The 46,223-nt window shown below is 40.5% G+C and carries 43 protein-coding genes; 22 read left to right on the top strand and 21 right to left on the bottom strand.

Going from position 1 to position 46,223, the window contains the following annotated elements; translation table 11 throughout:
* Both G500_RS26570 and dnaN read right to left on the bottom strand, forming a co-directional pair.
* Positions 1–125: AAA family ATPase (locus G500_RS26570; RefSeq protein ID WP_154657020.1), on the bottom strand; the 125-nt coding region annotated here is incomplete at its 3' end.
* Positions 126–258: 133 nt separating this feature from the next.
* Positions 259–1,386, bottom strand: a complete 1,128-nt coding sequence (gene dnaN, locus G500_RS0105025) for a DNA polymerase III subunit beta (protein WP_027001791.1) — start codon at positions 1,384–1,386, stop codon at positions 259–261.
* A gap of 170 nt (positions 1,387–1,556) precedes the next feature.
* Here dnaN and G500_RS0105015 point away from each other — a divergent pair, with 170 nt between their 5' ends.
* The 4 genes from G500_RS0105015 (at position 1,557) to G500_RS0105000 (ending at position 3,901) form a co-directional block, all read left to right on the top strand.
* Complete coding sequence (locus G500_RS0105015; RefSeq protein WP_051203291.1) at positions 1,557–2,006, top strand: ATP-dependent zinc protease family protein; 450 nt, start codon at positions 1,557–1,559, stop codon at positions 2,004–2,006.
* Between the two features lie 34 nt (positions 2,007–2,040).
* Complete coding sequence (locus tag G500_RS0105010) at positions 2,041–2,691, top strand: polysaccharide deacetylase family protein (protein WP_027001789.1); 651 nt, start codon at positions 2,041–2,043, stop codon at positions 2,689–2,691.
* A gap of 187 nt (positions 2,692–2,878) precedes the next feature.
* Positions 2,879–3,346, top strand: coding sequence for a hypothetical protein (locus G500_RS22375; RefSeq protein WP_051203290.1), 468 nt, complete (start codon positions 2,879–2,881; stop codon positions 3,344–3,346).
* A 117-nt stretch (positions 3,347–3,463) separates the two neighbouring features.
* Positions 3,464–3,901 (top strand): hypothetical protein, encoded by a 438-nt coding sequence (locus tag G500_RS0105000; RefSeq protein WP_027001788.1) that lies wholly within the window; start codon positions 3,464–3,466, stop codon positions 3,899–3,901.
* A gap of 233 nt (positions 3,902–4,134) precedes the next feature.
* Here G500_RS0105000 and G500_RS0104995 read toward each other — a convergent pair whose 3' ends face one another.
* Positions 4,135–4,923 carry a Crp/Fnr family transcriptional regulator gene (locus G500_RS0104995; RefSeq protein WP_245574459.1) on the bottom strand — a complete coding sequence of 263 codons (789 nt, stop codon included), beginning with the start codon at positions 4,921–4,923 and terminating at the stop codon, positions 4,135–4,137.
* A gap of 561 nt (positions 4,924–5,484) precedes the next feature.
* Between G500_RS0104995 and panB the strand changes: the two genes are divergently transcribed.
* The 6 genes from panB (at position 5,485) to G500_RS0104965 (ending at position 10,054) form a co-directional block, all read left to right on the top strand.
* Entirely contained in the window at positions 5,485–6,309 is an 825-nt protein-coding gene (gene panB, locus G500_RS0104990; protein WP_027001786.1) for a 3-methyl-2-oxobutanoate hydroxymethyltransferase, read from the top strand.
* Between the two features lie 147 nt (positions 6,310–6,456).
* A complete protein-coding gene (locus tag G500_RS0104985) occupies positions 6,457–7,113 on the top strand; it encodes a peroxiredoxin (protein ID WP_027001785.1) in 657 nt (218 codons plus the stop codon).
* Between the two features lie 212 nt (positions 7,114–7,325).
* Positions 7,326–8,099, top strand: a complete 774-nt coding sequence (gene tsaB / locus G500_RS0104980) for a tRNA (adenosine(37)-N6)-threonylcarbamoyltransferase complex dimerization subunit type 1 TsaB (protein WP_027001784.1) — start codon at positions 7,326–7,328, stop codon at positions 8,097–8,099.
* 20 nt (positions 8,100–8,119) lie between these two features.
* Positions 8,120–9,139: a hypothetical protein gene (locus G500_RS0104975; RefSeq protein WP_027001783.1), complete on the top strand. Its 1,020-nt coding sequence runs from the start codon at positions 8,120–8,122 to the stop codon at positions 9,137–9,139.
* Positions 9,140–9,249: 110 nt separating this feature from the next.
* Positions 9,250–9,600 carry a hypothetical protein gene (locus tag G500_RS22370; RefSeq protein ID WP_051203289.1) on the top strand — a complete coding sequence of 117 codons (351 nt, stop codon included), beginning with the start codon at positions 9,250–9,252 and terminating at the stop codon, positions 9,598–9,600.
* Positions 9,601–9,616: 16 nt separating this feature from the next.
* The gene (locus tag G500_RS0104965) at positions 9,617–10,054 is read left to right on the top strand and encodes a hypothetical protein (protein ID WP_027001782.1); all 438 of its coding nucleotides are present in this window, start codon (positions 9,617–9,619) and stop codon (positions 10,052–10,054) included.
* A gap of 5 nt (positions 10,055–10,059) precedes the next feature.
* Here G500_RS0104965 and G500_RS0104960 read toward each other — a convergent pair whose 3' ends face one another.
* Complete coding sequence (locus G500_RS0104960) at positions 10,060–11,892, bottom strand: hypothetical protein (RefSeq protein ID WP_027001781.1); 1,833 nt, start codon at positions 11,890–11,892, stop codon at positions 10,060–10,062.
* 332 nt (positions 11,893–12,224) lie between these two features.
* Here G500_RS0104960 and G500_RS0104945 point away from each other — a divergent pair, with 332 nt between their 5' ends.
* Both G500_RS0104945 and G500_RS0104935 read left to right on the top strand, forming a co-directional pair.
* Positions 12,225–13,031 carry a DUF3050 domain-containing protein gene (locus G500_RS0104945; protein WP_035756338.1) on the top strand — a complete coding sequence of 269 codons (807 nt, stop codon included), beginning with the start codon at positions 12,225–12,227 and terminating at the stop codon, positions 13,029–13,031.
* 242 nt (positions 13,032–13,273) lie between these two features.
* A complete protein-coding gene (locus G500_RS0104935; RefSeq protein ID WP_027001779.1) occupies positions 13,274–14,752 on the top strand; it encodes a nicotinate phosphoribosyltransferase in 1,479 nt (492 codons plus the stop codon).
* 126 nt (positions 14,753–14,878) lie between these two features.
* On the opposite strand, the gene G500_RS0104925 is transcribed toward G500_RS0104935, so the two are convergent.
* Together G500_RS0104925 and G500_RS0104915 are read right to left on the bottom strand one after the other, a co-directional pair.
* Positions 14,879–17,545, bottom strand: a complete 2,667-nt coding sequence (locus G500_RS0104925; protein ID WP_027001778.1) for a type ISP restriction/modification enzyme — start codon at positions 17,543–17,545, stop codon at positions 14,879–14,881.
* Between the two features lie 131 nt (positions 17,546–17,676).
* Positions 17,677–18,420: an SAM-dependent methyltransferase gene (locus G500_RS0104915; protein WP_027001777.1), complete on the bottom strand. Its 744-nt coding sequence runs from the start codon at positions 18,418–18,420 to the stop codon at positions 17,677–17,679.
* Positions 18,421–18,627: 207 nt separating this feature from the next.
* Between G500_RS0104915 and G500_RS0104910 the strand changes: the two genes are divergently transcribed.
* The 3 genes from G500_RS0104910 (at position 18,628) to G500_RS0104900 (ending at position 23,083) form a co-directional block, all read left to right on the top strand.
* Entirely contained in the window at positions 18,628–19,710 is a 1,083-nt protein-coding gene (locus tag G500_RS0104910; RefSeq protein WP_154657019.1) for a DUF5074 domain-containing protein, read from the top strand.
* 89 nt (positions 19,711–19,799) lie between these two features.
* Positions 19,800–20,783 carry a hypothetical protein gene (locus G500_RS22365; protein WP_051203288.1) on the top strand — a complete coding sequence of 328 codons (984 nt, stop codon included), beginning with the start codon at positions 19,800–19,802 and terminating at the stop codon, positions 20,781–20,783.
* Positions 20,784–21,025: 242 nt separating this feature from the next.
* Complete coding sequence (locus G500_RS0104900) at positions 21,026–23,083, top strand: LTA synthase family protein (RefSeq protein ID WP_027001775.1); 2,058 nt, start codon at positions 21,026–21,028, stop codon at positions 23,081–23,083.
* 207 nt (positions 23,084–23,290) lie between these two features.
* Here G500_RS0104900 and G500_RS0104895 read toward each other — a convergent pair whose 3' ends face one another.
* Positions 23,291–25,099 carry an LptF/LptG family permease gene (locus G500_RS0104895; protein WP_027001774.1) on the bottom strand — a complete coding sequence of 603 codons (1,809 nt, stop codon included), beginning with the start codon at positions 25,097–25,099 and terminating at the stop codon, positions 23,291–23,293.
* A 255-nt stretch (positions 25,100–25,354) separates the two neighbouring features.
* On the opposite strand from G500_RS0104895, the gene G500_RS0104890 reads away from it, so the two are divergent.
* A complete protein-coding gene (locus tag G500_RS0104890) occupies positions 25,355–25,837 on the top strand; it encodes a hypothetical protein (protein WP_027001773.1) in 483 nt (160 codons plus the stop codon).
* Between the two features lie 16 nt (positions 25,838–25,853).
* On the opposite strand, the gene G500_RS22360 is transcribed toward G500_RS0104890, so the two are convergent.
* Entirely contained in the window at positions 25,854–26,273 is a 420-nt protein-coding gene (locus G500_RS22360; protein WP_035756335.1) for a hypothetical protein, read from the bottom strand.
* Positions 26,274–26,731: 458 nt separating this feature from the next.
* Positions 26,732–28,396 (bottom strand): AMP-binding protein, encoded by a 1,665-nt coding sequence (locus G500_RS0104870; RefSeq protein WP_027001772.1) that lies wholly within the window; start codon positions 28,394–28,396, stop codon positions 26,732–26,734.
* A gap of 255 nt (positions 28,397–28,651) precedes the next feature.
* On the opposite strand from G500_RS0104870, the gene G500_RS0104865 reads away from it, so the two are divergent.
* On the top strand, positions 28,652–30,901 hold the full coding sequence (locus G500_RS0104865; RefSeq protein WP_027001771.1) for a tetratricopeptide repeat-containing sensor histidine kinase: 2,250 nt from the start codon (positions 28,652–28,654) through the stop codon (positions 30,899–30,901).
* An 18-nt stretch (positions 30,902–30,919) separates the two neighbouring features.
* Positions 30,920–31,405, top strand: a complete 486-nt coding sequence (gene ybaK, locus G500_RS0104860; protein WP_027001770.1) for a Cys-tRNA(Pro) deacylase — start codon at positions 30,920–30,922, stop codon at positions 31,403–31,405.
* Positions 31,406–31,458: 53 nt separating this feature from the next.
* Here ybaK and G500_RS0104855 read toward each other — a convergent pair whose 3' ends face one another.
* The 10 genes from G500_RS0104855 to G500_RS0104810 form a co-directional block, all read right to left on the bottom strand.
* Positions 31,459–32,076 carry an NADPH-dependent F420 reductase gene (locus tag G500_RS0104855; protein WP_027001769.1) on the bottom strand — a complete coding sequence of 206 codons (618 nt, stop codon included), beginning with the start codon at positions 32,074–32,076 and terminating at the stop codon, positions 31,459–31,461.
* 40 nt (positions 32,077–32,116) lie between these two features.
* A complete protein-coding gene (locus tag G500_RS0104850) occupies positions 32,117–32,752 on the bottom strand; it encodes a carbonic anhydrase (protein WP_027001768.1) in 636 nt (211 codons plus the stop codon).
* Between the two features lie 4 nt (positions 32,753–32,756).
* A complete protein-coding gene (locus tag G500_RS0104845) occupies positions 32,757–33,401 on the bottom strand; it encodes an ion channel (protein ID WP_027001767.1) in 645 nt (214 codons plus the stop codon).
* Between the two features lie 47 nt (positions 33,402–33,448).
* Positions 33,449–34,204: a DUF481 domain-containing protein gene (locus G500_RS0104840; RefSeq protein WP_027001766.1), complete on the bottom strand. Its 756-nt coding sequence runs from the start codon at positions 34,202–34,204 to the stop codon at positions 33,449–33,451.
* 54 nt (positions 34,205–34,258) lie between these two features.
* Positions 34,259–35,197, bottom strand: coding sequence for a bestrophin family protein (locus tag G500_RS0104835; protein ID WP_027001765.1), 939 nt, complete (start codon positions 35,195–35,197; stop codon positions 34,259–34,261).
* Between the two features lie 32 nt (positions 35,198–35,229).
* Positions 35,230–36,075: an SDR family NAD(P)-dependent oxidoreductase gene (locus G500_RS0104830; protein ID WP_027001764.1), complete on the bottom strand. Its 846-nt coding sequence runs from the start codon at positions 36,073–36,075 to the stop codon at positions 35,230–35,232.
* A gap of 21 nt (positions 36,076–36,096) precedes the next feature.
* The gene (locus G500_RS0104825; protein ID WP_027001763.1) at positions 36,097–36,450 is read right to left on the bottom strand and encodes a nuclear transport factor 2 family protein; all 354 of its coding nucleotides are present in this window, start codon (positions 36,448–36,450) and stop codon (positions 36,097–36,099) included.
* A gap of 112 nt (positions 36,451–36,562) precedes the next feature.
* Positions 36,563–37,147 carry a hypothetical protein gene (locus G500_RS0104820; protein WP_027001762.1) on the bottom strand — a complete coding sequence of 195 codons (585 nt, stop codon included), beginning with the start codon at positions 37,145–37,147 and terminating at the stop codon, positions 36,563–36,565.
* A 44-nt stretch (positions 37,148–37,191) separates the two neighbouring features.
* Positions 37,192–37,845, bottom strand: a complete 654-nt coding sequence (locus G500_RS0104815) for an SDR family NAD(P)-dependent oxidoreductase (protein ID WP_027001761.1) — start codon at positions 37,843–37,845, stop codon at positions 37,192–37,194.
* Positions 37,846–37,943: 98 nt separating this feature from the next.
* Positions 37,944–38,708, bottom strand: a complete 765-nt coding sequence (locus tag G500_RS0104810; protein WP_027001760.1) for a type 1 glutamine amidotransferase domain-containing protein — start codon at positions 38,706–38,708, stop codon at positions 37,944–37,946.
* A 122-nt stretch (positions 38,709–38,830) separates the two neighbouring features.
* Between G500_RS0104810 and G500_RS0104805 the strand changes: the two genes are divergently transcribed.
* The gene (locus G500_RS0104805) at positions 38,831–39,178 is read left to right on the top strand and encodes a winged helix-turn-helix transcriptional regulator (protein WP_027001759.1); all 348 of its coding nucleotides are present in this window, start codon (positions 38,831–38,833) and stop codon (positions 39,176–39,178) included.
* Positions 39,179–39,278: 100 nt separating this feature from the next.
* Here G500_RS0104805 and G500_RS0104800 read toward each other — a convergent pair whose 3' ends face one another.
* Both G500_RS0104800 and G500_RS0104795 read right to left on the bottom strand, forming a co-directional pair.
* Positions 39,279–39,884, bottom strand: coding sequence for a hypothetical protein (locus G500_RS0104800; protein WP_027001758.1), 606 nt, complete (start codon positions 39,882–39,884; stop codon positions 39,279–39,281).
* Between the two features lie 15 nt (positions 39,885–39,899).
* Positions 39,900–40,595 carry an NUDIX hydrolase gene (locus G500_RS0104795; RefSeq protein WP_027001757.1) on the bottom strand — a complete coding sequence of 232 codons (696 nt, stop codon included), beginning with the start codon at positions 40,593–40,595 and terminating at the stop codon, positions 39,900–39,902.
* 281 nt (positions 40,596–40,876) lie between these two features.
* Here G500_RS0104795 and G500_RS22355 point away from each other — a divergent pair, with 281 nt between their 5' ends.
* The 3 genes from G500_RS22355 to G500_RS0104770 all read left to right on the top strand — a co-directional run bounded on the left by G500_RS22355 (position 40,877) and on the right by G500_RS0104770 (position 45,994).
* Positions 40,877–43,552 carry a M1 family metallopeptidase gene (locus tag G500_RS22355; protein ID WP_051203287.1) on the top strand — a complete coding sequence of 892 codons (2,676 nt, stop codon included), beginning with the start codon at positions 40,877–40,879 and terminating at the stop codon, positions 43,550–43,552.
* Positions 43,553–43,655: 103 nt separating this feature from the next.
* Positions 43,656–44,615: a YihY/virulence factor BrkB family protein gene (locus tag G500_RS22350; protein ID WP_051203286.1), complete on the top strand. Its 960-nt coding sequence runs from the start codon at positions 43,656–43,658 to the stop codon at positions 44,613–44,615.
* A 50-nt stretch (positions 44,616–44,665) separates the two neighbouring features.
* Complete coding sequence (locus tag G500_RS0104770; RefSeq protein ID WP_027001756.1) at positions 44,666–45,994, top strand: flavin monoamine oxidase family protein; 1,329 nt, start codon at positions 44,666–44,668, stop codon at positions 45,992–45,994.
* Positions 45,995–46,223 lie beyond the last annotated feature (229 nt).

Here is a 46,223-nt window from a genome sequence, read left to right as displayed (position 1 = left end):
TTTTCCTGTCGGACAAAAAAAAGTTGATAAATAAAGTTGGTTTTATCTACATAAACCATTTCTTTATTTCTCATTTGTGCAAAATCTTGTTCGCCTAATGGCAATTTGGGTAGGTTGTGGTTCATTTTTATTTTTTGATTGAAGATACAAAAAATAGGACAGAATCGCTAAGAAAAATTGAGCGGGGATAAAAAAAGCCATTTCCGTAGGAAACGACTTTTTTATTTGTACTATAAAAATAAGTTTTTTAGCAAAATTCTAATAGTAGCTATTCAACATGACAGGCATCACGAGCATCAAAATATCCTCTTGTGAGTCTGTTTCGGAAGGCACAAGGAGGGCAGCGCGATTAGGCTCTGAAAAAGAGAACTTCACCTGTCCCGCTTCCAAATGTCCCAACATATCGATAAGGAATTTGGCATTGAATCCGATTTCGAAGTCTTCGCCTTCAAATTCGCAAAGCAAGTTTTCTTTGGCAGAGTTTGAAAAATCTAAGTCTTCGGCGTTGATGGTAAGGGTGTCGTCCGAAAGTTTGAGGCGCACTTGGTTGGTAACCTTATTGGCGTAGATGATGCTTCGCTTCAAACTGGCGAGCATTTTTTGGCGGTCGATGGTCAGATTGAGGGCGTTATTGTAGGGGATAACGTTCTCATAATCAGGGAAACGCTCATCGATAAGGCGACAAATCATATTGATATTGCCGAAAGTAAAAGCGGCATTTTTTTCATCAAAAGCGATTTGTATTTCCTGCGCCGCATCAGAGGGAAGGGCATTTTTGAGCTGCTCTAAGGCTTTTCCCGGAATGATAAAAGAGGCTTCTTGGCTTGCACCTACGCCATTTCTGCGGTAGCGCACCAAACGGTGTGCGTCGGTAGAAACGAAGTTGGTGTGTCCGTCGCGCACTTGCACAAAGACCCCGTTCATGGCAGGTTTCAATTCGTCGGTGCTAATAGCGAAAAGGGTGTAAGAAATTGCACTTGCCAAAACGTCGGAAGTTAGGTGCAGCGTATTTTCGTTACCTACTTCGGCAGGGCTTGGGTAGTCTTCGCCGCTTTCGCCTGTGATTTTGTAGTTACCACTTTCAGCCGTAATCTCGATGGTGGCATTTTCGGGGTCTATGGTAAAGCTGATGGGCTGCTCTGGGAGGTTTTTGAGCGTATCCAAAAGCATTTTGGCAGGAACGGCAATATTTCCATCTTCGTCGGCTTCCACATTCATCTGCGCAATGACCGAAGTTTGCAAATCGGAAGCCGTGATAGTCAGCACGCCTTGTTGAATATCAAATAAAAAGTTTTCTAAAATAGGAATGACCGCATTGCTGGGTACAGCCCCTTTGAGCGCGTTTAGCTGGCGGAGCAGCTGCGCGGAATTGATGATAAACCTCATGTGGCTTACGATTTTGGAGTGTTAGATTTTTTTAAAATAGACAACAAACATAGCAATTTTTTTTCGAAAAAGCCCCCTTTGGAACATTTTTATCAATTTTTTAGTTCGCTCGCACTTATCGAAAAACCTTTTTCACTATCTTGCCTACTGTATTCCTAAAAATTAAAAATATGAACAATTTAAACCTTACAGATGCGAAAAAAAGTAAAACTATCATTGGCAGAATCGAACGCATTGCCCTGCCTGATTTAGCCCTTTTTCAACTTGATGCCAAAATAGACACAGGGGCTTATACAAGTTCGCTGCATTGCCATTCTATTCAGGTTTTGGAAAAAGATGGGGGCAGGGTTTTGTCTTGTTTTTTATTAGACCCTTCTCATCCTGCTTATCAAAATGAACCGCTTTTTTTTAAAAAATTCGCTCAAACGCGCGTCAAAAGTTCGAATGGGCAACTTCAAGAACGTTTTAAAGTCAAGACGCAGATGCAACTGGGCAATCACCTTTTTAAGGTAGAATTTACTTTGAACGATAGGAGCGATATGCGCTATCCTATTTTATTGGGTAGGAAGGTGCTTTCGAAGCGTTTTTTAGTAGATGTGGCGAAAAAATATTGTCTTTAAGTTTTTATTGATACTTAAAAAATAAGTGTAGAATATGTATTTTCATAAAAGTCATAAAGCCCTTACTTGGGTCTTCCCTTGTCTGCTTTGGCAGAAAAAGACGGCAGAGAAAGAGATTTTTCTCACCTTTGATGATGGTCCTATTCCCGAAGTTACCGAATTTGTGCTTGAAAATTTAGCCCTTTATCAGGCAAAGGCTACTTTTTTTTGTGTGGGCGATAACATCAAAAAGCACCCCGATATTTTTGCAAAGGTAGTAGAGGCAGGGCATACCGTAGCCAATCACACCTTTCATCATCTCAACGGTTGGCAGACACAGGCTACTCTTTATTGGGAAAATATAGAAAATTGCACCCAAATTATACAAAAAGAAACAACAAATATTCTTTCTCAAAAGGCTGCGCCTGCGGTTCGCTATTTTCGCCCTCCCTATGGGAAAATGACCCCTGCACAGGTAAGAACGGTTGCGCAACACTATCAAATTGTGATGTGGGACGTGCTAACGGGCGATTTTGATGCCCAACTAAGCCCCCAAGCCTGTTTGGAGGTGGCGTTGGGCAATACCGAAGCAGGGTCTATCGTTACCTTTCACGACAGTTTGAAGGCGCGGCGCAATCTGGAATACGCGCTGCCACTTTTTTTGCAGCACTTTCACCAAGAAGGGTATCTTTTTAGCAAGCTATAAAATCTTTCACAAAAATCTTTCACAAAGCCAAACCCGACTTTGGGCAAGTAAAAAACCACTTTGGTAAAAATAGACTTTTGCGTACTTTTTTTTATCCTTAAAATTGCATATCCTTTTGATGGGAAAACGAAGATGCTTCCCTATTTGCTTCTAATATTATTTCTTTATTCTCTCAAATCTTTTGAATATGCAAATCAAATCAATTCTTTTCGCTATTCTTGGTGCTTTCTTTTTTGTTTTTTCTTTTTCAGAGCAGGCAGCAGCGCAAACGAAAAAAACTTTCGATAACGCTTACGGCTTAGTAGGTACACGCAGCCTAAAATTGCAATGGTTGGGCGAAAAAATGGGCAAAGTCAAGATACAACACGAGGGCGAAGGCGAATTTTCCATCGAGGGCAGCGTGGAAAGCAATGGCGACTATTGCGTCATTTCGGGTACGCTCCTTCCTATCGACGCAAACCGTTTTCGCTTCGAAGGTATTATCAGAACGCGCGTGAGTTTTATCAACAATGGTCAGGAGTGCCTCAAAGAGGCTACTTTGGAAAATGCTTTTATTTTTGAAAAGAAAAATGGAAGAAAATACTACCGTTTGCAACAGATGGAAAACTGTGAAGGCAACAACGTGGTAGATTACGTCGATGTGTTCGAATTTTAGGCACTTCTGCGGCGGCAATATTTTTTAGCATACCTTTTGCCTTTGCTTGTTTCTCTTACTTGCTTCAACTTTCATAGCGAAGGGCTTAGTCCTTCGCTATGCCAAAATAAAATCTTTATGAAGGTTCAAAAAATGTCTTTTATCTATGGCAGCCGTCTTTTTTTGATAGTCTTCTTGCTGCTTTTTTGGGTGGCAATCAAGCCTATGTCTTTTGCAAAGACAGAGCCTTTTTTTGTGCAAGCACAAGATTTTGGCGCGTATTGGGTAGGATTAAAGGAAAGTCTTTTGCAGGAAGAAAAAAATTTGGTCGCAAATCAGTATATCAATTATCCTTTTTATTTTTATCAAAATACCTTTCAAAACTCTACTGAATTTTTAGCAGAATATGAACAAGTTTTTAGTCCCGAACAGATAGCGGCTTTGGTTATGATTTTTGAAAGTGATGTTACAAAAGAGGGACAAGGGGCGGTTCTAAACCTTAGCAGTATGCAAAGGCGTTATTTTTTCAAAAAAGTAGGAACGGGGTGGCGTTGTACCAAAATTGAAAAAATGTAAAAAAATTAAGTTAAATAAGTAATATTTTTAAAAATATAAGAAAGTTAGAACCCTAAGAAATTAGAACCCTAAGAAATTAGAACCCTAAGAAATTAGAACCCTAAGAAATTAGAACACAGATTAGACCGATTAAAGTAGCCTACACCGATATACAATTTTTACCTTGCTTTGTGCAAAATTTGTCCAATCTGTTCAATCCATGTTCTAAAATAAACCGAAAAGCTCTCACAAAATTACGCCCACTCGATGTTGGCGATACGTACCAATTTGATTTTATTTGTAATAATAATTTCTTTACCTTTCAAATCAATTGCATTTTCAGATTTCAATTCTGCCAAATAACGAATCACCGTTTCGGGTGCAGTACCAATCAGATTGGCGATATCCTCGCGCGTGAGGCGAATATTAAGAGCCTGACTTTTGGGTAGTGTGCCATACGTGCTTTGCAGTAAAAGCAGCACTTCGGCTAATCGCTCCCGCACCGTCTTTTGCAGCCAGTTGGTCAGACGGTTTTCCATATCGTTCATATCCGACGACATCAGTTGCATCATCTTTTTGGGAAATTCGCGCACATCTTCGAGCAGGTGCAAGAAGTTTTGTTTGGGTATGAAACAGACTACGACATCTTCTAAGGCGATGGCAGAGATATTATACATCTCGCCGCTTAGAATGGCATTGTAGCCCAAAATGTCGCCTTGGCGGATAAGGCGCACAATTTGCTCCTTGCCGTCTATGCCCGTCTTGACAAGTTTTACATTGCCTTGATAGATGCAATGCACACCGAAGGGACGCGCACCCTCGAAAAAGAGATGCTGCCCTTTTTTGTATTGATTACAGCCTTTATTGGCAGAAAGCTCGGCGGCTTGTGTGGTGGTGAGGTCGCAAAAGACCGAATGTTGGCGCACGCTACATTGGTCGCATTGTGGAAATTCCATGGGTTGTTTTCGCATGACGTGAGTTTGGGGTTTGGTATTATTGTGGCTTTTATTTCTGTCTAACTTTGTTGAGGTTTTGAGGGTCATAAGTTCAACAAAAGTTGTGCTATTGAAATAAAAACTACATAAATATACGAAACCTATCGGCAAGGTACGAAAAAAAGCGTGTTTTTTGAAAGTCAAACCGAAGATAGTCCCATTTGGATAGAAAAATGGAACTTTTCTCTGCGTCAGAAAAGAATTTTTAGCCTAAAATTCCACTTTCTAACCTTCTCTTTTGAAAGGGGCAGTGATGTTAAATTCTAAAAATTAGGTTCGAATGTAGGGAGAAGGAATTGCCTTGTCCGCCGTGAGATTGAAATAAAAAAGGGTTTTCATACTTAAAAGAAGGATTCTGCCCAAATTTTATTTCGTGTCAAATTTGATAAAACAAGGCTTTTCACAAAACTTAACCTGACTGAACTAAAAAGTTTGGGCAAGCCTGCGAAGGCACAAATCCTCTCTTGTGGCTTGTATTTGGGTAGCGCGTCTTTTTTCTTAATTTCTCAAAATTTAGCCTTCACTTTTGGGCTTTCTGACAAATATTTTTTTAATTTTACGAAACTTAGCCTATCTTTCCAAAAAGCTATCCATCTAACGAAACAGAACATGTCAAAAGCAACTTCTTCCAATGCCAAAAGAGTTACGACCCACCTGCTGCAAGAGATGAAACTGCGGGGCGAAAAAATCTCGATGCTCACTGCCTACGATTTTTCGATGGCTAAAATTTTAGACAGCGGGGGGATAGATGTACTGCTCGTCGGCGATTCGGCTTCTAATGTCATGGCGGGTCATGAAACAACGCTCCCCATTACCTTAGACCAGATGATTTATCACGCCAGTGCCGTCGTGCGAGGTGTGCAAAGAGCCTTAGTCGTCGTCGATATTCCCTTTGGCTCTTATCAGGGCAATTCGCGCTTGGCTTTGGAATCTGCCGTCCGTATCATGAAGGAGTCGGGCGCACACGCCGTCAAGATGGAAGGGGGCGAAGAAATCAAGGAATCTATCACGCGCGTACTTTCCGCAGGCGTACCCGTCATGGGGCATTTAGGGCTTACCCCACAATCTATCTACAAATTTGGCACTTATAGCGTCCGCGCTCGCGAAGAAACCGAAGCCGCCAAACTCATAGAAGACGCTAAAATATTGGAGGAATGTGGCTGTTTTGCCATTGTTTTAGAAAAAATACCCTCTAAATTGGCGGCAAAAGTCGCAAAAGCCGTACAAATTCCGATTATCGGAATTGGCGCAGGCGCAGGCGTAGATGGGCAGGTACTCGTTACACACGATATGCTCGGCATTACGCAAGATTTTCACCCCCGTTTTCTTCGCCGTTATGCCGACCTTGCAGGCATCATGAAACAAGCCGTAAGCCAATACGTCGAAGATGTAAAAGCCATTAGCTTTCCTACCGAAGAAGAAAGTTATGAATAGAAGCGCGAAAAAAGCAAAAAAATAAATATAGATTCTATCTATATGCTTATAGAAAATATCAGTTTGGTTGATAGCCAAACTCGTTGTACTTTTGTGTGATATAGACAAATAAACATACTTTCATATTTATAAACTCACTTTGTATCGATGGAAAATCTCAACAAAGAAGCCAACTTTATGCCTCGCATTGGCGATATTGCGCCTGATTTTGAGGCAGTTACGACCATAGGCAAAATCAAGTTTTCAGATTTTGCTAAGGATAAGTGGGTTGTGATGTTTTCGCACCCTGCCGATTTCACCCCCGTCTGCACAACAGAAATGAGCGGTTTTGCCCTCAATCAGGAAAAATTTGCGGCACTCAATACCGACCTTATCGGACTTAGCATCGATAGTATTCATTCGCATTTGGCTTGGGTCAATAATGTGCGTGAAAAAACAGGTGTGTATCTAAACTTTCCTATCATTGCAGATATTGATATGAAAGTTTCTAAATTATACGGCATGTTACAACCCAACGAAAGCGAAACTGCCGCCGTCAGAGCTGTCTTTTTCATCGACCCTGCGAAAAAAATTCGCCTTATTATGTATTATCCGCTCAATGTAGGCAGAAACATGGACGAAATCTTGCGCGTTTTGGAAGCCTTACAATTTGCTGATACACACAAAGTGGCGATGCCTTTAAATTGGCGCAAAGGCGATAAGGTAATTGTGCCACCGCCTAAGACTTTGGCTGAAATGGAGGCGCGTATTGCCGATACTTCTTGTGAAAAAGTAGATTTTTATTTGGCTAAAAAATCTATTTAAACATAGAAAAGTAGATTGGTAGGGACAAGGCACCGCCTTGTCCTTATTTTACCTGAAGTAAGGTTGTGTTTTCATGCCTAAAATAGAACTTAATTCAAATTCTATTTTATGTCAAATTTAAGATATAAAAATTTGCACAAAACTTAGTATTGTGATATAAAGTTCTGTTACTTTACTAAAAATTTATTCTTTTCAAAAATAAAATTTAAAGTATGATTCTTAGCCTCGAAACGGCAACTTCGGTCTGCTCGATTGCCCTGCATGATGCAGAAGGTAATTTAATAGCCTTACAAGAAATACACCAAAAACAGGTACATGCCGAAAAGCTGACCGAGATGATTGCCGCCCTTTTGAAAGCGAATAACCTGATTTTCAAAGACTTATCCGCCATTGCCGTTTCAAAAGGAACAGGCTCTTACACAGGCTTGCGCATTGGCGTGGCTACTGCCAAAGGGCTTTGTTTCGCGCTTGATGTGCCACTGATTGGCGTTTCCACCTTAGCGGCTTTAGCCTTGCAGGGGCTTCAAACTTTGGAGTCGCTTTCGCCTTTGTGCCTTCAAAAAAATACAGACGCGCTGCTTGTGCCGATGATTGATGCACGCCGTATGGAGGTCTTTCAGGCTTTTTTCGAAGCCGAATCAGCCCAAAATTTAGAAACTGACAACATAACCAAAATGCCAAAAAGTTATCTTTTAAAGGAAATAGCTCCCCCCTCTGCCCAAATTTTAGACCCCACTACCTTTGATTTGCTTTTAGAAAAGTACCAAAAAATATATCTTATTGGAAAAGGAGCAGAAAAAGCACGCCCACTTTATGCCCCAGAGCAGGCGCGTATTTTTTTTCTACCGCTGACTACTTCGGCTAAAACCGTTGGTAAAATTGCGGCGCAGGCATATCAGAAGCAACAATTTGAAGACCTCGCCTACTTCGAGCCTTTTTATCTCAAAGATTTTATGGCAACTATTTCTACTAAAAAACTATTGTAAAACCTGTTTTCTATCTCAAAATGACGCTCATAAAAGAAAAAAAGAAAATTATTGCCATTAGTCAAACACTAAGGTCTTTTCTAAAAAAATACAATCGCGAAATTAGTTTGCCTATCGGCTATGAAGATTTAACCCGTTATACCAACGCGATTCCACTCTACAACCAAAAAGGCGAAGATACACTTTGGGTTACGGTCTTTTACAGTCCTTCTGATATGACATTATTATATGAAGGATTAAAGAAAATTTATGCTATTTTAAAGTCTGATGGCGACCTTTCCGTCATGCAGCACCTCTATGTGGATAGGATAGACCTCTGCACTTATGGCAATACGCAGCCTTTTCGCGTCCGTATTGTAAATAATATAAATGATAATTTTGATTATTTTTATATAAAAAAAGCTGACGCTTCAAGGGTCTATGGTTTGGAATGGGAAGACTTGCTTTCTCCCAATCGCATTAGTTATGTCGTTGATAATCAGACGCTTATAGAAGAACATATTATCGGTGTGCCTGCTCATGAGTTTATGCGTTATCAATTAGACCAAATTCGGCGTTTTGATGAAATTCGTTTGGCAAAAGAGTTTGTCAAGTTCAACGAGCGTTGTTTTGTGCGGCTTTTGGGGGATATGCATGCCAATAATTTTGTTGTCGTCATTACACCTGACTTCGAAGAATCGCATTTTCGCTTGCGTGCCATCGACTTCGACCAGCAAAGTTATGAGGGCAAACGTTCTGTTTATATGCCCAAATATTTTAAAGAAAACAATCCAATTATCGAAATCGGTTTGCGCACCATGACCCCCGAAACCACGCGCCAATATCAGCGTGAGGAACGCGCCATGATAGCGCAGCGCATCAAAGCCTCTTATGGTTCTGTTCAAGATTTGCTTCGCGTCATGAACCTCGATAGCCTTTCTACGCCTGAAAAAGTGCAAACCTTACGCGAAGAATTAGCCGCCTACTATCAGAAGCCTATCTTTTTAAAGTGTCAGAATATGGCACAATTACTAAAAGAGAGCCTACGTCTTTTATTTTAAACCCTCAACAAAACTGCCTATTTTTGATATTTTGTCAAACTTTTGTATCTTTGTTTTGCCTGATAATAAGGCTCTTCCTGATTATTGGTCTTTAAAATAATACAAAATTAATGCAAAATATAGATGAACCTAACGAACCTTCAAAAGTGGAAATTCCTTCGCCGCCCGAAAGCTATCAATTAGTAGCTTGTCCGCTTTGTAAAAGAGAGGAGGCTTTGCGATACGAAGCGCGTTATCCTTTGGCGGTCTGTCCCGTTTGTGTTGGGCAAATTACAGATAATAGCGGTCGTCGTTTGGTTTTTTATGAAGACGCGCTTCTGGGTTTTACAGGTTATTATCCTGATAGTCAGGGCAAAGAGTACTACAAAAGCCGTTTTTGTTACGTCAAAGGCGTGCGCTGTTGGGCAGAAGTAATGCGTTTTGGCGGAATCGTCATTCAAATTTATCAAGAAAAAACATAACTCTATTTTTCTAAAAATGAAAAAAAATAACTTATTCTTAGCTTTTTCCGCTTTTTTATTTTGCGGAAGCCTTCTTTGGGCTTGTCAAAGTCAGAAAACTGCAAGCCGCTACCCAAACGAAAGTAGTGAGTTGGCATTGCTCATGCGCCAAATGTGGGACGATACTGATAAGATGAAACAGCAAATTGTTGCCCAAAAAAGCTTTGATGATGTGCGTAGTTCTTTTGTTAAAATCAAAACGGCTACGCCTACCGAGGCAGGTAAAATTGCTACTCCTGTCTATCAAGCCATGAGCGATATGTTTTTAGAACGCTTAGACAAAATGTATCAAAATCCGAAAAATGATGAAGAGTTGCTTAAAAACTACAATGCCTTAGTGCAAAGTTGCTTGCAATGTCATCAAAGCCAATGCCCCGGTCCGATGGTTAGAATTGAGAAGTTATTTATCAAATAAAGCACTTATTTGAGCTTTTCTAAAATAGATTCGGCATGTGCCAAAGATTTAAGCGAAATACGCCCCGTTGCCTCACTCACCTGATAGACCCCCAACTCATAGCGATTTGCTGGTTCTAATAAAAATGAAATGGTGCGGTCGGAAATGCTAATTTCGCCTTTTTGTGGCGTGCTATTTTCTATTGTAAAAGTACAATTCATTTTGCCATTGTTGGCACTTTCTACTTTCAAAATGTTAAGCCGTACAAAAGATAGCTCATTGGTGAGGCGATTGTATGCTTTTCCTTGATAAGTACCGACCAAAGACTGTTCCCAAACTATATCTTCTTCTGATGTATTTTGGGTAATTTGTTGGTCTGATGTTTGGTTTTGCAATATTTCAGTATTTTCAGTAGGTTGGTATTTTTTCCATATCCAAAAACCCCCTAAGGCAATCGCAAGAAAAATAACCCCTGAAAGCACAATCCAAATTAAACTTTTTGATGTTTTTTTAGTACCAACTTTTTCATCTTCACTATTCTTATCAAGATTATTTGCGTCTGAAGCAGGAGAAAGGGACTTGTTTTTGCTTTCATCTGCCGTCGATTTTTTATGACTATTAGGAAATTTAATGTTTAAACTTTGCAATGCTGCCTCCACATCAGCCGTTTCTATTTCCCATTGTTGAAGATGCGACTGTAATTCTTGATATTCGCTATCTGAAAGTGTAGAATTGGCGTAGTAGTGTTCGGAAATATAATATTTTACAAAATCATAGTTTTCTAAAATTTCAAACTCTTGCGTCTTTAAATAAGGCAGGACTTCTTGGTGCAGCCAATTATGCGTTTGGAGTGCCTTTTGATAGGATTTTTGCAGTATTTTATTTTCAAATTGAACAATTTGAGAAGCCATCTTTTCCCAATCTAAACTAAAAAAAGCACGATTTTCAGAAAAGGAAAAAGACGTTTTTTCTATTTCTTCTTTTGTATGATTTTCTGTTTCGTTTCCACCTTCAAAAGGCGAAGGAATAAAAGCCTGTTGGGTAGCTGCTTCTGCTGCCAAATTAGACACTTGTAGCGAAATCATTTCTCTTGTATTTAAAAAAGAAAATTTATCACTTTCTAAGTTCTGATTTAAACTTTCATATAAATAGGGCTGCTTTTTTAAGTTATCGCCCACTAAATAGAGCTGCGCAATAGGGGTTTGTGCATTGAGCCGCTGCAAATGTTCCAACATCTCTGTTGTTAGGCTTTCTATCGTCGTGAGCGAATTTTGCAGTGGTATTTTTTCGTAGGAATGGGGCGTAAAATAATGTAAGAATATCGCCTCTTTTTCTTTTTTTTCTAAGGCTTCTAATACGGCATAAGGTTGATAGGACGCGCCTTTGGGCAGATAGCGAAGGGCTATTTGTGGCTCTCTGTTGGCTTGGTCAAAATTGTTTTCTGTTAAAAAATTAAAAAAATCTTGTGGAAATTTATCTAATGAAACATGAGATAAAATCTGGATAGGAATTTGGTCTATTTGTCCGTATTTTTGTAAATATTGCTGCTTGATTTGCGCCAAATCTGTTTTTAGTAAATGCGCATAGGGAAATTGGCGGCTTAATACCTGAAAAGATACCTTTTTTGCAATATTGATAAAAAAATCATCATAAAAAACACTTGATCCTTTTTCAAAATCTTCTATCTGATGGGGAAAACGCGCTTCTATAACTGTACCTTGTGCCAAAAAAGAGAGCGGGAAAAGTGTGCGTCCTTCTATTTCGAGAAAATTGACCTCCCCATCTACAACGGTTGTGGCACTCCAAAAGCTATCCGCAAAAAAAAGGTACAATAGGGGAAGAGAAGAAAGCTGCGTCATTTTGAGTAAAATTTTAGGTAGAGTTCTATAAAAAGAGGAGGGCGAAGGATTAGATTTTTGAAGTAAGTTTTTGGCTGATTTTTCATTTTTGTCAGCCTGAAATTCCTTGATTCAATTCGACCTTAAAGATAAAGACTCTGCGCCGTATCTCAAAAAATAAAGATAGGCTTTTGAAAAAATAAGCGCGAATTTTTATCTTTTGTAGCATAAAAATCATTTTTGCCTAACCAAAAGCAAGACAATGTGTTATCTTTGAGGGACTGTTCCGTGCTGCTTCCTCGCTGCCTGCTAAACTTCCTATTTGTCGATTTTTATACAAAAAAGAAAACCAAATGGATATTCAAAATAACCCTTATTTAGTTTCTATACAAAACAAAATCGCGCCTATTTGCGCCGAAATTGCGCATCACGATTTGTATAAAAAAATAAAAAATATTGAAGATTTAAAACTTTTTATGCAATCGCATGTCTTTGCCGTTTGGGATTTTATGTCGCTTCTAAAAGGTTTGCAACGTGAGCTTACCTGTGTGGAAGTTCCTTGGATACCCAAAGGCAGCCCTTCTACTCGCGCCCTTATCAATGAAATTGTCTTGGGCGAGGAGTCGGATACAGATGCAGAAGGCAATGTTTTGAGCCATTTTGAGCTATATTTGCAAGCCATGACACAAATTGGGGCAGATACAAAGCCGATTTTGCAGTTTTTAGAACTTCTTAAAGCAGGCAAAAGTACAGAGGTGGCACTGCAAATGGTAGAGATTCCTGCCTCGGTTCGTCAGTTTGTAACTTATACTTTTGAAGTAATAAATAGTAAAAAAAGCTACCTGCAAGCAGCGGTCTTTACTTTTGGAAGGGAGGATTTAATTCCAACTATGTTTTTGAATATTGTAAAAGATTTAGACGAAAAATTTAATGATACAGTTTCTATTTTTAAATATTATTTAGAGCGACATATCGAGGTAGATGGCGACCATCATAGCCATTTAGCCTTAGCCATGACTGCGGAACTTTGTGCTGATGACGCTCAAAAATGGGCAGAGGCAGAGGCGGCGGTTGTGAAAGCCCTACGATTGCGCCGCCAACTTTGGGACGGAGTAGAGGCGCAAATCGGTGCGAAAAAAGTAGCAGTTGTATCAATCTAATAAAACTTAATTTTTTATAGAAAATTCAACAAAGTTTGTGCCTTCACCATTCAAAGGCATAGGCTCACTTTTTTGTCGGGCGAGATGTGCTTTTTCATTGCCAAATTTTGTATTTTTAGCAAAATTTGGCAATATTTAGCTCGCTGCCTTTGCCCAGAGGGGGCATTTTAGGATTTTGCCACCAGCAAAAACCATATCTTTTTACAAATTTATTTAGTTTTGATAACAATAAATTGATTTTTATGAAAATTACACAACAACTATACAGTAGCAACCTAACCCTTTTGACTGATTTGTACCAACTTACGATGGCGTATGGCTATTGGAAATCGGGCATGGCAGACAAGAAGGCTGTTTTTAACCTTTATTTTCGCAAAAATCCCTTTCAAGGGGGCTATGCGATTGCTTGTGGTTTGGATTATGCTATAGATTTTATGGAAAATTTTGAAATTAGTGCCGAAGATGTGGCTTATTTGGCTGCCTTAGATGGCAATGATGGCAAACCGCTTTTTGAGTCGGGCTTTCTGGCGTATTTGCAAGCTATGAAATTTGATTGTGATATTGATGCCGTAAAAGAAGGAACGCTGGTTTTTCCCAACGAACCCTTAGTGCGCGTGCGTGGCGGTTTGGTGCAGTGTCAGTTATTGGAAACACCACTTTTAAATATGATAAATTTTCAAACTCTTATTGCGACAAAAGCATCAAGAGTTTGTTTGGCAGCGCAAGGCGAACCTGTTTTAGAGTTTGGATTGCGACGTGCGCAAGGCATTGATGGCGGCTTGGCAGCGTCAAGGGCGGCTTATATCGGCGGCTGTGCGGCTACTTCGAATGTTTTGGCGGGGCGGCTTTTTGGAATACCGCTCAAAGGCACGCATGCGCATAGTTGGGTCATGTCTTTTGGCGATGAAAAAGCGGCTTTTGAAGCCTACGCCGAAGCGATGCCCAATAATTGTGTCTTTTTAGTGGATACCTACGATACGCTCGAAGGGGTAAAAAATGCGATTGAAGTGGGAAAAAGCCTCAAAGCAAGAGGGCATCAGTTGGCAGGAATCCGTCTGGATTCTGGCGACCTTGCGTATTTGAGCATCGAGGCACGCAAACTTTTAGATGCAGCAGGCTTTGAAAGTACAGAAATTGTAGCAAGTAATGATTTAGATGAGCATATTATCAATAGTTTAAAACAGCAAGATGCAAAGGTGAGTGTTTGGGGAGTGGGTACAAAATTGGTTACGGCTTACGACCAACCTGCGCTTGGTGGCGTGTATAAATTGGCGGCGATTGAAGATGAAAAGGGCGAATGGGCGTACCGAATCAAACTTTCCGAGCAGGCTATCAAAATTTCAAATCCGGGGGTGCAGCAGGTGCGCCGTTTTTACCTCAATGGCGAAGCAATTTCGGATATGATTTATGATGAGCAGCAAATTGAGCAGGTGCAAAATCTCATCATAGACCCTTTGGATATGACGCGCCGCAAAATGATTCCAAAAGAAGCTACTTTTATTGAACTTTTAGAGCCTATTTTTAGAGGGGGCATCTTGCAGTATCAGAAAAAAACGCTCGAACAGACGCGAAAATATGTGCAGGAACAGTTTCAGACCCTACACCGAAGCATTACTCGTTTCACGAATCCACACGCCTATCCTGTGGGGCTTGAAAAACAACTTTTTGAATTAAAAACACAACTTATTATGGAACAACGCGAAAAAAAGACGCTTTCGTAGCCGTATTTTCGCCTCTTGTTTCAAAAGGCTATTTTGGGAAGATTCTTTTTTAAAGGCTTGATTTTCAAGGACTTTGAATATTTTTTTTCTAAATAGCCTTTTCCAAACCACACTTTTCTTATATTTTTACTCTAAACTCGAACCGTTTTGAATTTGGGACATAGTTGGAAAATAGTTTTTTAAAAGTTCTATTTCTTCTATGTTTTTATATAAAAAACGCAAAATCTTTGCCGTTTGCAGTGCAGAAGCTGCCATTTGTTCTAAATTTTGTACAATTCTTTCTCTGTATAACAAAAATTCAGGGTGAGAATCGTCTATATCTTTTTTGATACTTTTATAGCTTTGAAAAAATAAATCTATGACTTTGCTATTTCCGATTGTCCAATTAAAAAGCTCAAATGGTATATTTTCTAAAATCAAACTTTTATCTATCCAAATTTTTTGTTTTTCTTTTTCAACCTTAAAGACAAATTTCTCACTTCTTTCATCTCGCACTTTGCGCTCCAAAGAAAATGCGGCGGCGTTTTCTGCCTGTGCATGAAGCAAAAAAAGCCGTCTTCCTGCTTGTTCCAACTGTGGAAAGTTTTTAAGAAGCGGAATAAATGGTTCTTTTATCAGGTGTAAAATTGCATAAATATAATAAAAAAGAGCCTCTGGTGTGAAATTTTGAGCCGTAACCTGCACGCGCCCTTGCAATAAATCGGCTTCTTTTCTATCAAAATAATCTTCTATTGCTTCTAAGGCTAAGGCTGCATTTTTAAAGTAGGCTTCAAAAATTTGATACCCTTCGGTATTTTTAATACTTTTTTTACCAATTCTTTGAAAAGTCTTTTTTGCTTCTTCAAAATTTTTAGCTAAAGCCTGCATTTTTTTGCTAAATTTCTCCGAAGGTTGTTCTAAATTTTCTTGTATTAAGCGGTAAAGTTCCCTATCATTTTCCCAAATCGCCAAAGGGCGCAGGGCTTGAGCCAATTCTGCCCCTACCTGCACGTATTCCCACTCACCAAAATCGAGCAAAACGGCAAAATTCTGACGTTGGGTTTCGGCTTCTATGCGTATTGGTTTGAGATAATAATTTCTAATCTTATTGTAAGTTTTGAGGTTGAAAAAGCTCAAATCATCGAAGGGGAGCAATTCAAAAAAAGCCTTTTCTGCAAATTGCGAAGAAACGGCACTCTTGTCTATTGCCCAAACACTGCCCGACTGAGGAAACCAAAGTAGAGCTTTTTGATAGTTTTTATTTTCTACAAAATCATTATCGGCTTTCCAAAATTTAGCCACAAAGGGAGCAGCCAAAAAAGGCACAACTAAGGGCTTTTGTGCAGCCTTGACGGGCGCAGCTTCTTTTTTCTGTTGCGCCCAAAGGGTGAGAAAATCGTCAGTAGGGGGAGAGGGCGTTGTGGCAGGTGGCGAACTTTGCAAGATTTCTTTTTCAAAAAATACTTCCAAATCTTTTCTATTCCAAGCCGTTAGGGTTTCTTTTTTCTCGAAAATGGGTTCAAAAGTTTGTTTGAATAGGGCTTTTTCTGTGCCAAAGAGAGGCACTAAGGGAAATTCGAACTGGTGGGTTGGCTGCCACAAGTGCGCCTTATCGGGCTGTAAAGATTGCCATTCTAAGGCTGAAAGGGGGGCAGGAAAGGTATCGATTGCCTGATAAAAGATTTTATTCTGTGTTAAATCTTTGATTTCTTTTTTTATCCAAATACTTAATGCTATATCTTCTTCTTTCCAATCTAAAATATAGATTTTATGAAATTCTTTCTGCCAATTTTTGCGTAAGTTTAGGAAACTACTTTCTACTAAAAACTGCCTATCCGAAAGAAAAAACAAGACTCCGCCGCGCCAATCTAAGCGGTCTAATGCCCATTGTAGCCAAGAGAGAAAATGTAAGTTTTGGGGCAAAAAAGGCGATTTATCTATTTTTTGTTGTAGCCGCCGTTCCATGCGCGTGGGAATTTTAGCACTTGGAGTCCAGGTAGGGAGTTTTAGAAAAAGGTGCGTGATAGGCGATTCACCGATTTTGCGAAGTTGTTTTTTTTGTGGTGAAAGTGGGTTTTGGAAAAAACTAACTTGCGATTTTAGTTCAGTTTTGCCACTAATTTGTGGAAAAAACAAGGGGTTTTGCAAGGATATTTGTCCTTGTGTTTGCGTTTGTTGTTTTAAAAGGCTAAAATAGTAGGTAGGCAGATGCAATTCGAGGCTAAAACTTTGTTTGAAAAAGTCTATATTTTTAAAGAAATCGCCTTTTGAAAAACTTAAATCTAAAATGTACTTATTGTATTTTTCTTTTTTGTTTTGGTTATTCAAAAAAAGTTCTTCATCAAAAAAAGTAAATTCTTCTGCTAACCAGTCTGTTAGGTTCGCCCATTTTAGGTCTAAGGCAGAGGTGGGTTCGTAGATATTAGCTAAAAACTGCTGAAAAAAGTCAAGTTTTTCTTTCCAACTTGCTTGCTGATACGAAATTTCGATGTTTTGCCATTCTTTATTGAGCGGCAGAAGGGTAGCAAAGCGCGTTTCTTCGGAAAGGGTTTCGGAAAGTTCTTCTAAGGTATTAAAAATAAAGTGATTTTCAAAAAAAGAAGGAAATAAGATTTGCAATACTTCGGCTAAAAGCAAGTGGTCGGCAAGATAATGTAATAAATAATCTTCTTTTAATGCAATATTAGGCGCAATTTCCCACTCTTTTTTAATAAATTCTATTTTTTGTTTAAATTGGATATTTTGTAAAAGCTCTATTTCGAGGAGCTTTTGCAGTTGTTTCAACGCCAATAAAAATGGATTGTCGGTTGCCATATTGTCGTTTGGTGGTCAGAGAGATTGCCTTGCCTGCACAAAATTACGATTTTTTTACGATAAACGAAAAGCAAGCCTTTGCGCCTACTTTTTTTGCTCAAAAGTAGGCGCAATCAAAAAATAAAGTTTTTTTAGTGTGCCAAAAAAAGGAAAAGCGTGGGTCTTTTGTGCAAATTAGGCTTAGATTCGGCGGCTGTGCGCCACTGCTTAATCGTTTGGGTCTTGATGTAGGCGTTTTTCGAAGTTAGGTCGGCGGCGATACAGAGGTCAGTTTTGGGTTGTAAGGTTTTGAGCAATTCTTCAAAAATTGCTTCGTTGCGATAGGGCGTTTCTATAAAAAGTTGCGTTTGATTTTGCTTTTTACTTTCACTTTCAAGGCGTTGCAACTCTTTTTTTCGCGCCTCGCTTTCTATGGGCAGATAGCCCTGAAAGGCGAATTTCTGACCGTTCAAACCCGAAGCCATCAAGCCTAAAAGGAGAGAAGATGCGCCAATAAGCGGCATCACGAGCCAATTTTGGGCATGTGCATAGCGTACAGCCAGATTACCGGGGTCGGCAATGCAAGGCACGCCTGCTTCCGACATTACGCCAATTTGACTTACTTGTGGATTCTTTTCAAAAAGTATTTTAAAAAATTGCTCTACATCTTGATAAGAAGTATTTTTATCTAATTGAAAAAAATGAAGCGTGTCTATCTCTTTTTCACGACAAACCCGACGAATGTAGCGGCGAGCGGTACGTAAGTTTTCTACCAAAAAAACAGAAGTTTGTTCAATGCTTTCCCTAATTTCAGGGCTTACAAAAAAAGTAGTTTCTGACGAAGCAAGGCTTTCATTTTCGGCAATGGGGAGCGGAATGAGATAGAGTTTTACCATAAATTTGTGTAACTTTGCCTTCTTTGAAGTCTATTTTTGGAAAAAGAAGCGTAGGCTCTCTCAACAAAATGCGTTTTCGAAGGCAGGAGATTTGATTTGAAGTCCAGACCTTTGGCAAAGATAGAGAAAAAGGCGGCTAAAAAACAAATGCGCTCTTTCGAATCTTATTATTAAAAAATCAAAACAAAACGATAAAATTATCTTCTTATGATGAAAAAAAAATATCCTTTTTCTCTTTCAAATTTGTTTTCTTGGGCATCTTTTTTCCTGCTGACGCTGCTTTTTAGTTGTATAGAGGAGAGTTTGCCCCCTCAACCTATCGAGCCTGATGCAGGGAGCGGGCGTTATGAAAAGGGCGTTTTTGTCGTTTGTGAGGGGAATTTTGGTTGGGGCGTGGCGACGGTTTCTTTTTTAGATGATAAAGAAGAAAAAGTTTTTAACAACATTTTTTCAAAAGCAAATCAAGGTGATTTGCTCGGCAATGTCGCCCAATCGATGGTTTTGCATCAAAATAGGGGCTATGTTGTGGTCAATAATTCTCAAAAAATAGAGGTGGTAGAGCCAAATACATTCAAAAGAATTGCGACTTTTGAAGGCTTCGTTTCACCCCGTTTCCTACTTCCTATTGATGCGCGAAAGGCATATCTGACCAATATTTTTCGCAACTTTTTTTACGTGATAGATTTGGAAAGTGGTGCAATTTTAAAAACAATAGAAGTAGGCTTTTGGACGGAAAATCTCTTACAAGTAGGGGAGCAGGTCTGGGTAGGAGCGCATGAGGCAGATAAAATTGCAATTTTTGAAACAGAAAATGATATGCCTATAAAATTTCTTACGGTAGGAAAGGGAGCTAAATGGTGGGCAAAAGATGCACAAAATCGGGTTTGGTTGCTCACAAAGGGGGCTTTGGCAGGTGAAAACGGACAGGCAGAATTGGTGTGCATCGATAGCAGGACTTTTGAAATTCGCGCCATCAAAAAATTTGAGGCTGGAGATAGGGTTAGTCAGTTGGCGATTGATGCGCAGCAGGAAACACTTTTTTATATACAAAATCAGAATCTTATCTCTTTGAATATCAACGATTTAACGGAAAATGTCTTGGTAGAAAATCTGCCCGCTACTTTGGTCTATAATTTGGAGGCACACCCAAAAGAGCCTTTTTTGTATCTTGCAGATGCGCTCGATTATGTGCAGGAGGGCTTAGTTTGGAAGTATGATAGCAGGAGCGGCGAACTTTTGGGGCGTTATTCCGTAGGGGTAATACCGCAGGATTTTTGTTTTCAACCCTAAAATGACAAACAAAAGCATTTTTGTCAAATTTTATTACTACTGTTTTATCACTACTATTTCGTCATTATTATTTTAGCAAAAACAAAAACATGAAAACGTCTATTTTTTCTACTTTCTTTCATACTTTTTCAATCGCTATTTTTTTTGCCTTTTATTTCGGTGCTTTTTCCTTTTCAGCAGTGCAGGCGCAGGGTTGTAGCGACGCAGGTTTCTGCACAATGGGGGCGATGCGTCCGAATCAGGCGTATCAGAAAAAGGACAAAATCGAGTTGCGCTCTTTGGAGATAAGCCAATATTATGGCAGGACGGTTTTCAAAGGCAATATTTGGGCTACCAATGTGGAAGCAAATTTTAGCTTGGGGAAAAAGTTTCTTTGGCAATTCAAACTCCCTTATGAAATTCACAGCGGACGTTTGGGTACGACGCAAGGTTTTGGCGACCTTTCTTTGAGCCTCACTTATTTAGCCTTACAAAAGGAAGCCTATCAAATCCAACTGACGGCAGGCACAAAAATTCCGACTAACCGCGCGAGCCTTTCTAATGAGCAGGGATTACCCTTACCGATGTACTACCAAACCAGCTTGGGGACGTATGATTTGGTCTTGGGAGCAGCCTTGCAGACGAAAAAATGGCTCTTGGCTACAGGTTTTCAGATGCCGATTTTAAACCAAAATGAAAACGCCTTCTTTTGGGGAGCTTGGCGCGATAGCCCACTCAAGCCCATTTCTGACCTCTATCCGCCTGCCCTGCACCTACGAAGGGGCAAAGATTTGATGTTGCGCCTTGAACGCAGTGTTCGTTTTTCACGCTTCAATGCCTACATAGGGGCTTTGGCTATTTATAGATTCAGTCAAGACCAGCGATTTACGCCCAACACAGAAGATTATGGCTTGGTGGAAGGCAGCAGAGGCTTGGTCTGCAATTTCCTTTCAGGCGTGGGCTATCGCTTTTCTACGCGCTACTCTTTGAGTGGACTTTTTGCCTACGCGCCCAAAGTTTTGCAGCGCGAAACAAATCCCGACGGTTTGGGGCGGCGTTTTGTTGTTTCTATGGCGTTTAAAAGAAATTTTTAATAAGTTTGAAAGGCGCAAGGAATGTTTCTGAAATGGCTGAAATGGCTTTATGAAAAAGCCTTGTGGTAGTTTTTTCACCTATTTTACAAACCGTTCAAAAATACTAACAATTCTTAAAAAACGCAAAAGAGTAGGGGCGAGGGGCTTTTTTTTCGTCTGCTTTGTAACGTAAATTTCACAAAACCGTAAATTTGCGCATACAAAATACTTAAGCAGTCCAAAAAAATAAATATTTGCTCCCCATGAAAGTGCGTCTTCTCTTTTTGATGCAGCTTTGGCTGTATTGGCTTTCCTTCTTTGCCTTCGGACGTTTTTTCTTCTTGTTATACAACTGGGAAAAATACGCTACCGCGCCTTTTTTAGAAACGCTACGTGCCTTTCCCAAAGCCCTCGCCTTAGACCTTTCCACAACAGGGTATTTGCTTGTTTTGCCTACACTTTATACTTTTATACATTTTTTCTGGCAAAAAAGGTTTTTTTTGTATCTACACAAATTTTATCATTATATTCTGATTTTGCTATTAGTTAGTATTCAAATTGGTGAAATCTTGCTTTATCGCGCTTGGGGTACAAAACTCAATGCCTATGCCGTTTCGTTTTTAGCCTATCCTACTCAAATGGTTGCCTCTTTGCAGGTAGAGCAAATGGTGAGCGGTTTTGTTTTGTGGGCTACTTTTTTGGTGCTTGCCTTTTGGGGTTATAGTAGGATTGTGGGCAAAACGCGCAGTTCTGTTTTTGCATTTTCTTCTAAAAATAGGGCAGGGCAGGGCAGTGAAAAAAGAAAAGTTGCTCCCTTATGGTTTGCTTCATTTGCTAATTTTTACCAGAAAAAAGAAGCCTTTTTTGTTCCTTTTCTATTTGTATTGGTAGGAAGCCTGACCTTTTTAGCCATTCGTGGGGGCGTACAGCTTGCGCCCATCAATCAGAGTGCCGCCTATTATTCTACCTTGCCTATGCTCAATCATTTGGCTATCAATACGCATTGGAACTTGCTTTTTAGTGTTTTAAAATCTAAAAAAGCCGCTGCACAAGTGGCAGAGCAGTATTTCGAACCGCAAAAGGCAGCAGAACTTGTCCGCCAACTTTACAAAAGACCTTACGAAGGGGGGCAGAGCAGGGCGAAAAGTGTAGCGCATAGCCCTGACATAGACCCTGCCCAATACAAAAAAACAGAGGCAGATTTTATCTTTGCTGCACCGCGTCCGAACATTGTTTTGGTAATGTTGGAAAGTTGGACGGCAGATGTCATCGCACCTTTGGGAGGGCAGCCCAATCTAACGCCTCACTTCAATCAACTTTGTCAGGAAGGTTTGCTTTTTACAAAGGTCTATGCCACAGGCGACCGCACCGATAAGGGCGTTGTTGGAATATTGAGTGGCTACCCTGCCCAGCCGCTCACTTCTATCATCAAAGAGCCACACAAAGCGGAAAAACTGCCCGTTTTGGCGCAGGATTTGGCACAAATAGGCTACCAAACCGCGATACTTTATGCAGGTGAATCAGAATATTTCAACTTTAAAGCCTATTGGCAGCAGGGCGGTTTCGAAAAAATCATAGACGTGGACGATTTTGAAGCCACTATGCTCAATAGCAAATGGGGCGCACACGACCATTTTGCCTTCGAAAAATCTATTGAAGAAATAAACCATTTGCATCAGAAAAAAAACGCGCCTTTCTTCTTTTCAATTCTGACACTAAGCAGTCATGAGCCTTATCAAATTCCCGAAGGCATCGATTTTGAAGCTCCTATGGCAGCCAAAAACGAAGTAGATTTGTTTTCAAATGCGATTGCCTATACCGATTGGAGCATTGGTCAATTTTTGAAGCAGGCGCGAAAAGAGGCTTGGTATGACAACACGCTCTTTGTTTTCGTTGCCGACCATGGACACCGTTTCCCTAAAAACTACGCCGACACGCGCGATTTTGGAAAGTATAAAATCCCTTTGCTCTTTTATGGAGAAGTCTTGAAGGCGGAAAAGCGTGGTAAGGCTTGCCCCACGATTGCTTCACAAACCGACCTTGCTGCTACGCTTTTGGCGCAGATGAATTTGCCCACTTACCGTTATGAGTGGAGTCAGGATATACTCAATCCTAATGTTCCACACTTTGCTTTTTATGGTTTCGAAGAGGGCTTTGCTTGGTTAGGGCAAAATTCGGGATTTATTTACGATAAAAATACGAAAACCAAACGCGCGATTTTTGGCAAGGATACGGCGCAGGAATGGGGGCTTCCACATCAAAGTTTGGACTATGGAAAAGCCTATTTGCAGCATCTTTTGGCGGATTATAGCAAAAAGTAGGGCGAAGTTCCAGCTTCGCGCTTGTTTCTACATTTTATTTTGTATCAAATTTTAAAATAAACTGTTTTCTGATGTAGGGACAAGACATTGCCCTATCCGAAGTTAGATTGAAACAAAAAGTAGGGCGAAGTACCAACTTCGCCCTACTTTTTTTGTACCAAATTTTTTACTATTTTCTTGTTACATTTTTTTCTACGATTTCTTTTTCTACGATTTCTTTTTCCACCTGCTTTTTACCTTGTCCCAAAATACAAAGTAGGCATCTGTATCGAAGAGGCGCGAATCGTTGCGTGCTTGGAATAGGAAAATGAGTCCGATAGTGAAAAGTACGATATTGGCAATCCAAGAGCCAAACCAGATAGAAACGACTGACTCACGCGCCCACTTGTCGCCTGTAATGCTAAGGACGTAGAAAAGCATAAAAAAGCCAATCGATACCAAAACGGGCATGCCCAGTCCGCCCTTTTTGATAATGGCACCCAAAGGCGCACCGATTAAGAACATGGCAAAACAGGCGATTGCGTAGGTGTAACGCTTGTTTTTTTCCAAAAGTGCGCGTCTTGAATTGCGATTGAGGGTATTGATGCGCTCATATTGGCTTGTGGCAAAGGCGCGGATATTTTTTGCCCTATCGCGTGCGCGTTCTATCATATTTTTGCGCTCAAAAGCCGACCACTGTACCGAAAGGGGCGTATAGCCTTCGGGAATTTGTTCGGGCGCAAGCCAAATCGCTTCGGGGGCTTTGAGGCGGACGCTGTCTTTGTTTGTGTTTTTGCCCAAACGCTCGGAAAGACTCTGGTTTTTGATGGCTTCAAAATCGGTAGGGCTAAGGGCGGCAGTGCTTTTGGTCGAGTCTGTTTGGGTCTGCTTTTGTATTTGATTCTTTTTAGGGTTTAATTTTTTACCATCACGAAAAGAAAAGCGTCTTTTAAGTGAGTCCCTGCTAATTTTGGCACTTGTTTTATTGGGTTTCTTGATTTCTGTGGTTTGGGCTTGTTGCGCCTGCGTGTCTTGTTGGGTTTGGTGTGCTTTGCGAATGGAGTCGGCAATTTGGGTCGATTCAAAGGCGGCACTGCTGGTATCGCGCTGGGCTAAAGTAATTTCCTTTTTATTTTGTTCGGATTTGAAGATATAATCGAAGTAACTATGGCTGCGCAAAGAAAATTCGGCGGCTAAGGTATCGGCTTGTCTTTGTAACGAGTCGGCTTCACTTTGCAGTTGATTGATGTTCATTGTCAGGCGATTCGAGTGAAAGAGGTCTTCGGGCGTTTCGTCCATCTGCATAAAAGCCAAGTCGAACATAAAATCTGCCTTGTCGAACTTATCGCGGACGAAGGCTTTTTTGCCATCTTGCGAATATTGTTCGGAAAAGCGGTAGCCATCTTCTACTTGCAGTTGTAAAAATTGGTTGTTGCCGATATTGCGCATCACGCCCTTGCGTGCGGCGATAAGGTCGGTATTGCCTAAATTGCGCGTGTGGTCGTAAATAAAGATGTCTTCGATGTGTTCGCCGTCGGGGTGTTTTTTGCCGATATAAATGCTCCAATTGGGGATACCATTGTGAAATGCACCTTCGGGAAAATCTAAGGTCGGCTCTTTCTGACGCGCATCATAGAGTAGGCGATAGGCTTTGAGATTGACTTCGGGAACGATATAATTATTAAAAAGATAAGCTACAAAAGTAAGGACAATGGCAAATAATCCTATCGAGCGCAATACGCGCGTAAGCGAAATGCCGATACCCTTTATCGCCGTTAGTTCGTTGTGTTCGCCCAAATTACCAAACGCCATCAGAGAGGAGAGCAACATTGCCAAAGGTAGGGCTTGTGGCACTAAGGTCATGGAAAAATAAAATAGTATTTGTCCTAAAACATCATAGCCTAAATCTTTTCCCATCAAATCTTCTATGTATTTCGACATAAAGACCATCAGCAGGATAAAAAGCACCACCGAGAAGGTTAGGAAAAATAGCCCGATAAAGGCATCTATAATTAACTTATCTACTTTTTTTAACATACTTTTTTAGAACAAAAATAGAGCAGCCGCAAGTCGAAGGCTTGAAAACAGAAAAACGTCGATAATGGTGCGAAACTACAAAATTCGTTTCATATAGGCACTATCCAAGCGGCAGGCTTAACAGAATTTAAGTCGAAACATTTTGGCGGGCTTTTTATCAAGATTCAACAAAAAACCTTAAATTGCCAAACTTGTAGAAGGCATAGCCGCAAATCCTACTTTCCTTTTGTTTTACCCTCAAAAAATCATAACAAAATGCCCAATTCTTTATCAACACAACTCAAAGAATACCTCATTTTTCAGAATGAGCATACCGAAATTTACGACCTGCGCCACCAAATTCCCCATACCATTTTCGCTTATTGGAAGGGCTATTTGATGATGGACACGCCCGAAGCGATTGATGCCTGCCAATTTTCATTAGATTTATTTCAAGAAAAAGACATCAAGGTAATGATTTCCGACCATAGCTTTTTGGAAGGGGCAGAGGTTGATTTTCTCGATTGGCTGCACGATTATTATTTCCCTACGGCGGTCAGAAATGGTTTAGTGGCAGAAATTGTACTTAGCTCGAATCACGACATCGGCAATATCGCCTTAGAATTGATGTACGACGAAGACGACCTTTATCAAAAGGTAAAGCGAGGCGAACTTTATACCCCAAAAATAGACGGCTTTGAGCCTGCCAAACTATTGGCTGCCAAAATCATTGCCGAAAAGCAAGCCCTTTCCGAATAGAACAAAGGAATGACGGCTATTTGAGGCTGCTGCGGACGCGAAGCCAAATAAATCCGACAAAGCCAACGCCCAACAAGACGGTGTAGTGGTAGAAATTTTCTGCACTATCGGTTAGTAGCCCCCAGAGCGAAAGTGCCATCAAGCCCAACATGACCAGCGGCAACACGCCTTCGAAAAGGCTGCCTTTTTGCTTTTTCTTAGCCTGACGAGCGGCACTGAAAGCACCTCTTAGGTTGCTATTTTGGGTATAATCAGAGGGGCGGTTATCGGAATTGGCTACCCCTTCGGTTGTTTCTTGCGCCACTTCGTCCCAAAATTCGGGATTTTGGTGTTTGAGTTCCATGAGTCTTTTTTCGCGAGCCTCTTTTTCGGGGTCGTAATAGCGTGGCTGAAATTCGAAGCGGCGGTATTTTGGTAATTTGATAAATCCAAACATATCGAGCAGGTATTTAGGGCGTGATGTTAAATTCTAAAAATCAGACGCAAATGTAGGGACAAAGCATTGACTTGTCCTATGCCCCAAACCCTAAGGGTCTTCAAGACCCTTAGGGTTTAAGTCCAAATTTCATTTCGTTTCTAATTTGGCAAAACAAGACTTTTTTACAGAACTTAACATTACTGGGTATTTAGGTCGGTTTGTTGATTAGAATAGAAAACAGACTTTTTCCTTTCTTTTTCCTCCAATGCAGACAAAGGTACGAATTTTAAGAGCAAGACAAGGGCGTAAGGCGGCATTTTTTCGCCACACCTTTGAAAGAAAATTTGAAAAAAATCAAAGAAAATAGGATAGGGCTTGCAAGCACTATCCTATTTTTTCGTCTGAAAAAGGGAAGTCTTACAAACCCTGCCTTATAGAAAGTCAATTTTTATGATTTAGACACAATCGCGCTTTTTTTATTGTGCAGGTGTGTCTTTGAGGAGTCGTCTTAAAATTTTGCCTACGTTTGATTTTGGCAGTTCTGTTCTAAACTCGACGTGTTTAGGCACTTTGTAGGCGGTCATGTTTTGCTTACAAAAGTCTTTGATTTCCTCTGCCGTTAGGCTTTCATCTTTTTTGACGATAAAGGCTTTGACGGCTTCGGACGATTTGTCGTCAGGCACGCCGATAACGCCTACTTCCAACACTTTGGGGTGCGAGGCGATAACATTTTCTACCTCATTCGGATAGACATTGAAGCCTGAAACCAAAATCATCTCTTTTTTCCTATCCACAATCTTGACAAAACCCTCTTCGTCCATCACGCCGATGTCGCCTGTTTTGAACCATTCGCCGCTCATTACATTTGCCGTTTCTTCGGGTCTCTGCCAATAGCCGAGCATCACTTGCGCTCCTTTTGCCCAAATTTCGCCTCTTTCGCCTAAGGGTACATCTAAGCCTGCATCATCGACGATACGGATTTCGGTGCTGGGCAGGGGCAAGCCAATGTAGCCGATTTTTTCCTTGCCATTGAGCGGATTAGCGGTAAGCCCTGGCGAGGTTTCGGTTAGACCGTAGGCTTCAATCAGGGCGCAGCCTGTGGTTTGCTGCCAACGTTGTGCCACGATGTCTTGCACCGCCATGCCGCCACCAAGCGAAACTTTGAGATTGGAAAAGTCGCAACTTTTAAAGTCGGGGTTATTCAAAAGTGCGTTGAAAAGGGTATTTACGCCACTGATAATAGAGAAGCGATGCCTTTTGAGTTCTTCTACAAAGGCAGGAATGTCGCGCGGATTGGTGATAAGGACGTTTTTTGCGCCATATTTGAGGAAGCCAAAGCAGTTGAAGGTAAGGGCAAAGATGTGGTACAAAGGCAGCGCGGTGATGCCTACTTCGTTTCCTTCGTTGATTTTAAAACCTGTCCAAGCCATTAGCTGCGCCATATTTGCCAAAATATTGCGATGGGAAAGCATCGCACCTTTCGAAACGCCCGTTGTGCCGCCTGTATATTGCAAAAAGGCGATGTCCGAACTTTTGAGGTCAGGGCTTTGGTAGTTGTATTTTTTCCCCTCTGCAAGGGCATCTTTAAAACTTACCGCCTGCGGAATGTGAAAGGGCGGCACCATTTTTTTGAGGTGCTTAATTGCCAAGTTCATAAACCAGCCCTTGATGCCGCCGACCATATCGGCAACTTCGGTAATGATGACTTTTTCTATTCCCGTTTGTGGCAAAATTTCTTGTAAATTTTTCGCCATATTCGCCAAAATAACAATCGCTTTTGCGCCAGAATCGTTAAATTGGTGCTTCATCTCTTTGGGCGTGTAGAGCGGATTGGTATTCACTACCACTAAGCCTGCTCGCATTGCGCCAAAAATAGCAATAGGGTATTGAATTAGGTTTGGCATCTGAACGGCTATCTTATCGCCTTTTTTCAAGCCTTGTCTTTGTAAATAGGCAGCAAAAGCCGCCGATAGCTTGTCTAAATCGTTGAAACTAATGATTGCCCCTAAGTTTTCGTAGGCGGGACGCGCTCCGAATTTCTGAATACACTCCTCGAAAAGTTCGAGCAGCGAGCTATAATGGTCGGGGTTGATTTGGGCAGGCACACCCGCAGGGTACGATTTGAGCCAGATTTTCTCCATTGTGTAGATTTTGAGTAAAGTTTGGTCGTGTGTGTAATCTTTGGTTAAAATAGGCGTATTTTTGGGAAAAAAGCAAATCTTTGTCGCTTTTTTTTCGGCATGCCGAATTTATTTTTGAAGATTGCTTTTTAAAGGGCATTTTGTAGCTTTGTATGAAACCTAAGCGGCTTGAAAAGGCTTGGAAGTTTCGCCAAATTTTATTTCGTTTAGAATTTGAAAATACAAGGCTTTTTGTAGGAAAATCTTTATCTTTTTATGATACTTCGAAAGTGGCTGTTTTTAGGCTTTGCTTGTGCTTTTTTGTTTGAGTTTTTCTTTCTGTGCTTTGCGCCAAAAAAGGCAATCGCGCAAGAAAATTCGCAGGTGCTTTCCAATAAAAAACAGAAAACGCAGGTAGAATTAGCCCAAACGTTGCGCGATTTGCAGCGCAAGTTGGAGATGGAAAAAAATGATTCTATCAAACTTCTGATTCTAACCGAAATTTTCTCTTGTAGCCGCAAAATCAATCCTGACACCGCTCTTTATTATGCGCAACGCCAGATTGCTTTGGCGCAAAAGGTAGGCTCTGTGCAGGGCAAAATGTCGGGTCTTGTCAATGCAGGATTGATTTATAGAATGCAGGGCAAATACGAAAAAACGTATGAAAGTTATCTATTGGCTCTTTCTTTGGCGCGTACCGCAGGGCATCTTTCGGGCGAAACAGTGGTGTTAAATAATTTGGGTGCTACCTATCAATCGCAAGGAATTTACAACAAAGCCTTGCAATATTATCAGCAGTCTTTGGATATTTCGTTGAAAGAATTGAAGCGAAAAGCCCAAATAAGGCACAAAAACGCCGAGCGCGACAGTCTTTCTGTGGGGTCGCTCTATAATAATATCGGCAGCATTTATTTTGAAAAGGGTTTTTACGACAAGGCAATGCAGTTTTATCGCAAGGCTTTGGAGATGCGTAGCGACGATAATTTGCGCATGAAGTCTAAAATTTTAAATAATTTGGCAGTTATCTATGAAAAAGAAAAGCAATACAAACGCGCCTTAGAGTACCATCAGGAAGCCTTAGCCTTGCGCGAAAAGTTAGGCGATTTAAAAGAAATTGCACAAAGCTACAACAACATTGGCATTATTTACAAAGAAACAGACCAAGATTCTTTGGCGCGTCTGCTTTTTGACCAAGCCCTTCGCATCAGAAACCAAATCAGCGACCAAAAAGGGCTTAGTAGCACCCTCAATAATATCGGAACTTTGTACGAAAAAAAGGAACTCTATGACGAAGCCCTTTCTTTTTACAATAAAAGCCTCAAAATCAGACGCGAAGACAACGACCAAGAAGGGCAAGTCGCCTCCCTTAAAAATATCAGCCTGCTCTACCAAAAGAAAGGAAATGCTGCAAAATCTAACCAAATTGCAAAAGAAGCCCTCGCGATGGCGGAAAAAATAGGGGCAATGACGCATATAGAACGCCTCAACGAAATCCTCTACGTCAATGCCAAGACCTCTGGAAGGGAAGAAGAAGCCCTCAAATATTTGGAAAGCTACACCCAAACAAAAGATTCTATCTCTAATTTAGAAAAAACCAAAACCATTGCCCAACTGCAAATTTTATACGAAACAGAAAGAAAGGAACAGCTTATTAAAGAATTGCGACAGCAAAATGAAATCCAACAACTGCAAGCCGAGCGGACGCGCTCTTATTTTGTGGCGGCAGGTTTGGGCTTGCTTTCAGTTGCGCTGATGGTCATCTTTGCCTTTGTGCGTTCCAACTTGCGCAAAAAATCGGCACTTTTAGAGTTGCGCCTACAAAACCTCGAAATTGGGCAGGAATTGGCGCAGGCAGAATTAAAGGCGATTAAATCGCAGATGAACCCTCATTTTATCTTCAACGCGCTTAATTCTATTCAGAGTTTTATCTTTTTAGATGATAAAAGAAAAGCCTCTATTTATTTGAGCAAATTTGCACAACTGATGCGGCTGGTCTTGGAAATGTCTGATGCCAAAGCGGTTAGTTTGAAAGATGAGCTAACGGCTTTGCGCCTCTACCTCGATTTTGAAAACATGCGCATGAACAATGATTTAAAATATACGGTTCAGATTGATGAAAATATTTCCGAACACAATTTACACATTCCGCCCATGATTATTCAGCCTTATGTAGAAAATGCAATTAAACATGGGCTTTTACACAAAAAAACAGGCGATAAAAATTTAGAAATTTTATTTCAACTTTCAAACGACCAAACTTGGTTGGAGGTCTGTATCAGCGATAATGGCATTGGGCGCGAAAAGGCGGCAGAAATTAAGGCGCAGAGCAAGAACCAACACAAGTCTTTTGCCACACAAGCAAATCAGAAAAGGTTATTGATTTTGGGTGAATTGGCGGCGCAAAATTTGGGCAAAAATGGAAAGGCAAAGGACAAAACGATAGCCGATTTTGTTAGAATTATAGACCTGCACGACGCACGCCAAAATCCTATCGGCACGCGCGTAGAATTGCGTCTGCCTATCTAATTACAAAACCTTTCAGACATGAAAACCAACGCTTTACGACTTCTCGAACAGAAAAAAATAGCCTATCAAGTCGTTGAATATCAGTATGATACGGAAAATTTAGACGTAGCCAAAATTGCACTCGACAATGCCCTTCCTTTGGCGCACATCTTCAAAACTTTGGTTACGATAAGTCCGACAGGCGAAATAATGGTTGCTTTGGTAGGGGGCGACAAACAACTTTCTAAAAAAAAATTGGCACAGCAGGCAGGGCATAAAAAGATAGAATTGCTGCCCCTCAAAGATTTATTGCCACAGACGGGCTACCAGCGCGGCGGTTGTTCGCCTTTGGGCATGAAAAAGAAATTTCGTACCTTCATAGATAAAGCAGGATTAGAACTATCTCAAATTTACGTTAATGCGGGCAAAAGAGGACTACTTTTTAGCATAGCACCGCAAACTTTGGCAGAGCTAACGGCGGCTATTTGGGCAGAAATAACCGAGGAGGAGGCTGAAACGGCGTAGAAATTAGCAAAAAATAAAGGGACAAGTTTTTATTTTGTCCCTTTGTTTGTAGCCTATCTTTTAATCAATTTAAAGGCTATATTACGCCCATGCCCTTGCATAATGGCAAGATTTATCCAAGAAAGGGCAAATTGCTCTAAAAGAGCGGCTTTGTCATCTCCACCAAAATCCCAGCAGGTAGAAAAACCTGCATCTAAGGCAAGTTGTGTGGCTACTTCTTTGGCTTTTTTGGAACTTCCTGCCGCAAACATATCAATTCCTTCGCCTTGATAGATAGGATTTTTCATGTTTTCGAAGCCTGTGGAATTGAAGCATTTTACTACTTCGGTTTCGGGCAAATAGTGTCTAAATGCTTCAAAAGAGTTACTAAATCCTTCGGGGCGTGTCGTGATAGCGTTCATGGCATCTATCAACACCTTGCCTTTGGCAGCGGCTTTGATTTCTTCAGCAATGCTTTGCGTGGCAGGTGGCACAGCGGCTACCAAAATTACTTCGGCATTTGCAGCACTTTCTGCTATGGTATGCAAAGTAGTATTGGGGTTTTCTAAGAGGTGTTTGTCCTCAAATTTGGCTAACTCTCTTGTGCCTAAAAAGATTTGATGCCCTGCTTTTGCCCATTGAGTGGCTAAAGCTCCCCCTACATTTCCTGTTCCGATAATTGAAATTTTCATGTGTTTTAAAGGTGTTTTAAAGGTTTTGTGATAGAAAAAATTAAAAAGTTTTCAAATCATAAATACTGCGCACTTCGGCAAATTCTTTTTCCATGTTTAGTCCCAAATCTATGAGTTTGCCTGTCCGCACATCAAAGACCCAACCGAAGATTTTGGGATAGCCTGTTTTGTACCAAGATTTCTGTACGTGGTCTATTTTGATGATATTGATACATTGCTCGCGCACATTGAGTTCTACCAAGCGGTCAAAACGCTTTTGTGTGTCGTCTATGGCATCTAACTCTGCCCTATGAAAGCGATATACATCACGCAGGGTTTGCAGCCAACTGTTGAGCTGCCCCATGTCGCTGGGGTTGAGGGCGGCTTTTACACCTCCACACTCATAATGTCCGCATACAATAATATATTTAACTTTGAGATGCTCTACAGCATATTGCACTACGGAGTTGATGTTGTTATCGGTAGCAACTACCTGATTGGCGATATTTCTATGCACAAAAACTTCGCCCGGCTGCAAACCCATCAAATCTTCGGCAGTAACGCGGCTATCGGCACAACCAATGTATAAAAATTCGGGGTTTTGTCCTTTGGAAAGCTTCTCGAAATATTGGGCATCTTGTGCCAATTTTTCGGCTATCCATTTTTCGTTATTTTCAAAAATTGTTTTAAAATCCATACCTTTATTCGTTTTTTGTAGAAGTAAATCTTGAAATAATAATCCCCACCAAAGCCACCATATAAAATTGTCCTGCTACGGTAAAAAACATGGTGCTAAGTCTTGCCGAGTCGCTTGCTGGCGTAATATCGCCAAAACCTACTGTAGTAAGCGTTACCATGCTAAAATAGGATAGTTGGCTATACAGTTCGGGAAGGGTGCTGCCTGAAATGCCATTGAAAGAATGAGGAATGTTGTATTCCAGCAGCAAAAAAGCAAATAAAGCAATGATAATCAGAAGCAAAAATCCGCATACAGAGCCTAAAATCACGCTAACGTTGGTTTCAGATTTTTTGATAATTTGCCTTAAAACTTCTGTAAAAATGAGGCTATAATATGCCAAATATACAAATAACGAAAGTTCGATAAGCCCTGCTATATCTGCAATAAAATTGAAACAAAGCGGCACAAGCACTGTTATCAAAAACAAAATATTGCGCAACCATTTGAGCCAAAAAGCACGCTCTTTGAAAATGCTCACAGAGGCAATTCCCAAAATCATCATATTGGCAGACCAGACGTATTTTGTGAAAAATGCACTATCTACCACAAAGATTTTATCAAACAAAACCAATAATAAGGCGATTAAAAGTATCTCGAAGCGGTACATTTTTCTATTTTTATGGTATTGTAAAAAAACACAAAAACCAATAAAGGCTATATTTTCAAATTAAGCCCAAAAGTCAAAATCCTATCTTGCTGCCGCTGATTTTCGATAACAATTTTTTCGAAAGTGTAGAGATAGCTCATTCTAAAACTGACGTGCTTCGAAAGCGGAAAATCTGCACTTGCTTCTGCCTGCCACCGAAAATTATTGGCTTCTTCTATCGAGGGTTGGATATAGCTTTCATAGGAAAGTATGATTTTGTCGTTTGCCAAATGGTGCTTTCCAAAAATCCAAGCAGTAGCTCGCCAAGTGCGGAGGTGTGTGCTGCCGTCATATTGGTTTTCGTTAAAATTATTTTGTGCAAATTTTGTATCCTCATATTCTGCGGAAAGTGCAGTTTTGAGCAGGTGATTTTTCTTGCGAACGATTTGCCAAGTAGCCCCTGCACCCACAAAATAGCGGAGGTCTATTTTTCTTCGAAAGTTGGTAGAAATAAAGCCTAAAAGGAAAGGATAAATTTTATTTTCGGGTTTGAAATAGAGAAAATTTCTACTAAAAATATCCTCATCGGCTTTTTGCTTAAAAAATTCTTGATAGAGGTAGGCATTTTGGGTCTTGAAAACAAGGACTTTGAGGGGCTTCAAGCTCAAATCCATTTTCGCCCTCAAAACCAAAGTTTCTACATTGCCACCTTGCCAAAAACCTGTGAGAGCGAGGTTTCCCTTGATTTTTGCCGTATCGCTTTCATTGATTTGGGCAAAAAGTGAGAGCGGAAAAAGTAGAAAAATAAAGAGTAGATTTTTCATTATTACTTTTGTTTAGACAAGATTACAAGATTTTACAAAACAAAATCCTGTTTTTTAAAGCAAAACGCCATCGACTTCTTTTGGTCTTTCAGGCAAATCAGTTTCACCCAGCGTTTCCCTCAAATCTCGCTCAATCGTATTGCAAAGAGCTGTTAGTGGCACATCAGTTGCCCGATTTTCGAAAGGGTCTTCATTTACTTCGCCTATTTTAGCTATTGTACCAAATACAAAACTAATGAGTACCGAAATAGGAATCATCAATGCCTGCAAACCTAATTTATGAAAATCGCCTATCAGACAAAAAGGCAACAAAAACATAAAAGCATACAAAAACAAAACTGTAAAAAAGTGATACTGACGCAGTAAAGGCGTGTTTTTTATCCGCTCACAAGCCCCCTGATGATTTGCCAAAGCCAGAAGTTGCCCTTCCATCTGAAAACTATCAAAACCGCCTAAAGTACCATTTGCCATAGCTTTGTAGATTTGCTGCCCCATCATTTTTTGTAGATAATTGGGCTTATTTTGTTTGTCTTTGAGTGCTGCAAACTCTTCTTCGGAAAGAAAAGGCTTGATTTCTTGCCAATTCTCTTGTTTCCGCAAATGAAGACGCAAAGCATGCACCCAAGCAATTTGTTTGTAAATCAAAGATTTTTTAAAGGTTTCGCTGCGTTCTTTTTGATAATTTTCTTGGTGGGCATGGCTATCGGTAAAAGTAAAAACCAAGCGAGCAAACACGCGACTCGAATTGACAATGCCTCCCCAAATCTGTCTTGCTTCCCACCAACGGCTGTATGAACTATTGTTGCGAAAACCTAAGAAAATCGCCAAAGCACCCCCCAAAGTAGCCGCAATGCTAAAAGGTAAGGCTATTTTTTGAAATTCGAAGACCTCAAACAGTACCCAAACCGCAACTGCTAAAGGGATAGAAAATAATAATTCGTAGCGCATATACCACACTACTTTGTGGGGTAGAAATATTTTTCTGGTGAGCATAATGGTAAAAATTTAAGTGATATTTTTTCTACCTAAAGATAATTTTGAACATACTTCAAACTTACCTCCCAAAGTTTTTGGGCTATGTGCGGGTCTTTTGCCATATCAGTAGCGACTGCTTCGCTGTGTTTGTGCCAATATTTTCCCGTAATGCCCTCTACTTCATTAGATAAAGTAAGATAAATACTTGTCATTGCTCCTTCTTCGGGGCTTACAAAGTTTCCAAAAAAACTACGCTCTTCTTGGTTCATTTTATCAAACAAAGCAGTTTTGACTACTCCCGGATGCAGAGAATTTACCGTAATATTTTGGATATTTTCTTTGGCTAATTCTGCCTCTAACTGTAAGGAAAAGAGCAAGTTACATAGTTTTGATTGCGAATAAGAGAAAAAACCGTTGTATTCTCCTTTTCTGAACTCTATGTCATCAAATTGCAAAATATTGCGGCGATGCGCCCCCGAAGCGGTATTGATGATGCGTGCAGAAGTTGATTTTTTGAGTGCAGGCAATAGTAAAAGCGTAAGTAGAAAAGGAGCAAGATGATTGACGGCAAAGTTCATTTCTATCCCGTCTTTACTTTCTTTGAACTCCATTTCCCAAGTGCCTGCATTATTGAGCAATACATCAATAGTAGGGAATTTTTCTTGAACTTTTTGTGCAAAACTTTTTACAGAAGCTAAGGAAGCAAAATCGCCTTCAAAACAATAAATATTTTCGTTTCCGCTTGCTTTGATGAGTTCTTGTCGTACTTCTTCGCCCTTTTCAAGATTGCGAGCATTGAAAATGACTGTATTTTTAGGTGAGGCTTTTGCAACAGCTAAGGCGGTCATTTTACCAATGCCAGAGGTTGCTCCTGTGATGAGATAGGTTTTTTGCATGGGTATATGGTTTTGATTAGTTTAAAAGAAAAATTGTTCTTTGATAATTTTGCCTTCTTTCACTTCAAAGACTGCAATTTCTTCCATTTTCGTTCTTTGTTGGTTGTGTTTCCAAGTCAAATCTATTCCCATACTTAGTGTAAAGAAATTACCTGAAACGAGGGCATCAGAAACTTCTACACTGTGAAAATCAGCACTATTCCGAAAATAATCGCCTTTTTTGATGATGGCATCTAAACCTTTCACCACATTATTTTCAGTGTGTTCAGGCTCAATGCTAACTGCGTCTTGGGCATAGAGTGATTTTTGGGCTTCTTCAAACTTACCGTATCGGCATAGTTCGATGAGTTTGTTGGCAGTTTCTTGTGTAGTCATAAAGATTAAATGATTATTGTGTTAAAATTTGTTTTAATAGATGATTTCGTTTTCAAATGCACCTTGCCTTTGCTCAAAAAGGTTCCAATATTGCTCGGCAATTTTATCAGGGCTATATTTTTTGCAAAGGATAAAAGAACTCGTTAGGTCTGCGCTCAGGAGCGCACATGTTCCCTGTGGATGGTCTTGCGCCCAAGTAAAGAAAATTATTTTCCAACTTGAGAATATCATACTCTTGGCTGCAAGCACTCTTTGATTCTAAAAAAGAGCAGCCAGTTGTTGATATATCTTTTTCAATACTGAATGTAAGATTACAGCTATTGAACCCAAAATTATTGATAACTGCTTCGTCTTGAGTAAGTAGTGTAACGTACTTTTTATCAAAATAAAAAATAGCATTTTTTGTATTTGATAGATTTTCAGAATCGCCCTCTATGGTATAAGCACCCACTCCTCTGAAAGTAAATACAGGCATACTCCGCAGACTATCAAGGTAGAGCGTAAACTTTATCTCCCAAGAGTCTTCCGTAAAGTTAAAAACACGAACGCCATAAGTGCCATTGCCTAAGTTTTCAGAGGCAGCACTCTCCCATTTTCCTATGTATGGGTTAGACGTAGCGTTTTCTTCTTTTTTACAACTCGCTGCTGTCAGCAATAAGATAATTATTACTAACACATTGATTTTAAAACTGTTCATGATGTTTTATGATTAAAGTTAGAATGATTGTGTTAAAATTTGTTTTAATACATAATTTCGTTTTCAAATGTCCCTTCTTTTTGCTCAAAAAGTTTCCAATATTGCTCGGCAATTTTATCAGGACTATATTTTTCGTCTTGCGGATTGACATAGCCACAAACCGTAACTTGTGCAATATGCACATTGGTATTTTCTACTCTTTTGGCAAGTGCTTGCACTAAATTTCGCAAAGCTGCCTTTCCAATGCTAAGAGAAGTCCATTGAGGGTCGCCTTGTAGAGCAAAACCTCCTCCTGTAAAGAAAATTTTTCCTTTGTTTTCTTTCAAACAGAAAGGTAAAACCAATTTTGCCAAATGAAAAGCTCCGCCCACATTGACATCAAATTGACTTTTAATGGTTTCCCAATCTTGCTCTACAATATCCTTGACCGAAACGGCGGCAGCATTGTAGAGAATCATATCGGCATGCCCTTGCGTATCGCGTATCTGAAACAAAGCATTTTTCAAAGAATCTGCCTCACTTACGTCGGCTACGGCATATACCGCCTTGATGCCTTGTGCTGTTAATTTTTGAACCTGCTCCTGTAGTTTGCTTTCGGTGCGTGCAAGTAGGGCAATAGTGTATCCTTTTTTTCCGAACAAACGCGCTACGGCATCACTGATGCCTGTTCCTGCGCCTATAATCGTGATAAGTGCCATAGTTTAAGTTTTTGTAAGACTAAGAACACAAAGCAGTGCCAAGTAGCACAAATATTTTATACAATATCTTTGTGTTCTTAGTATTTAAAGTGAAAAGTTTATTTTCCTAACATTTCTACCAACATCTCGGCGGCGGCAGCTCCCGAATTTTGCTGCTGTCCTGTGATAAGATTGCCGTCTTTGATGGCATAGGCACTAAAAGGGGCAGCAACTTTGAAGTTTGTGCCTGCGATTTTGCGGGCTTCGTCTTCAATGCGGTAAGGCTGAATTTTCATACCAACGGCTTGGTCTGCAAATTCCTCTTCGGCATCGGCAAAGCCTGTCCAAGTTTTGCCTTTTACCAAAAGCTCACCATTTGAAAGTTTCGCATCTAAAAGTAAAGTAGTGGAGTGGCACACTGCCGCGCTGGGTTTGCCTGCCTCGTAGAAAGTGGCGAAAAGTTTTTCTAAATCTTTGTTGCCTCTAAACGTGTACATGGGGGCTTGTCCGCCTACCAAAAAGATGGCATCATAGTCGGCAGGATTTACCTCTGTTAGTTTTCGGGTATTTTCTAATCGTGCCTGAAAATCAGACTTTTGTAAGTAGCCCAAAGAAATAACGTCGTGTGCAGAGTAGCCGCTTGCGTCGAGCGGATTCGAGTAAGCGTCCATTTCCAATTTGCCGCCTTCGGTAGAAACGATTTCTACTTCATAGCCTGCTTCCTCAAAAACGCGCAAAGGGTGAGTGAGTTCGGCTATCCAAAAGCCGATAGACCAGCCTGTTTGCTTGCTTACAGAAGGCGAACTTGCTACCATCAAGATTTTGCCTTTGGTGGGTGCGCCATGAAAATGCACGTACTGATTTTTTTCTTTGATTTGTGCCATGATACATTTGGGGTTTAAACGTGTTCGGATTTTTTTCTGATTTTGATACCACAAAACAAGAAAAAAGAACTAACTTTGCCAAGTGTATAACCTTTTTGTATGATACTAACTCTTTTGAAAGTATGCCCGATTTCAGCTATAACGGCAAAATTTACTATAACCCCGTCGAGTTTGCGATGGATAGAATTGGCGGCACGTGGAAAATGCCTATCCTCTGGCGGCTGCAAAATGGAAAAGTCTTGCGATACAGCGAACTGAAAAAATCGCTCAAACACGTATCCGATAAGATGCTCGCCTCCCAACTGCGCGAACTCGAAGCGGACGGCTTTGTGGAAAGAACGGTTTATCCCGTTGTTCCGCCCCGAACAGAATATAAACTAACGCCAAAAGGTGAAAAAGTCATTCCTGTTATCATTTATATCCGCAACTATGGTTTGGAATTGATGGCGGAATTAGGTTTGGGGAGTTGAAAAATGAAACTTTGAAAAATGCGAAAAACCGTTAGGGCAAAAGTTTTAGGCTTCCTAACGGCTTTCTGATTTTGGAAAACAAATTCTTTTTAGAAAAGAGTTAGTTTTGATTAAGCGTCTGAAAACGCCCTGCAATGACATAAATTTCGGAAGAAGCGGCGATTTCGCCCTTAAATTTGCCTTTTGCTTCCTTTTTCAATAAAGACTCGACAACGACTTCGCCCGATTGCAATTTGCCTTCTATCAATTTGCCCTCATCTACAAATTGCACCCAAACAGAAGGGGCTTTTTTTTGGGTACTATCGATGCGAAAAGTGCCAATTTTAAATTCTGGTAGCAAAACTTTTGCCTGCCAAAGGCGCGTGCCTTCGCCTGCGGTGATGGTTTTTTGGGTCTTTTTCCGCTCGATGCGCTCGATGGTCTGAACTTGCTGCAAGTCGGCAGGAGAGGGTTCGCCTTGCTCAAAATCGTCTTGGGACGCATCTTGGGCATTATTGGGCAAATCGTTTTGCTCTCTTTTTTCGTCTTGCAATAGGGTTTCTTCTTCTTCTTTTTGTGGGGAAGATTCCGCGCTTGTTGCCTCTTTTGCCGCCTGATGCCCGCGCTCCGATTGCTGGGAAACACAGCCATAGAAGAGCAGGCTTAGGACGCAGAGCAGAAAAAGTTTTGCTAAACTTTTACAAGAAGATAGGACTTTCTTTTTCATAAATTGTTTGTTATTTTACAATAATTCAAACATAAAACCCTTCACCTGCAAGGCTTCATACTGTTCTTTGTCAAATTGATAGAGCCGCGCTGCACGGTGGGCAACATTTTCTTGAAACTTTTCCAAAGGCTTTAATAAGTTGGTTTTCAGAATCTTACGCCTAAAATTGCGCTTGTCTAATTCTACCCCCAAGACGCGCTCATATAGCGTTTGAATTTGTGAAAGGGTAAAGGTTTCGGGCAAAAGCTCGAAGCCGATAGGCTGATAGCGCACCTTATTTTTTAGCCGCTGCCAAGCCACTTCAAAAATTTGCGCATGGTCGAAAGCCAAAGGCGGTAGCGCGTGAATATCGAACCATTCTGTCGCTTTGGCATCAGAGGCTGCCAAAACTTGATGCGAAGAAAGATTGACTAAGGCAAAATACGCCACACTGACCACTCTGCCGCGTGGGTCGCGATTTGGCTCGCCAAAGGTGTAGAGCTGCTCCATAAAAACGTTCTGCATGCCTGTTTCCTCTTCCAATTCGCGCCGCGCTGCCGTTTCTATCGTTTCGTCCATATCTACAAAGCCCCCGGGGAACGCCCAAAAATCCTTAAAAGGCTCGTGAGCGCGTTGGATAAGCAAAACTTTGAGCATTTCTTGGGCATCATCCCAACCAAAAATAACACAATCAACCGTAAGGGCAGGACGTGGATATTCGTAAGTATACATAAAAAAAAGTTAAATAGCGAACCAGAACAGAAGGGAAAAGAGATGAACTTGAATAAAAAGAACTGCCTTTCGAGGGAAAAGAGATAAAATTTAGCCCAAAAGCCCCTTTGTAGGCTATCTAATTTCAAAACTACCTAATTTTTTAGGATATTGCAACCTGATTGCGAATTTTCCATTTCATAAAACTTGAAGATGCTACCTTATCTTCAAAAAGTGCAAATCAATTATACCAAAATCACTTTTGTTTTTTGTTACAATAAAATCAAACCCTTCTTCTGCACATGAAGCCTCTCTTTGTTTTGCGCTCGTCATTTCCAACTGCTTTGGTGGTAGTCTTATTGAATGTACTTTTAATTGCTTGTAAGACAGGTCAAGAAAACGCCCAAAATACGAAAAAAGATAAAACACAACAGGCTATCAATCAGCCACTTAAAAGCCAAAATGACAACCTTGCTCTCGCCGATTCTGCCTTTTTAGTGCCGATAGAAGAAGATGCAAAAGTGGATATCGAACCCGACTGGCGACCCAAAAAGGGTGAGTTTCACCCCGCCCATACCCAACTTTGGCAATTAGTACATACCAAGCTCGAAATTCGCCCCGATTGGCAAAAACAATGGCTCTATGGCAAGGCGACCCTGACGCTTACCCCTCATTTTTATGAGCAGAAAAGTGTGAAAATAGATGCAGTAGGCTTTGAAATTAGTTCGGTTTCTATTTTAGAAAACCTACAAAATAAAGCAATTCCATATAAATATGATGGCAAAATCCTGAAGCTAAATTTAGAAAAAAGTTATGAAAAAGGACAAAATATCAATATAGAAATTGTTTATATTGCCAAACCAAATGAAGCCCTTTACCCTGACAGCAAAGCAGGAAATAGTGCAAGAGAAGAAGGTTTATTTTTTATCAATCCTTTAAATAAAACCCCCAATAAGCCCCAACAAATCTGGACACAAGGCGAAACAAGCAACAACGCACTTTGGTTTCCTACCTTCAATCACCCCAACTATAAGATGACGCAGGAGATTGCCCTGACGGTAGAAAATCGCTTTCAGACGCTTTCTAATGGAATTTTGATAGCTTCTCAAAACAATCCCGACGGCACGCGCACCGACTTTTGGAAACAAAGCAAACCGCACGCACCCTATCTGGCGATGATTGCCGTAGGCGAATTTGAAATTATTGAAGATAAGTATAAAGATTTGCCACTTTATTATTACGTAGAAAAACCGTATGCCCCTTATGCGAAGGCTACTTTTGGCAAAACACCACAAATGATTGCTTTTTATGAAAAATTATTAGGCATACCTTTTCCTTGGGAAAAATATGCGCAAATTGTGGTGCGCGACTATACTTCGGGGGCAATGGAAAACACAAGTGCTTCCGTTTTTATGGAGGCTCTCTATTCCGACACACGCGCCTTAGCCGACCATCATTGGGAAGGTATCATCTCACACGAGCTTTTTCATCAATGGTTTGGCGACTTGGTTACTTGTCGTTCTTGGTCTAATTTGGCGGTCAATGAAGCCTTTGCCGAGTACGGCGAATACCTTTGGGAAGAGCAGGAGCGAGGCAGGAAGTTCGCAGACTACAAACTTTTAAACGATTTTAAAGGTTATTTTTATGAAATAGCTTTCAAACGCGAACCCATTATTCGCCCTTATTATTTAAGCGAAGATGATATGTTTGATAATCATTCTTACGCAAAAGGAGGAATTATTTTAAATATGTTGAGAAAACAGGTAGGTGATGCTGCCTTTTTTGCAAGCCTACAACACTTCCTTAAAAAGCACGCCTTTCAAGCCGCCGAAATGCACGATTTCAGACGCGCCGTCGAGGAGGTTTCGGGGCAAGACCTAACGTGGTTTTTCGAGCAGTGGTTTTTTCAGGCAGGACACCCCGAACTATTGGTGCAACAAAGCTATGAAAATAAAAAACTAATTCTGAAAATTACACAGACGCAAGACCAACGCTATTTTCCTACTTTTCGCCTGCCGCTTTCGCTCGATATTTGGGTAGCAGGCAAAAAAATAACGCAAGATATTTTGCTGGTAGAAAATAGCCAAGTGTTTGATTTTGAGGTAGAAAGTGAGCCTGAATTAGTCGTACTCGACCCTGACGGTTGGCTTTTAGGCGAGGTAAAGTTCGAAAAAACGCCTGCCCAATATCGCCTGCAAGCTACGCGATATCAGGCACAATTTCTCACCCAAGTAGATGCCATTAGGGAATTAGCCAAGTCGGTAGAAGAAGCCCCCACACGTGCCGTTTTGTATCGCCTACTTCAAGATGAGTTTTGGGCAGTGCGCGAAGCCGCCCTTCGCAGTTTGGGCGAATATAGGGGTGAAAAAGCGACAAATGAGGCGGAAAAGTTAGCTGAATTTGAAAAAATAAAAACTACATTACAAAATATTGCCTTGCAAGATGGCAATAGCAGTGTTCGCGCTTCGGCAATAGATGTGGTTTCTTTTTATGGCGAGATGCCCGAATTTTGGGAAAAAACTTTAAAAGATAGTTCTTATTATGTGCAAAGTGTTACTTTGTATGCCTTAATCAATACTTACGAATTTGATGCCTTATATTACATCAAACAATTCGAGCAAGTAAAGGAACGCCACCTGACTTATACCGTTGCCGAATACTACGCCAATTTTGGCATTGAGGGCAAGTATGAATGGTTTATTTCGGTATTAGACCGTACTTCTGGTTCAGAATTGAGCTATCTTCTTAATCATTTTACGCAATATGTAGCCAATCAGCCTGAAACGGTTTTAAATCTTGGGGTAGATTACCTGCTCAATCTGGCACAGACTCACTCTTATTTTCAAATCCGCAAAGATGCCTATCAAGCCTTAGCCGTATTGAGCCGTTTTGAGGGTGTAACCGAAAAAATGCAGATTTTGAAGACCACAGAAAAGGATAAGCGCGTTTTGGAGTTTCAACAAGCTATTGGCATTTAGATTCAAAGAGGCGAAAGGGCTTTGGTTTCTTTCGCCTCTGCCTTTTTGTAAGTAGAGGAAATGGGACAAAAAAAGCGATTTTTTTTATCTAAACATTCCAACTATGCTTTTTAATTTGTATAAAAAATATGAGAAAAAATGGATACGATTAGGAAAAGCCATTTATTTTGGTAGTAATAGAGATTTGAATTTGCATCTTATTTTTTTAATAATTTTAGTAAAAATAAAAAATGATGCTGTCGTCGATAGAGCCAACTCTATCGCTTTCAACCTGACACTCTCTATTTTTCCCTTTGTCATCTTTCTTTTTACACTCATTCCTTACTTCCAAATCGCGCATTTAGAAGAAGACCTTTTTACCCAACTTGATGCCATTCTGCCTGCCGCTATCCATAATTTCGTAACAACGACCATCTACGACATCATCAATCGTCCTCGTAGTGGCTTGCTTTCTTTTGGCTTTATTGCCGCTCTTTATACTGCCACCAACGGCATTGTCGCTTTCATGGACGCTTTCAATCGCTCGTATCGCATCAAAGAAAAACGCAATTTTTTGTATAAAAGATTATTAGCAATTTTCCTTACTTTTTTATTGACAGTTTTTCTAATTCTTACCACAGTGCTTTTAGTAGTGGGCAGTTTTATCTTAGATAGACTCATAGAAACGGGTTGGCTTAGTCAAGATTTTTTGTATTATTCTATCCAAGCACTTCGTTTTTTGGTATCTTTTCTAATTCTTTTTCTAAGCATTTCTATTCTTTATTACCTTGCACCTGCCAAAAAAATCTCGTGGCGGCGTTTTTCTTTGGGTGCAATTTTAGCCACTACCCTTTGTATGTTGGCTTCTATTCTTTTTTCTTATTACATTAGTTATTTCAATACCTATAACAAATTATACGGCTCTATTGGAACGGTTATTGGCTTTATGTTTTGGCTTTTTGTCATTTCTTTGATGATACTGTTGGGCTTTGAGCTAAATGTCAGCATAGAAAAGGCGCGAAAAATTGCATACCGCAAAAAGATGCAGCGGATTCGCTATCAAAAAGGCAATGCCAGACCCTAAATTTAGACCCAACTTTGTTGCCGAATTGATACCAATCAAAACAAAAGAAGATGAAAAATCCGAAAAAAGTGATAGTTGTGGGGGCAGGTGCAGCAGGGCTTTATTTGGCTTGTTTGCTCAAAGAAGCCGACTATGAAGTTACCGTTTTGGAGGCAGACGGGCGTGTGGGCGGACGTATTTATTCCCTTCTTTCCGAAGGGCAAGCCTTAGAATTGGGTGCGGAGTTTGTGCATGGCAGTTCTCATATTTTATATGATTTTTGTGTTAAAAATAAAATCAAACTCTATCCCGAAGGAGAAACTTTTTTCGTTTATCAAGAAAAAGTGCAGTCTTTATCCGATTTGGAAAAGCAGCCTTTGATAGCAGATTTGGTTCGCGATTTCTTGGAATTTTATCAGGGACACCACCTTTACAAAGGCGAGGAGATTTCGGCTTTTGATTTTATTAAAAATACAGTTTTAGAAACACATCAAGAAAAAGAGTGGGAAAAGGTCTTGCCTTATTATGAAGCCTTTGCGGGTATGATGGGAACTTCACTTCGCCATTTGGGAATGAAGGCGTGGGCAATGGCTTCTAATCGCTGGTCGGCAGGCGATGAAAACTACCGTTTGGCTTTGCCCTACCAAGATTTCCTTGCTCACATGGTTGATTTTTTGGAAGAAAACTTACATCTGAATAAAGTAGTGCGCCATATTTCCTATCAGGAACAAACAGGTGCAGAAGTCATTACCGAGCAGGGCGAGCGTTTTTGGGCTGATGCCGTCGCGCTTACTGTTCCTTTGTCTATTTTAAAGGAAAAATTTATTACTTTTAATCCTATCCTACCTGAAAGAAAGGCGGAGGCGATTGAAAAAATAGGCTTTGAAGGGGCAGGAATAAAGGTTGTGATGCAGTTTAAAGTCCCTTTTTGGGAGGCGCAAATGGACGCGCTTATCGGGGCTACGGTTGCACAGGAGTATTGGGTTAGTTCTTTTCAGAAACCCAACTGCCAACCTACCCTAACCGCCTTTGTGATGGGTGATAAAGCCTTGAATATGAGTAAGTTAGAAGATAAAGAAAAGCTATCGCTATTGCTCGAAGAATTAGACACTCTTTTTAGAAAAGAAAACCAGACCCCGCCTTCGAAGCACTTAGAAGCCTACTTTGTATGCGATTGGGCAAAGAAACCTTACATCAAAGGGGCTTATTCTTATCCTTCGCCTCATTCGCACTTTGAACGCCACCACTTAGCGGCAGCCGTAGGCGAAAGGCTATTTTTTGCAGGCGAAGCCACACACACAGGAGGGCATTTTGCTACCGTTTTTGGCGCATTAGAAACGGCAGAAAGGGCGTTTGAGGAGATAAATAGTTTTGTAAAAAAATCCTTTCGTCATTTGTGAGGACACAAACAACGGCGGAATAGTTTTGTAAAAAAATCCTTTCGTCATTTGTGAGGACACAAACAACAGCAGAATAGTTTTGTAAAAAAATCCTTCCGTCATTTGTGAGGACACAAACAACAGCGGAATAGTTTTGTAAAAAAATCCTTTCGTCATTTGTGAAGACACAAACAACAGCGGAATAGTTTTGTAAAAAAATCCTTCCGTCATTTGTGAGGACACAAACAAC

The sequence above is a fragment of the Hugenholtzia roseola DSM 9546 genome, assembly GCF_000422585.1.
Taxonomy (GTDB): domain Bacteria; phylum Bacteroidota; class Bacteroidia; order Cytophagales; family Bernardetiaceae; genus Hugenholtzia; species Hugenholtzia roseola.
Note: the sequence above shows the minus strand (reverse complement) of the source record. Positions and strands in the feature narration are given on the sequence as shown.

Excerpts from the sequence above, each read along its gene's own strand:
- dnaN (WP_027001791.1), bottom strand. The coding sequence starts at position 1,386 with ATGAGGTTTATCATCAATTCCGCGCAGCTGCTCCGCCAGCTAAACGCG.
- G500_RS0105015 (WP_051203291.1), top strand. The coding sequence starts at position 1,557 with ATGAACAATTTAAACCTTACAGATGCGAAAAAAAGTAAAACTATCATT.
- G500_RS0105010 (WP_027001789.1), top strand. The coding sequence starts at position 2,041 with ATGTATTTTCATAAAAGTCATAAAGCCCTTACTTGGGTCTTCCCTTGT.
- G500_RS22375 (WP_051203290.1), top strand. The coding sequence starts at position 2,879 with ATGCAAATCAAATCAATTCTTTTCGCTATTCTTGGTGCTTTCTTTTTT.
- G500_RS0105000 (WP_027001788.1), top strand. The coding sequence starts at position 3,464 with ATGAAGGTTCAAAAAATGTCTTTTATCTATGGCAGCCGTCTTTTTTTG.
- G500_RS0104995 (WP_245574459.1), bottom strand. The coding sequence starts at position 4,923 with ATGACCCTCAAAACCTCAACAAAGTTAGACAGAAATAAAAGCCACAAT.
- panB (WP_027001786.1), top strand. The coding sequence starts at position 5,485 with ATGTCAAAAGCAACTTCTTCCAATGCCAAAAGAGTTACGACCCACCTG.
- G500_RS0104985 (WP_027001785.1), top strand. The coding sequence starts at position 6,457 with ATGGAAAATCTCAACAAAGAAGCCAACTTTATGCCTCGCATTGGCGAT.
- tsaB (WP_027001784.1), top strand. The coding sequence starts at position 7,326 with ATGATTCTTAGCCTCGAAACGGCAACTTCGGTCTGCTCGATTGCCCTG.
- G500_RS0104975 (WP_027001783.1), top strand. The coding sequence starts at position 8,120 with ATGACGCTCATAAAAGAAAAAAAGAAAATTATTGCCATTAGTCAAACA.
- G500_RS22370 (WP_051203289.1), top strand. The coding sequence starts at position 9,250 with ATGCAAAATATAGATGAACCTAACGAACCTTCAAAAGTGGAAATTCCT.
- G500_RS0104965 (WP_027001782.1), top strand. The coding sequence starts at position 9,617 with ATGAAAAAAAATAACTTATTCTTAGCTTTTTCCGCTTTTTTATTTTGC.
- G500_RS0104960 (WP_027001781.1), bottom strand. The coding sequence starts at position 11,892 with ATGACGCAGCTTTCTTCTCTTCCCCTATTGTACCTTTTTTTTGCGGAT.
- G500_RS0104945 (WP_035756338.1), top strand. The coding sequence starts at position 12,225 with ATGGATATTCAAAATAACCCTTATTTAGTTTCTATACAAAACAAAATC.
- G500_RS0104935 (WP_027001779.1), top strand. The coding sequence starts at position 13,274 with ATGAAAATTACACAACAACTATACAGTAGCAACCTAACCCTTTTGACT.
- G500_RS0104925 (WP_027001778.1), bottom strand. The coding sequence starts at position 17,545 with ATGGCAACCGACAATCCATTTTTATTGGCGTTGAAACAACTGCAAAAG.
- G500_RS0104915 (WP_027001777.1), bottom strand. The coding sequence starts at position 18,420 with ATGGTAAAACTCTATCTCATTCCGCTCCCCATTGCCGAAAATGAAAGC.
- G500_RS0104910 (WP_154657019.1), top strand. The coding sequence starts at position 18,628 with ATGATGAAAAAAAAATATCCTTTTTCTCTTTCAAATTTGTTTTCTTGG.
- G500_RS22365 (WP_051203288.1), top strand. The coding sequence starts at position 19,800 with ATGAAAACGTCTATTTTTTCTACTTTCTTTCATACTTTTTCAATCGCT.
- G500_RS0104900 (WP_027001775.1), top strand. The coding sequence starts at position 21,026 with ATGAAAGTGCGTCTTCTCTTTTTGATGCAGCTTTGGCTGTATTGGCTT.
- G500_RS0104895 (WP_027001774.1), bottom strand. The coding sequence starts at position 25,099 with ATGTTAAAAAAAGTAGATAAGTTAATTATAGATGCCTTTATCGGGCTA.
- G500_RS0104890 (WP_027001773.1), top strand. The coding sequence starts at position 25,355 with ATGCCCAATTCTTTATCAACACAACTCAAAGAATACCTCATTTTTCAG.
- G500_RS22360 (WP_035756335.1), bottom strand. The coding sequence starts at position 26,273 with ATGTTTGGATTTATCAAATTACCAAAATACCGCCGCTTCGAATTTCAG.
- G500_RS0104870 (WP_027001772.1), bottom strand. The coding sequence starts at position 28,396 with ATGGAGAAAATCTGGCTCAAATCGTACCCTGCGGGTGTGCCTGCCCAA.
- G500_RS0104865 (WP_027001771.1), top strand. The coding sequence starts at position 28,652 with ATGATACTTCGAAAGTGGCTGTTTTTAGGCTTTGCTTGTGCTTTTTTG.
- ybaK (WP_027001770.1), top strand. The coding sequence starts at position 30,920 with ATGAAAACCAACGCTTTACGACTTCTCGAACAGAAAAAAATAGCCTAT.
- G500_RS0104855 (WP_027001769.1), bottom strand. The coding sequence starts at position 32,076 with ATGAAAATTTCAATTATCGGAACAGGAAATGTAGGGGGAGCTTTAGCC.
- G500_RS0104850 (WP_027001768.1), bottom strand. The coding sequence starts at position 32,752 with ATGGATTTTAAAACAATTTTTGAAAATAACGAAAAATGGATAGCCGAA.
- G500_RS0104845 (WP_027001767.1), bottom strand. The coding sequence starts at position 33,401 with ATGTACCGCTTCGAGATACTTTTAATCGCCTTATTATTGGTTTTGTTT.
- G500_RS0104840 (WP_027001766.1), bottom strand. The coding sequence starts at position 34,204 with ATGAAAAATCTACTCTTTATTTTTCTACTTTTTCCGCTCTCACTTTTT.
- G500_RS0104835 (WP_027001765.1), bottom strand. The coding sequence starts at position 35,197 with ATGCTCACCAGAAAAATATTTCTACCCCACAAAGTAGTGTGGTATATG.
- G500_RS0104830 (WP_027001764.1), bottom strand. The coding sequence starts at position 36,075 with ATGCAAAAAACCTATCTCATCACAGGAGCAACCTCTGGCATTGGTAAA.
- G500_RS0104825 (WP_027001763.1), bottom strand. The coding sequence starts at position 36,450 with ATGACTACACAAGAAACTGCCAACAAACTCATCGAACTATGCCGATAC.
- G500_RS0104820 (WP_027001762.1), bottom strand. The coding sequence starts at position 37,147 with ATGAACAGTTTTAAAATCAATGTGTTAGTAATAATTATCTTATTGCTG.
- G500_RS0104815 (WP_027001761.1), bottom strand. The coding sequence starts at position 37,845 with ATGGCACTTATCACGATTATAGGCGCAGGAACAGGCATCAGTGATGCC.
- G500_RS0104810 (WP_027001760.1), bottom strand. The coding sequence starts at position 38,708 with ATGGCACAAATCAAAGAAAAAAATCAGTACGTGCATTTTCATGGCGCA.
- G500_RS0104805 (WP_027001759.1), top strand. The coding sequence starts at position 38,831 with ATGCCCGATTTCAGCTATAACGGCAAAATTTACTATAACCCCGTCGAG.
- G500_RS0104800 (WP_027001758.1), bottom strand. The coding sequence starts at position 39,884 with ATGAAAAAGAAAGTCCTATCTTCTTGTAAAAGTTTAGCAAAACTTTTT.
- G500_RS0104795 (WP_027001757.1), bottom strand. The coding sequence starts at position 40,595 with ATGTATACTTACGAATATCCACGTCCTGCCCTTACGGTTGATTGTGTT.
- G500_RS22355 (WP_051203287.1), top strand. The coding sequence starts at position 40,877 with ATGAAGCCTCTCTTTGTTTTGCGCTCGTCATTTCCAACTGCTTTGGTG.
- G500_RS22350 (WP_051203286.1), top strand. The coding sequence starts at position 43,656 with ATGCTTTTTAATTTGTATAAAAAATATGAGAAAAAATGGATACGATTA.
- G500_RS0104770 (WP_027001756.1), top strand. The coding sequence starts at position 44,666 with ATGAAAAATCCGAAAAAAGTGATAGTTGTGGGGGCAGGTGCAGCAGGG.